At 59.9% G+C, this 44200-nt stretch carries 34 protein-coding genes and 1 pseudogene; 18 read left to right on the forward strand and 17 right to left on the reverse strand.

Features of this window, described 5'->3' with window-relative positions; translation table 11 throughout:
* Window positions 1-922: AraC family transcriptional regulator (locus MESS4_RS19080; protein ID WP_198292779.1), on the reverse strand; the 922-nt coding region annotated here is incomplete at its 3' end.
* A 164-nt stretch (window positions 923-1086) separates the two neighbouring features.
* Between MESS4_RS19080 and MESS4_RS19085 the strand changes: the two genes are divergently transcribed.
* The 12 genes from MESS4_RS19085 (at window position 1087) to MESS4_RS19135 (ending at window position 14226) form a co-directional block, all read left to right on the forward strand.
* Window positions 1087-2403: an MFS transporter gene (locus tag MESS4_RS19085; RefSeq protein ID WP_006334371.1), complete on the forward strand. Its 1317-nt coding sequence runs from the start codon at window positions 1087-1089 to the stop codon at window positions 2401-2403.
* Between the two features lie 67 nt (window positions 2404-2470).
* Window positions 2471-3322, forward strand: a complete 852-nt coding sequence (locus tag MESS4_RS19090; protein ID WP_006334372.1) for an SDR family oxidoreductase — start codon at window positions 2471-2473, stop codon at window positions 3320-3322.
* Between the two features lie 188 nt (window positions 3323-3510).
* Window positions 3511-3666, forward strand: a complete 156-nt coding sequence (locus MESS4_RS33640; RefSeq protein WP_006334373.1) for a hypothetical protein — start codon at window positions 3511-3513, stop codon at window positions 3664-3666.
* A gap of 132 nt (window positions 3667-3798) precedes the next feature.
* Window positions 3799-4152, forward strand: a complete 354-nt coding sequence (locus MESS4_RS31235) for a hypothetical protein (RefSeq protein WP_348259957.1) — start codon at window positions 3799-3801, stop codon at window positions 4150-4152.
* A gap of 67 nt (window positions 4153-4219) precedes the next feature.
* Complete coding sequence (locus MESS4_RS19100; protein ID WP_244441165.1) at window positions 4220-4852, forward strand: phospholipid methyltransferase; 633 nt, start codon at window positions 4220-4222, stop codon at window positions 4850-4852.
* A 385-nt stretch (window positions 4853-5237) separates the two neighbouring features.
* Window positions 5238-5546, forward strand: a complete 309-nt coding sequence (locus MESS4_RS19105; protein WP_157385625.1) for a 3-hydroxyacyl-CoA dehydrogenase family protein — start codon at window positions 5238-5240, stop codon at window positions 5544-5546.
* A gap of 412 nt (window positions 5547-5958) precedes the next feature.
* Window positions 5959-6306: a hypothetical protein gene (locus tag MESS4_RS34015; protein WP_036241668.1), complete on the forward strand. Its 348-nt coding sequence runs from the start codon at window positions 5959-5961 to the stop codon at window positions 6304-6306.
* A 419-nt stretch (window positions 6307-6725) separates the two neighbouring features.
* Window positions 6726-9338, forward strand: a complete 2613-nt coding sequence (locus MESS4_RS19115; protein WP_244441166.1) for an AMP-binding protein — start codon at window positions 6726-6728, stop codon at window positions 9336-9338.
* A complete protein-coding gene (gene nadE / locus MESS4_RS19120) occupies window positions 9335-10318 on the forward strand; it encodes an NAD(+) synthase (RefSeq protein ID WP_198292780.1) in 984 nt (327 codons plus the stop codon). Before MESS4_RS19115 ends, nadE begins: the two co-directional genes overlap by 4 nt.
* A gap of 5 nt (window positions 10319-10323) precedes the next feature.
* On the forward strand, window positions 10324-12345 hold the full coding sequence (asnB, locus tag MESS4_RS19125; RefSeq protein ID WP_006334386.1) for an asparagine synthase (glutamine-hydrolyzing): 2022 nt from the start codon (window positions 10324-10326) through the stop codon (window positions 12343-12345).
* Entirely contained in the window at window positions 12342-13898 is a 1557-nt protein-coding gene (locus tag MESS4_RS19130) for an AMP-binding protein (RefSeq protein ID WP_006334388.1), read from the forward strand. Before asnB (MESS4_RS19125) ends, MESS4_RS19130 begins: the two co-directional genes overlap by 4 nt.
* A 61-nt stretch (window positions 13899-13959) precedes the next feature.
* On the forward strand, window positions 13960-14226 hold the full coding sequence (locus MESS4_RS19135) for an acyl carrier protein (RefSeq protein ID WP_006334395.1): 267 nt from the start codon (window positions 13960-13962) through the stop codon (window positions 14224-14226).
* A 90-nt stretch (window positions 14227-14316) separates the two neighbouring features.
* Here the strand turns inward: MESS4_RS19135 and MESS4_RS19140 are convergent, their stop codons facing one another.
* Window positions 14317-15009: a class I SAM-dependent methyltransferase gene (locus tag MESS4_RS19140; RefSeq protein ID WP_006334396.1), complete on the reverse strand. Its 693-nt coding sequence runs from the start codon at window positions 15007-15009 to the stop codon at window positions 14317-14319.
* Between the two features lie 397 nt (window positions 15010-15406).
* Between MESS4_RS19140 and MESS4_RS19145 the strand changes: the two genes are divergently transcribed.
* Window positions 15407-17158: a type I secretion system permease/ATPase gene (locus MESS4_RS19145; protein WP_006334397.1), complete on the forward strand. Its 1752-nt coding sequence runs from the start codon at window positions 15407-15409 to the stop codon at window positions 17156-17158.
* A gap of 9 nt (window positions 17159-17167) precedes the next feature.
* A complete protein-coding gene (locus tag MESS4_RS19150) occupies window positions 17168-18526 on the forward strand; it encodes an HlyD family type I secretion periplasmic adaptor subunit (RefSeq protein WP_244441167.1) in 1359 nt (452 codons plus the stop codon).
* A gap of 175 nt (window positions 18527-18701) precedes the next feature.
* On the opposite strand, the gene MESS4_RS19155 is transcribed toward MESS4_RS19150, so the two are convergent.
* From MESS4_RS19155 to MESS4_RS19180, 6 genes are read right to left on the reverse strand one after another with little or no spacing between them, the layout of a single operon-like run.
* The gene (locus MESS4_RS19155; RefSeq protein ID WP_244441168.1) at window positions 18702-19925 is read right to left on the reverse strand and encodes a polysaccharide biosynthesis/export family protein; all 1224 of its coding nucleotides are present in this window, start codon (window positions 19923-19925) and stop codon (window positions 18702-18704) included.
* 25 nt (window positions 19926-19950) lie between these two features.
* A complete protein-coding gene (locus tag MESS4_RS19160) occupies window positions 19951-21225 on the reverse strand; it encodes a hypothetical protein (RefSeq protein WP_006334400.1) in 1275 nt (424 codons plus the stop codon).
* Window positions 21222-22226: an SDR family NAD(P)-dependent oxidoreductase gene (locus MESS4_RS19165; RefSeq protein WP_006334401.1), complete on the reverse strand. Its 1005-nt coding sequence runs from the start codon at window positions 22224-22226 to the stop codon at window positions 21222-21224. The genes MESS4_RS19160 and MESS4_RS19165 overlap by 4 nt, the downstream gene beginning before the upstream one ends.
* 30 nt (window positions 22227-22256) lie before the next feature.
* Window positions 22257-22946, reverse strand: a complete 690-nt coding sequence (locus tag MESS4_RS19170; protein WP_006334402.1) for a sugar transferase — start codon at window positions 22944-22946, stop codon at window positions 22257-22259.
* Complete coding sequence (locus MESS4_RS19175) at window positions 22943-24079, reverse strand: DegT/DnrJ/EryC1/StrS family aminotransferase (protein WP_006334403.1); 1137 nt, start codon at window positions 24077-24079, stop codon at window positions 22943-22945. The genes MESS4_RS19170 and MESS4_RS19175 overlap by 4 nt, the downstream gene beginning before the upstream one ends.
* Before the next feature lie 48 nt (window positions 24080-24127).
* Window positions 24128-24850, reverse strand: coding sequence for an NDP-sugar synthase (locus MESS4_RS19180; RefSeq protein ID WP_006334404.1), 723 nt, complete (start codon window positions 24848-24850; stop codon window positions 24128-24130).
* Between the two features lie 529 nt (window positions 24851-25379).
* Here MESS4_RS19180 and MESS4_RS19185 point away from each other — a divergent pair.
* Window positions 25380-26054 (forward strand): response regulator transcription factor, encoded by a 675-nt coding sequence (locus MESS4_RS19185; RefSeq protein ID WP_006334405.1) that lies wholly within the window; start codon window positions 25380-25382, stop codon window positions 26052-26054.
* Window positions 26055-26133: 79 nt separating this feature from the next.
* Here MESS4_RS19185 and MESS4_RS19190 read toward each other — a convergent pair whose 3' ends face one another.
* Window positions 26134-27825 carry a PAS domain S-box protein gene (locus MESS4_RS19190; RefSeq protein WP_006334406.1) on the reverse strand — a complete coding sequence of 564 codons (1692 nt, stop codon included), beginning with the start codon at window positions 27823-27825 and terminating at the stop codon, window positions 26134-26136.
* A 494-nt stretch (window positions 27826-28319) separates the two neighbouring features.
* Between MESS4_RS19190 and MESS4_RS19195 the strand changes: the two genes are divergently transcribed.
* Window positions 28320-28844: a helix-turn-helix transcriptional regulator gene (locus tag MESS4_RS19195; RefSeq protein ID WP_244441169.1), complete on the forward strand. Its 525-nt coding sequence runs from the start codon at window positions 28320-28322 to the stop codon at window positions 28842-28844.
* 271 nt (window positions 28845-29115) lie between these two features.
* Window positions 29116-30183, forward strand: a complete 1068-nt coding sequence (locus tag MESS4_RS19200) for an NAD-dependent epimerase (RefSeq protein WP_006334408.1) — start codon at window positions 29116-29118, stop codon at window positions 30181-30183.
* 50 nt (window positions 30184-30233) lie between these two features.
* Here the strand turns inward: MESS4_RS19200 and MESS4_RS19205 are convergent, their stop codons facing one another.
* The 8 genes and pseudogenes from MESS4_RS19205 to MESS4_RS19240 form a co-directional block, all read right to left on the reverse strand.
* Window positions 30234-30959, reverse strand: coding sequence for a hypothetical protein (locus MESS4_RS19205; protein ID WP_006334410.1), 726 nt, complete (start codon window positions 30957-30959; stop codon window positions 30234-30236).
* A gap of 50 nt (window positions 30960-31009) precedes the next feature.
* On the reverse strand, window positions 31010-31600 hold the full coding sequence (locus tag MESS4_RS19210) for a flavodoxin family protein (protein WP_006334414.1): 591 nt from the start codon (window positions 31598-31600) through the stop codon (window positions 31010-31012).
* Between the two features lie 212 nt (window positions 31601-31812).
* Window positions 31813-32571, reverse strand: a pseudogene (gene istB, locus MESS4_RS34675) (IS21-like element helper ATPase IstB); the annotation flags it as partial.
* A gap of 386 nt (window positions 32572-32957) precedes the next feature.
* Window positions 32958-35183: a lipopolysaccharide biosynthesis protein gene (locus MESS4_RS19220; protein WP_036241671.1), complete on the reverse strand. Its 2226-nt coding sequence runs from the start codon at window positions 35181-35183 to the stop codon at window positions 32958-32960.
* Between the two features lie 55 nt (window positions 35184-35238).
* On the reverse strand, window positions 35239-37458 hold the full coding sequence (locus MESS4_RS19225; protein WP_006334429.1) for an exopolysaccharide transport family protein: 2220 nt from the start codon (window positions 37456-37458) through the stop codon (window positions 35239-35241).
* Between the two features lies 1 nt (window position 37459).
* Window positions 37460-39457 carry an asparagine synthase (glutamine-hydrolyzing) gene (asnB, locus tag MESS4_RS19230; protein ID WP_006334430.1) on the reverse strand — a complete coding sequence of 666 codons (1998 nt, stop codon included), beginning with the start codon at window positions 39455-39457 and terminating at the stop codon, window positions 37460-37462.
* Between the two features lie 4 nt (window positions 39458-39461).
* Window positions 39462-40745, reverse strand: a complete 1284-nt coding sequence (locus MESS4_RS19235) for an O-antigen ligase family protein (protein ID WP_006334431.1) — start codon at window positions 40743-40745, stop codon at window positions 39462-39464.
* Window positions 40742-41968, reverse strand: coding sequence for a glycosyltransferase family 4 protein (locus MESS4_RS19240; protein ID WP_006334432.1), 1227 nt, complete (start codon window positions 41966-41968; stop codon window positions 40742-40744). Before MESS4_RS19240 ends, MESS4_RS19235 begins: the two co-directional genes overlap by 4 nt.
* Before the next feature lie 1031 nt (window positions 41969-42999).
* On the opposite strand from MESS4_RS19240, the gene MESS4_RS34680 reads away from it, so the two are divergent.
* On the forward strand, window positions 43000-44200 hold a 1201-nt coding region (locus MESS4_RS34680; RefSeq protein WP_036241672.1), incomplete at its 3' end, for a hypothetical protein.

Consider the following 44200-nt stretch of genomic DNA (forward strand, 5'->3'; position numbering starts at 1 on the left):
AGGCACTTTGCGCTTTGCGGCCGACATACTCGCTATACAGCCGCTGCTGATTCATGACGTCACGCTTCGGAGCAACCCCGAACATTCGGGAATATTCGCGGCTGAACTGAGACGCGCTTTCATAGCCGACATGGTAGGCAGCCTCCGTCACGTTTGCATCCTCTGTCACCATCATGCGTCGCGCCTCAATAAGGCGTAGCTGCTTCTGGAACTGAAGCGGCGTCATGGAGGTCAGCGCCTTAAAGTGCTGATGGAACGACGATGGGCTCATTCGCGCCGCTTCGGCCAATTGTTCCACACGCAGCGTCTGGGCGATGTCCGCATGCATTAGGTAGAGGGCTTTGACAACACGGGCGGCGTTCGTTTCGGGCACGGCCAGCTTGCAGAGTTCGCCGCCATTCGGGCCGCTCAGAAGCCAGTAGCAGATCTCGCGCATGACAGACGGGTAGAGGATCGGAATCGCCTTTGGTGTCTCGCACATCCGGATAAGGCGCAGGACGCACTCCGCCAGAGGTTCGTCGACCCGACGCACGAACATGCAGGGACCGGGGCTGGTGGACGGCGCGGGCGGCGTGTCCATTTGTTCCAGCACGTCCCTTATCACCGCCACGTCGAGATCTATCGTGACGCCGGTATAGGGCAGGTCTGGACTCGCCTCGACGATCCGTCCGGTGGCCGGCATTGCCATGCCGACGGCCAGACATTCCATCGTGCCGTAACGAAGCGTCTCCTCACCGAAGTTGATTTCTTTCGCCCCCTGGATCACGACGCAGATCGACGGTTTGTAGATCTGCCGCATGGGCAGCCTTTCCTGAAAGGAACGGAGGATGTGGACGGCGCCGATCTGTGTCGGAAACAGACCCTGACCACCGCCCTGGGCCTCGACATAGGCAGTGACTGCCACCAGCAGCGATGACGACACGCGGACCTCCGGTTGGATGCGAGGCCAGCGCAGCACGCGCCCCTCAGCCGGCACTGTATCGCCGCTTGTAGGAATAGGCAAGTTTATTGAGGTATCGGGTATTCTGGTCATTGGACACTTCCTCTAGCTTGATGGCGCCAACTAAAGCCAGGGAAGTGTCAAGCATGACAGAAACCGCCGCTTCGTCAATAGATAATCCCAGTGTAGCGTCCCCTATATCTAATGCGAGCGGCGATGAATACGTGCAGGGATGGCGTGTTGTCGCGACACTTTCTGCACTGTTCCTTGTAAGCATGATCTCCCAGATCGACAGAATGTTGCCGTTCATTATGGCAGAAGCGATCAAGACCGATCTGTCTCTCAGCGATACACAGATCGGCTTGGTCACCGGGATTGCCTTCGCGGTATGCTATACGCTCCTGTCCTTGCCGCTCGCCCGGGTCTCCGATCGAGGATCGCCCCGGTTTGTTCTCGTTTCGTGCGCCCTGGTCTGGAGCGCGATGACCGCGCTTGGCGGCATCGCCGCGAGCTTCCTGTTCCTGGCTTTCACACGCTTCGGCGTCGCGTTCGGCGAGGCCGGCGCAACCCCTGCCGGACACGCGATCATAGCGCGGAAAATCAGGCCCGAGCGTCGCGGACTGGCGATCGGCCTGTTCGCCCTGGGCATCCCGCTCGGCACCATGGTGGGATTCGCCGTTGGCGGCGCGATCAGCGACACGCTGGGCTGGCGTGCCGCGCTGATCGGCGCCGGAAGCATCGGGGGACTAATTGCCCTGCTAACCTTCGTTTTCGTCGGACCGACCCCGCCGCTTGAGCGCACAGCAGCCAGCAGCCAGCCCTTCCTGCGATCGAGCCTGCAACTGCTTTCATCGCCGGGATTCCGTTGGCTGTTCGTCGGAGCGGTCATCAGCGGTTTCGCAGCAGCACCGTTCTACGCTTTTGCCACGACCTTTCTCATCCGCTCCCACGGATACACAGCCAGCGAGGCTGGCCTCGCCTTCGGTCTGCTGCAGGGCTTGATGGGCATCATCGGAACGCTCGTGGGCGGACGCCTGTTCGACCGTGCCGTTCGCTCCGGCACCGGAAGGGTGCTTGGACCTCCCGGTGTTCTCTTCCTGATCGCCAGTGTGACGATGACCGCGGCGTTGTTCGCGCCGATCGGATGGATCTCGATACTGCTTCTGGTCCCGACCATGCTGTCCTTCGCGTTCCTGCTGCCATGGGGGTTCGGCGCCGCGCACCTTGTGGCCGGTAAAGGCAAGGAGGCGATGGCGACGAGCCTCGTGATGATCGGGTCCGGCCTTCTGGGTCCGGCGCTCGGGCCTCTCATCGTCGGCATGATCAGCGATGCGGCAACAGCGGCGCAAATTCCCAACGGCCTCGGACTTGGGCTGCTGACCGTCCCGGTCGCAAGCATCCTGACCGGCCTCGCCATGCTGATCGCAAACCGGCGCATCGCCGTCTCGCTTCGGCAGCGGTGACCGCTGAACGCGGCCACGGCCGTACCCCGCACGCCTTCACCTCAATCTCAACAATGGAGACTGTTCGATGCCTGACACCGATAACTCCCGCCGCACGTTCCTGGCGCTTACTGCTGCTGCTCCGGCGGCCCTCGCCCTCGGAGGCGCGGCTTCGGCGCAAACTTCCGATGCCGGCCCTAGCGCCCTGCCCGGTGCCGGCCGGGCCGCTGTCGTCACCGGCTCGTCGCGCGGCATTGGCGCCGCCACCGCCCGCCGCCTGGCGCGCGACGGCTACGCCGTGACGGTGAACTATCTCACCAACCGCGAGCTGGCAGCGCAGGTCGTGCGCGACATCGAGGCGGACGGCGGACGCGCCATCGTTCGCCAAGCGGACGTAGCTGATCCGGCCATGGTCAAGGCCCTGTTCGACGCCAACGACGAGGCCTTCGGCGGGGTGGACGTGGTGGTCAACAATGCCGGGATCATGAATGTTGGCCCTTTCGCGCAGATGACCGACGAGGCCTTCGACCGGATGATCGCAACCAATGTGAAGGGCAGCTTCAATGTGCTGCGCGAGGCGGCACGGCGCGTCCGCGATAGTGGGCGGATCATCAGCCTGAGCTCGAGCATCATCCAGATGAAGCCCCCAGGCACCGGCGCCTACTCAGTCACCAAGGCGGCGCAGGAGATCTACTCCAGCGTTCTCGCCAAGGAACTGGCCGGTCGCAACATCTCGGTCAACGCCGTAGCGCCCGGCGCGGTCGACACCCAGCTCCTGCGCCAGCACGGAGAGGAAGCGCTCCGAGGTATTCCGGAGCAGACGCCTCTTCGTCGTTTGGGCCAGCCCGAGGACATCGCCAACGTCATCGCCCTTCTTTGCTCTCAGGACGGCGCATGGATCGATGGTCAAAACGTCTTCGCGAATGGCGGCATCGTTTGATGTGCGACGCTGCCGGCATGTCCACGCCGGCAGCGCGCGGCTCTGGCGCATAGAACGATAGACGATCTGGATGCAGCGCACCCGTGAAGTACCACCAAGGCTGCCTCGGAACTTGGCTCCTGCCAAGCGGCGCCTTCGGTGGCCGTGCCCATCCCCTGCCGCACCATTTAACTGACGAGGAAAAGCCGATGGATTTTGACCCGATAGGTGCAGTCATGGCGTGGATCAGCGTCTACGGCCTCATAGGTCTTTTTGCCGTCGCCCTATCGGAACGCTTTGTACCGGTGCTCCCTTCTTATGGGCTGCTTCTGGCCGTGGGCATCGCCGCGGCCGACGGCACCTGATCGCTACCAAGCGCGTTCCTCGCGACGACCACGGGCAGCATCTTCGGATGCGCCGCGTGTTTCTACATTGTCGGGAGGATGGGAAACGCGCGAACGACGATCCTGCTGAACAGGGCTGGTCGGCTCTTCGGGATGTCCGCCGATCGCATCGAGCGCGGGATCGCTTCCTTCCGCGGGAACCAGACCGCGCTGGCCTTCGCGCTCCAGCTCGTGCCGACCGTCAGGCTCTTCGCTCCGGCCTTCGCCGCTCTCCTGCGGGGGAACGCCCGCAGTGTCCTGACCGCCTCGGCGGCCGGCATTGCGGTCTGGAACGGCCTGTTCATCGCCATTGGATTCTACGCTTCGCATTCGATCGAGACGGCGAATACGACGGTCCTCGCCCTGGTTGCTCTCGGCTGCCTGCTCGTTACGGAGGCAGCCCTGTTCTGGATCGCACGATGGGTTCGAGCCCGCCGCAAACCGGGTGCAGCGCTATGCGCGACCTGATGACCCCTCGCAGCGGCACGCAATCGGCCGCGCCGCCGATCCAAAAACGTGTTCGAGATCATTTCCGATGAAGCAACAGCGTATGGCCGAGGCGTTCGGCTTCTTTCAAGCGTGGCTCAAGAACCCTTTGCGCGTGGCCGCCGTCGCGCCGTCAGGACGTGCGCTGGCCAGCCTCATCACTTCCGAAATCTCGCGCGACACCGGGCCGGTGATCGAGCTTGGGCCGGGCACCGGCGCGTTCACGCGCGCGCTGATCGCCCGTGGTGTCAAACAGGAAGACCTCGCCCTGATCGAGTTCGGGTCCGAGTTCGCCGCTGCGCTCCACTTCCACTATCCGAAAGCGCGCACGCTCTGGATGGACGCCGCTCGCCTGCGGACCGTCGACCTCTTCGACGGGAGGCAAGCCGGCGCCGTCGTAAGCGGACTGCCCCTGCTGTCGATGCCGCCCCGGAAGGTGATTGCGATCCTGACGGGCGCATTCCGTAAGATGGGACCGGACGCCGCGTTCTATCAGTTCACCTACAGCCCACGTTGCCCGGTTCCGCTCAGATTGCTGGATCATCTTGGGCTCGAAGCGGAGCGGATCGGCGGGACGTTCGCCAACTTACCTCCTGCGGCGGTCTACCGGATCAGGCGCAGGCATCCCATCCCTTTCCACCTTGTCCGCTTCTCATCGCGGCAGCATGTGCCTGTTGCGTAAAGATGGCGGAGGCGCGACCTGTCCAACATGAATCCGGTAACGCCGTAGAACGTCGGCAGAGAAGAACGGCTCGGTCGGGGGCGCATGCCTGACCTCACGCTCGATCTACGTTTCCTGCGCTATGCGATCGTCACATCCAGGTGGTCAACATCGACTTGGCGCTTGCTCAGCCGCGACCCGGCCTGCCCGCAGCCCCACGGCGACATTGGCCGACGTGCAGGCCGCGGGCAAGTGCGAGATCCCGGTTCGACCCAGAGCTGTCGACATCCATACTGGTCTTTGACCGGCTGACTTCCTTCCCGCTTGGCAAGCCGTGGAGCAAGAAGGTGCCGGTGCGTTGCCGAACCCTTGACGCCGGAATGGTCCAGCGCGACGAAGCGTGAGGTTGGCAGTCGACCTCGAGCGTACCGTTGAATCGATCTCAGGCGTTTGCACAGTAGGCAGCGATTTCCGGCTGTCCTACGGCGTGAAGTACGGGCCGTTCGCGCTCATGGACAAGGTTGGCCTTCACACAATTCTCAAGGTCGAGGAGCGCTACTACGACTTGACCGGGGACCCGTCCGACAGGCCACCCTCAGTTCTTGTGGACCTCGTGAAGGCAGGAAAGCTCGGCGAGGCTACCAACGCCGGATTTTATACCTACCCCAATCCGAGGTACCAGAAGGATGGATGGCTTGAAGGCCTCGATTCATGATTTTCTTCCGCCCCGGTTCTCCATCCTTCCGGCAGCGCCTGCGGTCATCGAAGCATTCAAGCCCTACTCAGAACGCCGAAGAGGTCCTTCGGATCTGCAAGATTCGGGACGAGATCGAGCCTTTCATGCATTTCCGATTGATTGAGATATCAATTTCGGCGCATCCGGCTGCGCTGCAATGTCACCCAATGGTCCCGATCCATAGCTCTGCGGCTTCGATGCTATCCCGCCAGGAGGCCCGGCGCCTCAAAGGCCGGATATGCGGTGCCCCTTCAATGGCTTAACAGGGTCGCAATGAGGTTTGTCGCCATAGAATGGGGAGCCGCCGGCCGAAGCCTGTGCGGTGGTAGTTAAAATGTCATTAGGCCACGGTAAGGTAGCTCACGTCAAAGTTGCTGCCTGGAGGCCATCGATGCAGACGTATCTTGTTGAGCGAATGGAAGGCGATGATGTGATCGCGGGTCATATCATCAACGCGCCAAGCCCATTCAGGGCTGCGTCTATGGCGACGGATCAACACATTACGCTGCGAACGTGGGAGAAGGATTGGGTCCGTGTGACGGACGAAAATCGGGGGCAGATCTTTGCATATTGCTTTGTCTCTAGCGGATACGCCGCTAATGGCGCGCGGTCTGACAACAAACGGGATAAGCCGGAGTTTGCGGCGGAGTGTCGGCAGTCCAGCCCTCTATTCCCTGCCCAGCTCCATGCGTCCAAAACAGCACCTCGCCCTTTTGCCGACAAAAAGAAAATGACCTGATGCATGTCGCGCAAGAGCAAGCTTTCGGGCTTGACCCGAGGGTGCGCAGCGGTTTGCGACGACGACATGCTTAAGACAAGAACCTAAAGCGTCGCCTGAATCCGGACGCGCCGCGCTTTAGCGCGAGGTCACACTGGCCGGAAGACCAGGCGCGATTACCCATATCGGGTATAAGCCCTGTCGGACGCACGGTCAGCCGAAGGCTGCCTTGTGGACATCGCGGCATCATCAGAATGATCGATGAAAAGGTTTCGACGGAGCGCGATAAGTGACCCTAACCTCAGCGTGGGCCACTCATGTCTCCAGTGTATTTGGCATCAGAAAGGACGGATCAGGATCTACAGGCGGATCGTCAACCAGCGGCCCCCGGTAGATGGTCGAACGTCCCGGAATACGCACTTGATCAGGGCGGCCCTGTATTGCGCCCTTATCAACGCATGGGCGTCGATTTTGCGAACATTACCGTCTTCGATCACCTGAGAGACATCACCAAGCAATATCCCAACAAACTCGCGATCAGCGACGGCACCACGCGTCTGACGTATTCCCAGCTTTTACAAGCCGTCGAGATGCTGTCCCACCGAATTGCGGCCATCGTTCCCAACGGACAGGCGATCGGGATCCTTCAGGCCAACTCGGCCTGGTACCCTGTGGCCATCTTGGCGAGCATGGCGGTTGGGCGGCCTTCCGTGCCACTCAACACGAGAGATCCTTACTCGCGAACCAATGATATTGTCGCTGCGGCGGGGCTCGAGGCGGTCATAGGCGATGGCAATGTTCGCCCTGTCGGTTTGGCCCGGGATGTCCACTGGATCGATGGGACCACCAGCATCACGCCGCAAGTCCAGCCACTACCCCAGTCCTGTTCCGTCTCGGTCGATGCGCCCGCGATAGTGCTCTACACCTCAGGCAGCACTGGCCATCCCAAAGGCATCGTCAACAGCCAGCGCAGCCTGCTTTGGCGGGTTCAGCAATATGTCGACGCATGCCACATCAACTCGGATGACGTTTTCCTGCCCTTGACCGGGCCTGCCACGATCGCCGGTTGCCGGGAGGTTCTGGCTGCCGTGCTGACCGGCGCCACCTTGCATCTCGCCGAGCTCGAAGCCATCGGCTTGCGGGCGGTCCAGCGCCTAGTGGAATCCGAAGGCGTGACGGTCACCTACCTGGTGCCGGCCTTGCTTCGCGTACTCATGGCGGACAAACCTGCTGACGCCTTCCGCTCGCTCAGGGTGGCTCGGATCGGCGGGGAGAAGGTGACATGGGCCGATATCGCCCTGCTGCGCAAAGTCGTGTCGAGCACTTGCCTCATCCAGATCGGCTACTCGTCAACCGAGACCACAGGGTCGCAATGGTTCTTGCCGCAAGACTGGCCGGAGGCAGGCCGCTCGGTTCCGGTTGGCTGGCTGCTCCCGGGAATGATGTTCGCGGTTGTCGATGACGAGGGACGCCGCGTTCAGCCTGGCAAGGTCGGCGAGCTCTTGATAAGAAGCCCGTATGTTTTGCTTGGCCATTGGGAGAACGGCGCTGTCGTGCCCGTGGCATCGGATCCCGATGATCGTGATCTTCGGGTGTTCGCGACGGGTGACCTCGTCCAGATTGACAGTCATGGCCTGCTGCGGATCGTCGGTCGCAAGGGCCGGCAGATAAAGATCAATGGTCGACGCATCGAGCCGGCGGAGCTCGAACGGGTATTGCGCAGCGCGCCTGACGTGGAGGGTGCTGTCGCAATTGTGACGACGGCAAATGAACTTGTTGCATTCGCCGTTCCCCAACCTTGGGCGCGGCCGACCTTCTCGGACGAGCTTCGCCAGCTTGTCAGAACGAACCTGCCGTCGCCGCTGTGTCCCTTGCGGCTCCACACGATCGCCGGAATTCCACGTCTGCCGGGCGGCAAGGTCGACATGGCCGCGCTTGCGGAGATCGATCTTTCAGCCAGGAAGATCGCCCCGGCCGCACAGCCGTCCAATACGAGCGAACTGAACATTCATCGCATAGTGCAGCATGCTTGGAACAATATCCTCAACACGCATGTTGCCGCAGGCCGCTGGGATGACGCAGGCGGAGATTCGCTGAAGCTGCTGCATTGCGTCATGGAAATCGAAAGCGCCATCGGCCAGGAGCTCGGTCTCGATGGGTTCACGGTTGGTATGAGCATGGACGAAATGGTCAAGGCGGTTGTGTCGGCACAAGCAGGCGCCCTGCGCGCGCAAGTAAAAAAGCACGAACTTCCAATTCTTTTCCTGCTCCCGGGATCCGTCGGCTATGGCCCAAGCTTTGCCGCCTTTGCATCTTCGATGGGCAAGATCGCACGAGTGGTCCCCATCAAATATCCGGCCCTGGCCATGATATTGCGCGGACCAAACACTGTCGCAAACATGGCCGAGGGCGCGGTCGAGCAGATTCGCCGCGCTCAGCCAACGGGTCCCATAAGGCTTCTCGGCCATTCGCTCGGCGGCGCCGTCGCTTTCGAGGTTGCCGAGCGGCTGCTGGCCGCGGGGCGAACTATAAAGTTCCTGGGAATCCTTGACACTAGCCTCCTCGGTGAGCGCAGCACGTATTGGGAGATGGTTGTCCGCACATACCAGCGGATCCGGACCAACCGCGTGACCGCTGACCGGATGGCTTGCCGCTTCGTTGCAAAAGTCGCGGTCAAAACGGGCTTCGAGGCGCGGCTCGCCCGCATCCTCGATCGCCATGCGCAGGACGAGTTCAACGCGACGAGCTTCAGAACCAAACTGGAACTGCAGGGGCAGTTGCGGGGGCGAGCCTTCTATCAGTGGTTGGCGATACCCAGACCGACGCTGCCGATCACCGCAACCCTCTTCCGCTGCGCACGGCCCAAAATGCCTCTGGCCATAGGGTGGGATGGCGCTTTCGAGCGTCTTGACGTCATTCCGGTCGTCGGCAGTCACTTCGATATGGTCACAGAGCCTTATCTCGCCGCCAACCGCCCACTCATCGAGAACGCGTTGGAGCAAACCTATTCTGCGGCCGAGCTTCGCATACGGGAGTACAGACCATCGACCTGATTTCAGAATTCAGCCGGAGCACGTTGGTGCTCGATGCTCGCGCGGAGGTCGATCGCATCGTCGAAATCCTGCGCGGGCAGGTCTTTGGCACGCTGCGGCGTCGTGGCGTGGTTGTCGGCCTCTCCGGGGGCATAGACAGCTCCGTTGTCGCTGCCTTGTGCGCGCGCGCGTTCGGGAAAGACAAGGTTCTGGGGATATTCATGCCGGAGCGCCATTCCTCCGGCGACTCGCTAAGACTGGGCCGCGTTATCGCGGCACAGCTCGGCATCGATACGATCCTGGAAGACTTAGCGCCTGCCCTGGAGGCCATCGGCGCCTATCGTCGACAGATCGAAGCGATCCAGACCGTCGTTCCCCAGTATGGCGACGGCTGGAAATGCAAGCTGGTTCTCGCATCGGTCCTCGAGAGCAACGGCCTGAACATCACACGCCTCACGGTTGAAGATCCGGAGGGCAAGACCGACACGGTGCGCCTGCCGCCGGCAGCCTATCTGCAGATCGTCGCTGCAACCAACTACAAGCAGCGCCTGCGCAAGATGACCGAGTACTATCACGCGGACCGCCTGAATTACGCGGTGGCGGGCACGCCAAACCGCCTTGAGTACGACCAGGGCTTTTTCGTCAAGCAGGGCGACGGAACCGCCGACCTGATGCCTATCGTCCACCTCTACAAGACCCAGGTCTACCAACTGGCCGAATATCTTGGAGTCGATGAAGAGATCCGGCGGCGGTCACCCACCACGGACACTTTCTCCATGGCGCAGAGTCAGGAGGAATTCTATTTTGCGCTGCCTTATCATCTGATGGATCTGTGCCTCTATGGTGTGAACCACGGGCTCTCCGCCGAGGAGGTCGCGGCCGCCGCCGATCTCACTGCGGCCCAGGTTCAAAAAGTGTTCAAGGACATCGACAGCAAACGGCGTGCCGCTCGCTATCTTCACGCCCGGCCCTTGCTGCCTGCTTCAATGGGCGAGGACTGACCCGGATGTGCGGCATCGCCGGAATTGTGTCACTGAGCGCCGCTGCTGCGCCTCCTTCGCGAGACGCATTGATGCGCATGGCGGGCGCACTAACGCATCGCGGCCCGGACGAGCGCGGCCTTTACCGGGATAGACGTGCGGGCCTGGCGCATGCCCGCCTGTCCGTCGTCGATCTTTCCAGCGGCCAGCAGCCGCTCGCGGATGCGGGCGACACGACATGGATCGTCTTCAACGGCGAGATCTTCAACTATGTCGAACTGCGTGAAAAGCTGGTCGCCCTTGGCCACCGCTTCCGCACGCGCAGCGACACTGAGGTTGTCATCCACGCTTATCGTGAGTGGGGCGAGGCAGCCTTCGAGCGGATGAACGGGCAATGGGCGATCGCGATATGGGACTCCGTGGCGGGTCGTCTCGTATTGTCGCGCGACCGGTTCGGCATCTGCCCCCTGCACTATTGCGAGCACGCTGGTCGGCTTTACTTCGCCAGCGAAGTGAAAGCCATCTTCGCCGCCGATACCGGCATATCCCGCGCCTTCGATCCGGTTGGCCTCGACCAGACCTTCACGCTCTGGACGATCGTGCCGCCACAGAGCGTATTTCAAGGAATCAAGGAACTAAGGCCGGGCCACGTCCGCATCCACGAAAATGGCAAAGTTCGCGAGCGGGCATTCTGGAAGCCTAGCTATCCCGAAACTTCCGGCCCGAGCCATGGTGAATTCACCGGATCGCTCAATGACGCGGTGGACGAAGTGCGCAGCGCCCTCGAGGCCGCCACGGCGCTGAGAATAGTAAGCGCCGACGTTCCGGTCGGCTGTTACCTGTCCGGCGGACTCGACAGTTCGCTTGTCGCCACGCTCGGCAGGCGCTTCGCGGGCGAGCGCTTCCAGACTTTCTCCTTGCGTTTTGCCGACGCCGAATATGACGAGACCCGCTTCCAGCGCCTGGTCGCCAGCGCGACCGGAAGCGAGCATCATGAGGTGGTGGTTTCGCGCAACGATATCGCCGAGATCTTTCCCGAGGTGATCTACCACACCGAGCGCCCAATCCTCAGGACCGCGCCTGCGCCCTTGTTCCTCCTCTCGAGGCTGGTGCGCGAGCACGGCATCAAGGTCGTGCTCACCGGCGAAGGGGCCGACGAGATGTTCGCCGGCTACGATCTCTTCCGTGAAGGCAAGGTCCGTCGCTTCTGGGGACGTCAGCCCGCTTCGACACGGCGTCCACGGCTGCTCGAGCGTCTGTATCCATATCTCACCCGCTCGCCGATGCACCAGCAAGCGATGGCGCGCCAGTTCTTCGGGCGCAACATCCAGTCCCATGACGCACCAGGTTTTGCGCATGACACGCGCTGGCACACCACCGGCGCCATCAAGCGGCTGTTCTCCGCCGACATGCGCGCTGAAACCGGGCAACGCGATGCCGTGTCCGAACTGCTCGGCCGCCTGCCGGTGGAGTTTTCGCGATGGGGTTCCCTCGCCCAGGACCAGTATATCGAGATCGAGACGCTGATGTCGGGATACCTGCTTTCCTCGCAAGGCGACAGGATGCTCATGGCTCACTCGATCGAGGGACGCTTCCCCTTCCTGGACGATGAACTCGTGAAGCTCGCGAATTCACTGCCGGCGGCCTACAAGCTGGCTGTCCTCGATGAAAAGCACGTGCTGAAGCGTGTGGCGCAACCGATCGTGCCGCCGGAAATCGTGGCACGCAAGAAGCAGCCGTACCGGGCGCCCAACGGGCTTTGTTTCGTCGCCGACGATGCCCCGGCCTATGTTCAGGAAGCGCTTTCGGAGACGGCGCTGCGCGCGGCGAATGTCTTCGATCCGAAATCGGTCACGCGCCTGCTGGACAAGTGTCGAGCCAGAACGGGCGATGGCGATCTGTCCAATTCCGACAATATGGCGCTGGTCGGCGTGCTGTCGACGCAGCTGCTTCACCAGCAGTTCATCGCCAATTGTCCCGGTGGCGCTCGCACCGGCGCGCTCAGCGTCGACATTGACCGCGAGCATCGCGAAGAGGTTCTGGCATGATGCATGGTGCGGTACCTCTTCTGCATGACTACCTCGCCCATTCCGCCAGCCGCCTTGGCGAGAAAGTGGCGCTGGTGTGCGGCACGCAACGTGTCACCTATGGCGAGATCGAGGCGCGCGCCAACGCCATCGCGCATCATCTAACCGCCGCTGGAGTTGCGCGCGGCGATCGCGTGATGATCTTCGCCGACAACACCGTCGAGACGGTCGTTTCCTTCTGGGGCGTGCTCAAGGCGAATGCCGTTGTGAGCATCGTCAACCCGCTCACCAAAAGCGACAAGCTTGACTATTTGCTCAATGATTGCCTCCCGGCGGCGCTGATCACCGACAAGCACCTGCACTCGGTATTCAGCGAGCCGGCGCGCAACTGCCCGTCACTGCGCCGGGTGATCGTCTCCGGGTCGATCGACGACGCCGAGCTGGCAGGATTGCCGCATGCCGTGCGCTGGGATAGCGCAGTCTTCGGCGATCACAGCGCAGCGCCCCCGCGCCGCTGCATCGATATCGATCTTGCTGCGATCATCTACACTTCGGGGTCAACAGGCGAGCCCAAGGGCGTGATGCTGACGCACAGGAACATGATCACCGCGTGCACGTCGATCGCCTCCTACCTTGAGCTTGGCGAAGACGAGGTGATCCTCAACGTCCTGCCGCTCGCCTTCGATTATGGCCTGTACCAGATGATCATGGCGTTTCGCACCGGCGCTCGGCTGGTGCTTGAACGCTCGTTTGCTTTCCCGGCCCAGATCCTTGGGGTGATCAAGCAAGAGAGGGTTACCGGCTTTCCCGGCGTACCGACCATCTTCGCCTCGCTATCGGAGCTCAAATCACTGAAAAGTCATGACTTTTCGAGCATTCGCTACGTCACGAACACCGCTGCCGCGCTGCCGCTCAAGCACATTCTCATGCTCCAGGATCTGTTTCCGGGCGCGCGTATCTATTCAATGTACGGCCTCACCGAATGCAAGCGCTGCACCTATTTGCCGCCGGCAGATCTGGAACGAAAGCCGTTGAGCGTCGGCATCGCCATTCCGAACACCGAAATGTGGATTGTCGACGAGGATGACAGACGGGTTGGCCCCGATGTCGTCGGCCAGCTCGTCATCCGCGGAGCGACGGTCATGAAGGGCTATTGGGGCAAGCCGGAGGCTACGGCCAGGAAGCTCAAGCCCGGCCCGTTGCCCGGCGAGCAGGTCTTGTACACCGGCGACTACTGCCGGATCGACACGGAGGGTTACCTCTATTTCGTCGGACGCGGCGACGAGATCATAAAATCCAGAGGGGAGAAAGTAGCACCCAAGGAGGTGGAAAACGTGCTGATGGACATTCCGGGGGTACGGGAGGCGGCCGTCATCGGCGTCCCGGACGAGCTTCTTGGACAAGCGGTCAAGGCCTTTGTCGTGATGGAACAAGGAAGCGTCATCGGCGAAAAGCAGCTTCAGAAAGAGTGCCAGAGGCGGCTGGAGAACTTCATGGTTCCGAAGTCCATCGTTGTCGTAGCGAGTCTGCCGATGACAGACACCGGCAAGCTCAAAAAAACGGCCCTGTCATAAGGCTCCTTTTCTGGAACGAGGTTGATTTGATTTTTGTTGTTTGCTCAGGAGGGCGAATTCAATGTTGACTACCAAGGACCGGGTCGAAACCTACAAGGACCAAATTCGTGCGTTCCTGGCGTCGAATTTCTACATAGCCGACGCGGACGCCTTGCAGAGTGAGACATCTCTTCTCGACCAGGGCGTCGTCGACTCGACGGGGGTGCTTGAGGTCATTGGTTTCATTGAGGAAACCTTCGGCATCACGGTCGAGGACAGCGAGCTTCTGCCTGAGAACCTCGATTCCATCCAGGGCATTGCGCAGTACATCATCAGCAAGAAAAACTGATTGGCAGCTTATTACGCGGCGGGCGTTCCAAGCTCCGCCGACAGCGAGCGCTTCCGCGGCAAGGCTTACGCCTACCGTGGCAAGGCTTACTTACGCGTGCGCCTTCACATGTCCCATTACCACCCTGCCCTCGCCGGCTTCGTTGGTGACGTCACGGATGTTCTCATAGGCCTTGGAACGCTCCAGCAGGCTCATGACCTGCCGGTCCTGGCCGAGGCCGACCTCGAAGAGCAGCATACCTCCGCGCCGCAAGTAACGCGGCGCGTCCTTGATCACCCGCATATGAATGCTCAGGCCATAAGGGCCGGCCGCAAATGCTTCACGCGGCTCAAGCTCTGTCAGATGCGCGCGGTCGCCCTCAAGCCGTTTCTCCGAAATGTAGGGCGGGTTGCAAACGATCAAGTCGATCGTGCCCTCTAGCTCCAGGCCTGAGAAGGCATCGAACAAATCGCCCTGAAGCACCGATACGCGCTCCGCCATGCCATGATGGACGACATTGCGGCGAGCGACTTCGACGCATCCGTCGGTGAGATCGCTGGCCCAGACACGTGCGGTGGGAGCGTAATGCGCTATGCCGCACGCCAGATTGCCCGCCCCACAGCACATGTCGACGACGCGTGGCGCCGGCAGGTTCAATTGACGCAGCACGTCGACAGCCGTCTTGCCAAGCAATTCCGTCTCGGGCCGGGGCACGAGCGCGCCAGGTGCGACGAGCAGCTCAAGTCCCATAAACATTGTGCGGCCCTTGCTGTAGGCGTCGGCAACACTGATTTCTTCACTCACTACAAACCCTCCCGATCTGCTCGATGTTCACCAATCGCATACTATAGAAATATATCTTGAAGTCGCCGAATTCTCGACGCGCAAATTGAAAAAACATTCGTCTCCGATACGCTTTGAAGACATTGTGCAACAAAAGATGATCACAAGCTTCTCATCTGTGTCATGGTTGGGAAACAGTCGCTTTTGCCGACTCAGTTTGTCCCCAGGTTCCGAAGCGAATTTCCGAATTCTCGGCCGTGCGTCACGATTTCGCTGCATTTTGACCAAAAGCACGTATGTAAGCAAACCATAATGTTCCGAAAATGAAGCAGCTGCCTTCCGCCAGGCAAGAGGTTATCCCCATCACCGACAGAACCGAAGAGATAGCGCGGCGACTCCGTGCGAAAGATCACAACCCATGAAGCCAACGGAAGGGCGCTCGCTCGATCTACGCTCCGCCATGTTCGGCTCAGTGCATGGGCTTATCGGCGTCGGCGTTTTCTCGGCAGTGATAAACGTTCTCGCCTTGACCGGCTCCGTTTACATGCTCCAGGTCTACGATCGCGTTCTGCCTTCGCAGAGCGTCCCGACGCTTGTTGGGTTCACAATCGGGATGCTGGGCCTGTACGCGGTCTACGGTCTCCTCGATTTCGTCAGGCTACGACTGTTGGTCCGCATCGGCAGCCGCCTGCATAGAAATCTGCAGCAAAAGGCGTTCTCTGCCTCGCTTTCCCTGCCGCTCGTTGCCGGGCCTGACGCGAACCGGGTGCAGCCGCTTCGCGATCTGGATCAGTTGCGCGGCTTTCTTTCCGGGCTGGGACCAACCGTCGTGTTCGACGTTCCCTGGATACCGTTTTACATGGTGGTCATCTATCTGCTGCACCCTTCGCTTGGCGTGCTTGCAACGCTCGGCGCGTTAGCTGTTGTGCTTTTGACGGTGGTCGCTGAAGTCGTTAGCCGCAGACCCGCGGCGCGTGCGTCTGAAACCCTCGTGGCGCAGCGGCTTCTCGCTGATTCCGGCCGCCGCAACGCGGAGGTCGTTCAGGCCATGGGCCTTTCCGCCCGGCTCGGCCAACGCTGGAGCGAGATCAGCCATCTCTATCTCAGGAACCAGGAACGGCTATCCGACATCGTCGGCGCAACGAGCTCATTGTCAAAGACACTCCGGATGGCTCTGCAGTCGTGCGTACTGGGTCTTGGCGCCTACCTTGTGATCGGCGGCGAGGCTTCGCCCGGCGTGATCATCGCGTCGTCCATATTGCTGGGCCGCTCATTGGCGCCGGTCGACGTGGCGATCGCAAACTGGAGAGGGTTTCTGGCCACCCGCCGAAGCTATTCCGACCTGGCGAGGGCGCTCGATGCTTTCGATAGTCAGAAAGAGGTCATGGAACTGCCGCGTCCACAGACACAGCTTGTTGTCGAGGAACTGACGGTCGCACCACCAAGTCTGCAGAAGCCGACGGTCATCAATGTGAGCTTCCGCTTGTCGAAGGGCGCGGGGCTGGCGATCGTCGGTCCGAGCGGCTCCGGCAAGACCACGCTCGTGCGCGCCTTGGTCGGTGCATGGAAGCCGCTTCGCGGAACGGTAAGATTGGACGGCGCCTCGCTCGATCAATGGAATTCGGAGCTGCTCGGCACTCATATTGGTTACCTGCCGCAGGACGTCGAGCTGTTCGACGGAACGATCGCGGATAACATTTCGAGGTTTGGCGGTCAGGGTGACGCAAGGGGCGTGCTGGCAGCCGCCAAGACCGCGGGCGTCGACAAGATGATCATGCGCCTGCCAGAGGGTTTTCAAACGCGCATCGGTGAAGGAGGAGCGAACCTCTCAGCCGGGCAGAGGCAGCTGGTCGGGCTCGCCAGGGCACTTTATGGCGATCCATTCCTTGTCGTTCTCGACGAACCCAATTCCAACCTGGATGCAGACGGCGATGTCGCGTTGGCCGGGGCGATCCTGGCAGTGCGCCAACGTGGCGGCATCGCGATCGTCGTTGCGCATCGTCCCTCCGCTCTCGTCAACATCGATCAGGTACTCGTCTTGTCGAATGGGATGCTCCATTCGTTTGGTTCGCGCGAAGACGTTCTGGCAAATGTGATCCGGCCCTTCCCGCGTCCGGAGAGGCCAGGTGCAGTCGTACCGATCCAGAAAGGTGCAAGCGGGCATGCGTGAGGTCTTTCCGTGTCTGACGTGACCATGTCCTCCTTTGCCCCGGCCGCTGGCCCAAGCCAGTGGATCGGGACGAACCCGGTCGATGAGCCGGACGGCATTCGCGCCAACCTTATCCTCGGTCTGGCAACCACTGCCCTGCTGGTCGTCGGCGGAGGGCTATGGCTGGGGTTGACCAACATTGCCGGCGCGGTGATTGCGCCCGCCACCGTGGTGGTCGAAAGCAGCATAAAGAAAGTCCAGCATCAAACCGGCGGCACCGTCGGCGGCATCTTCGCCCAGGATGGGGATCATGTGCAGGCCGGCGACGTGCTGGTCAGGCTTGACGACACGGTGACACGGTCAAACCTGCAGATAGTCAGTGAAGACCTGGATCGCGCCAACGTTCGTCTGGCGCGACTTGAGGCTGAACGACGGGGTCTGCCGGAGATGCAGCTTCCACCCAGCCTTCGAGTCCGGATGGACGACCCGCAACTGGCAACGCTTGTCAGTGGCGAGCGTGCCGTGTTCGAAAGCCGTGCCACCGCGCTGGCTGGCCAGAAGGCACAATTGCAAAGCCGCTCGAAGCAACTTGAACGTCAGATCGATGGCCTCAAGGCGCAGCAGGCGGCGATGGACGAGTCGCTGGCTCTGCTGACCAAGAGCCGTGCCGACGTCGAGGCTCTCTATGCAAAGAAATTGGTGTCGAAGGAGAGGCTGAGCAATGTCCAGTTGGAGGAGACGCGAACTCGCGGCGAGTCGGGACGCCTCCTCGCGGCCATAGCGGAGGTGCAGGCGAAAATCAGCGAAACCGACCTGCAGGTGCTTCAGCTCGACGAACAAATGCGCAGCGAGGTAACGGGCGAACTTCGCGAAACGGAAGCCAAGGAAACCGAACTCAGTGGGCGCAAGGTGGTGGCGCAAGACGAACTCTCCAGGACCGACATCCGCGCCCCGCAGTCGGGAACGGTGCAAGAATCCTCTGTCCACACTGTCGGAGGTGTGATTGGTGCCGGGGAAGCGATCATGATGATTGTGCCCGATGCCGACAACCTTGTCGTGGACGCGCTCATTCCTCCATCGCGCATTGACGACGTTCGTCCCGGACAGCGGGTCTCAATCCGTTTCCCGGCTTTCGACGTCGGAACCACGCCAGCGTGCGAGGGCTCGGTCAACCGCGTCTCCGCGGATCTGATCAAGGATCAGCAACGTGATCTCTCGTATTTTTCGGCGCGCATCGACGTCGAAAACGAGGCAACCTGCCTGACTGGAGAGAAGATACTCAAACCGGGCATGCCCGCCGAAGTCCACATCAGCACCGACGAGCGCAATGTCTGGTCCTATCTGCTGAAACCCTTTACCGACCAGGTTTCCAGGGCCTTCAAACAATAAGGCCGTAGACAATCGACGCAGACCGGGTTGCGCCCTGCCCAACCAAGGTGTGCGGCCGGCCCAGACCAGGATCCGGACCAAAGTCCGCGATCGGCGAAAAAGTAGCTTTCGGAGAAGATTGCGGTCAAACGGAGATAGAAATCTCCGTCCCGATACCATCGGGACGGAGCAGGTTCTATTGGATCGCTGAGGTTTCGAGGGCTCCGCCGAATCTTACCTCGATCGTATCTCCCGGCATCACTTCGGTGTCTTCTTCGGCCGGCTGTTGACGCCATTCTTCGCCCGCCTTGCGGACGATCGTGACCTGAGCCTCGACCCTTTCGCCGGCGACCGGCAGCGGCTGGGTGGACGCGCCCGTCGGCTGCAGCTTCTGGCTGGCGGCGCGAAGTCTTGCGGTTGTGTCGGCAAGGCGCACATTGGTATCCTTCAACTCGGTCAGAAGACCAATCCTTCTCAGATTTTCATTGCGCTCGATCTGTCTGGCAAAATCGTCCTGTTGGCGTCGTGTTCTCATGAGCTCGACCGACGTTTCGAGTGCCCGGCTGGAAGAGAGAAGCACACCGCGCCGGACGTCGGCGAGCCTGTCGTTGGTCAGATTGCCTGCCTGGAACACTTTCGTTATCCGCGCCAGATCGGCCTCGTCGGCTTTGACCGCGGCCGCTTCGGCTTGCTCGCGCTTGAGCAGCATCTCTATCTGTTCCGCGGCATCCTTGGCGCTTTTTTCGAGATAGCTTTGCTCCTGCTGGAAGTTGTCCAGGGAGAGCTTGAGCCCTTCTGCTTCAGCCTGGGCGATTGCCGACACGAAAGTCGCCGACAAGGGTGACCCTTGCGGGGCCTGCATGTCGAATTTCGCCTGGTTCTGCAGTTCGGCGCGCAGGCGGGCGCTATGAAAATAGTCTCGGGTGTATTCTCCCCAAGCCCCTTCATAGTCGCGCCGCAGATCCACCGGATCGGGGCCGGCCTGGTTTGCCCGCGACCGCAACAGGCTGAAACCGCCGGACACGGCAATCGCCTGCCGCACGGTCATGAGCGGCCGGTAGACCTGCTGCCCGGGCGTGAGCACGTCGCCGGTTACATAGATCGGCCGATATTCGGCGATCACGGCCGTCACGTCACTTGGCTTGACGACGATCATTTGCTCTCGGCCGTCAGTCAGGCGCTGGTGAAATATCTTGGTTGGCAGGATCGTCTCCATGCGCGTTTGCAATTCGGCCGAGGTCAGCCCGGCGACCGAAATCATCCCGACTTCGGAAAGCGCGATCGTGCCGTCCATTTGCACCACGGCACGTTGTGTTCGTTCCGGGGCGGAAGCAATTCCTATCTCGACGGTATCGCCGGCGGAAATTCGGTAAGCGACCCGTGCGTCCGCTGCGGCAGCCATGTCCATCACGGACAGCATGCCAAGCACGGCAAGAAGCGTTCGATTAATGATTACCATTGGTGACAATCTCCTTCCGGTTCGAGCTCGGCTCTTCCGGCCAGTCGAGGCGAGAGACGAAGTCGTAAACTGGCCCGCCGGGCACACCCCAGTTGCTGGACCAGATTACTTGTGAGCCGTCAGGCGACGGTGAGGCATGGGTCTCGCTCCGATAGTCGAGCTGAGTGCTTCTCGATTGCGCGATGCGTCGAACCTCACCGCTGCCGTCGATGCGCAGCGCGATCACTTCCTGTGCATATGGCGCCCAGTCCGGTTGAGCCGATATCTCATCCGGATCGCCGCCATAGGTCAGGAACACCCAGCCAGGCCTGGCCAGCGCACGCAGGGATGCATGCATGGCTTCGCCGTACTTCGTAAGCGGAGTGACCTTGCCGTCGGACAGTCTCCGTTTGATCACCTGATACTTGTCCGGATCGGATTTGCTGATGCCTACATAGACTTCGCTGCCATCTTCATCGACCGTCATGTCGCCGTGGCCTGGCCGGTGATGTTCAATCCACTTCTGACGCAAAGTGCCATCGACTGTGAAAATAAAGGCCTGTTGGAAGCCGCTCACTATCTCCTGAAGGCATAGAATGCTGGTTCCGAGCGGAGAGATGGAACAGGCGCCGTTGGTTCCGCCAAGTTGATCGAGCTCGATGTCCGGGAATTTCTTCCGCTCCTTGAGGTCATAGGCAAAAACCACCACTTCGCCATTCTCACGGAGCGCGCGCACCGCTATGCGGTTGCCGTCACGGCTTGGATTGCCCTTGCCCGGCCCGAAACGCAGATCACGATAGTCGTTCGAAACGAACAGGATGTCTTCGCGATTGGTCCGTGGCGCCCAGGTCGATACTTGCCGGCCGGAAACGCAGATCATCAGCTCCGCGTTTTGAGGGTGCCACTCGCACTCAATTGATCGAGCGCGACGAAACAGCGGGGCATATGTACGCCCATCCAGAAAGCACATGCCGTTGCAGCCGTTGGTGATGACGAGAAGGCTCTGGTCCGAATTCCAGGCTTGAGCGCTTGAATAACGGTGCCTGCAGTATTCGTTGCCGCATACGACCCCGTTGCCAAGGATGCCCATCTTGGTGATGCGCGCGAACTGTGTCCCGAACGCTGGATCGGTCGTTGGCTGCAAATAATCCGGCAGCTCCATGGTCACCGGCGCGGTAAATTGCGTCGGCGCGTTGTTTTGTCGACTTCCGGCCGCGGGCAAATCCAACGACAGGCCAGCCACAAACAACAGCAGAGCCAACGCACGCTGGCGAAAAATCATGTCATATAACCCATTTCCCGCCGCACGCGGCCTTCACTGAGGCGTCCCTTCCACCATCCGATGGTTCGCTCCAGCCCGTCGCGCAGGCTGGTCTGAGCTCGCCATCCGGTCTTGCTTTCAAGGCGCGAAGGATCGGCCAGCAGGGCGCGGACCTCGGAATTCTGAGGCCGCAGGCGGCGTTCGTCGCGATGGACCGGCTTTTTGGTACCGCTCAACTCGAGCACCAGATCCAATACGTCCGAGACCGTCACGGCACGCTGGGTGCCGGCATTGTAGGCATGACCGAATTCGAGCTCGGCCGAACCGGCGGCCATGAATGCCGCGGCCGTGTCTTCCACGAAAGTAAGGTCTCGGATCGGACTTGTATCTCCGACCATGATCGCCTGACAATTCGGATCGAGGACCTGCCTTATGATGGTCGGCACGATGGCTCGCTCACTCTGGCGCGGACCGTATGTGTTGAAGGGCCGCATGATGACCACGGGGACGTCGAACGACCTGGCATAGGATTCCGCCATCATGTCCGCGCCGATCTTGGAGGCCGAATATGGTGACTGGCCCTGCAACGGATGGGATTCACTGATTGGCATGGTCAGTGCGGTGCCATAGACCTCGCTGGTCGAGGTGTGCACCACCCGCTCCGTCTCCCATTGCCGCGCCGCCTCGAGCACGTTCACCGTACCCAGGATATTGGTGTCCACATAGGATTGGGCCGCGGCATATGAGTATGGTATCGCGATGAGTGCCGCGAGATGAAACACAACCACCTGGCCACGCATGACCCGGTTGACGAACGCACTGTCGCGAACATCGCCGCGGATGAGGTTCAACTGGCTTCGAATGTTATCCGGCAAATCATCCAGCCAACCGTGGCTGTCGAAGGAATTGTAGAGGGCCATCGCCGTGACATCCGCTCCGCTTCGGACGAGCGCTTCGGTAAGATGCGAGCCGATGAACCCATCGGCGCCAGTGACCAGAACTTTCCTGCCCTTGTAGTTCATAACTAGGTGCCCCCTTGTATGCGTGACGCGCTAACCTTGCTCTTGGAAGCTGGCTTGCGGCGGCGACGAGCCCCGGCCGACAACCGCCAGAAAGCCACGCACCATCCAGACAATGTCTGAGATGATGGTGCGCTTTGGGTAATAGGAAAGGTCGAGCTTGGCCTTGGCCGGAAACAGAACCTCGCGATAGAACAGCAGCGGATCGCCGGACTGCGGATAACAGTGTGCTTCGTTGCGGTAGACAACTTGGGCCGGACCGACCAAGCCCGGCTTGTATTGCAGGATGTCCTCAAAACCACCGCGGAAACAATCGGCGAAGGCGAGACTCTCGGGGCGCGGTCCGATAATCGCCATCTCTCCCTTGAAGACGTTCCACAATTGTGGAAGCTCGTCGAATTTGGTGATGGCCAGGATTCGCCCTATTGTCGTCATGCGGCTGTCGCCAGCCATGGTCAGCGCGAAGCCATGGGAATCGCACCGCACATCGAATTTACGGAACTTGTACATGCGAAAGGGCCGGCCGCCCGCACCCACCCGGGTCTGGGCAAAGAAGATCGGCCTGCCGCCTTCCAGAAACAGCGCCAAGGCGATCACCAGCATCAGCGGAGCGAAGACTATGGCTGCGGCCGTAGCCAGGACGAGGTCGATTGCTCGCCTCGCGAACCCGTGGCTGGCCCTTGAGATGCCAGATCGGTGAAGAGAAAGGTCGAGAGCATTCATGCGGCGGTTCCTGCTTGGGCGCGGCCGTTGACGGCGGCGGCAAGAGCGACCACGACCGCTTCGACAACAGGCGCGGTGATCTGGGGATGCAGTGGCAATGTCAGCTCGCGCTGAGCAAAATCCTCGGTCCGCGGCAAGTGGATCCCGGGGAAAAGCTCGCGATAGAGCGTCATCTCGTGGACGGGCGGATAGTGGACGGTGGTTTGTATCCCCTCAGTACGCAATGAATCGACAACGTCTTGCCTGTTGACGTAGCGCGGCAAGAGGACAGGCATGATGTGGTAAGCCGACGTCCGTGGTTCGTGGAACGGGATCGTCACGGCCGGGCAATGTTTTGCGACGAGGCGCCGGTAGAGCATGACCAGGATACGCCTGATCTCGTTCCATTCCTGCAAGTTCTGCAGTTGGACCAATCCGATTGCGGCCCGCATTTCGTCCATGCGATAGTTGAACCCGAGCATGGTGACATCATAGTGCGCCGTGCGGCTGTTCAGTCTTTGGCGCGTCCCTGAGGTCATCCCGTGTCCGCGGGCCTGGCGGATTTTCTCGAGCAGCTCGGGATCCCGGGCAATCACCGCCCCGCCTTCCGCCGTGGTCATGTTCTTGTTGCCGTAGAAGCTGAAGGCGGCTGCGGTGCCGTACGTTCCGACCTCTTTCAAGCCCGGAGCATGCGCGGCATCCTCGATGATATGCAGCCCTCGGGCCCGGGCGAACCTCTGCCACTCTTCCCGATTGGCCAGGTAGCCGGCGAAATGCACGAGAATGACCGCCTTGGTGCGTTCCGTGCACCGCGCCTCAGCTTCCGCGATCGACATCAATGGCACGTCAACCGACTCGATATCGACAAAGACCGGGGTCGCGCCGACATAGAGAACCGCGTTGGCCGTCGCCACGAAAGTCATCGATGGGACCAGCACCTCGTCGCCTGGTCCGATGCCGAGCGCGTGCAGAATGAGATGAAGCGCTGCGGTGCAGGAGCTGACCGCGACGCAATCCTCCGCATCGTGCGCCTTGGCAAAAGCCTCTTCAAAGGCTTTCACCTGCTCGCCCATCGTCAGCCAACTGCTGTCGATGACCTTGGACAAAGCTGTTTTCTCCGGCATACCCAAAATTGGGGCACTGACCAAGAGCATCATGACCTCCTAGATTGTTGACTGCGGGACAGGGGCTTGGTGATTGCGTCACGCAGCCGTGGCAGTGACCTCGATCGAGGCCGACTGGTCTTCCCAGGAAATGGCTTGTGCACTCTGAAAGTCGTCGACGCGCCCGATATCGAGCCAGAGGCCATCGTGTTTGTACACGTGGACTGGTGTACCGTTCTGCATCATCTGCAGCATAAGGTCGTCGAACCCGAACGGTATGCCGGACGGAATGAACTGCAGAACATCTGGGTTCATGCAGTAGATCCCCATGCTGACCAGATGCGAAAGCGTCGGCTTCTCGCGGAAGACCTGCACGGTGTTGTCGACTTCGTCGATGACGCCGAAGTCCATCTTGTGCAGGCGGGAAGCTGTGGCGATCGTCACCGGATCGTTGTGCTTGCGATGCGCCGCGACGAAGCGACTAATGCTCAGATCGGTAAGAACGTCGCCGTTGAGAACGATAAAGGGTTCGTTTAGTTCATCCCTGATCAAGGAGAGTGGTCCGATGGTGCCGAGCGGCTCCATCTCCTGGGTATATCGGATTTTCAGATTCCACTGCGAACCGTCTCCGCAAACGGTGCGGATCAGATGCCCGAGATACCCGGTGGTGATGTAGACTTCCTGGATACCGTTGCGCCGCAGCCATTTCAGCAGCATCTCGAGGACCGGCCGAGCACCGATCGGCATGAGCGGCTTCGGCAAGACTGATGTGAAGGGGCGAAGACGTGTCCCCATGCCACCACATTGAATCACCGCTTTCATTTGCTTCTCCCGTGTTCGTTAGGCCTGATCACCATTGTCATGAGCCGGCCACCCTACCCCAGTTCTGTTCAGCACCCGGAAAGTCGCGTTCTTGTTTCCTTGAGAGGACCTGTGGAAAATCCCACAGACGCTTTGGTCCGGACATTGTAGGCTTGATGGTAAGTGGCGGTCGGGGTGGATGTCGTCGTGCATTCGAATGGTAACGATCCAGCCGTTCTGGTGTTCTATGGCTGGAGCAGTTCTGACGCGAAATCGGTGCCTCTCGAGGCGCCTGTCGCAAGGTAGGCGGAGGGTGCTGCGGCGAGGGTTCCTGGGGTTCAGAACGGATGTCTGACAAGGTCCGGCGGTCCTGTTGACGGCAGTTCAAAAAAAAGAGAAGCGTTTTCCGTTATCAAGGATTATATTAGCAACCTGGCGTTTGCGGTGTTGGGGCACCGCTGGCGTTGACTGGGTGAATCGACGAGTGGATGGCCACACCTTCCAAGTCCGTTGCCGTTCAATTCATCCAGAGTGCGTTGGGGTAGTTCAAATGTACCGAATCGTTATCGCCGACGATCATGGCTTGTATCGTCGTGGCCTGCGGTTGGCATTGACCGCAGGCATTCCCGGTGTCGAGATATTTGAGGCGTCGTGTTTCGATGCCGTGCTCAGCCTGTTGGCCGAGCAGGCTTTCGTCGATCTTGCCGTTCTGGACCTGAACATGCCGGGACTGTTCAACCAGGAAGTGCTCAGCGGCATCCTGTCGGCTTATCCGGATACACGATTTGCCATCGTTTCCGGGAACGATTCACGCGCGGAAATACTGACGGCTCTTTCGATCGGGCTTCACGGTTATATCGTAAAGTCGCAGAGAGACGAGGAGGTCGTGCTGGCCGTCAACGAAATCCTTGCGGGCCGCATCTACGTCCCCGCACTTCTGTCACGCCCAGGTGCGGGGCAGGCAACTCTCGCACCTATGCCCGCGGAACAAATCCCGCCCCGACGTACCACCAGTGCCAATCTTGGCAGGTTGACTTCGAGGCAGCAGGAAGTGCTCAAGCTGATGGCGGAAGGATATTCGAACAAGGAAATTGCACGCGATCTGGAAATAGCCGAAGCGACGACCAAAATCCATGCCGCCGCGGTGCTGCGTGAGCTTGGAGTTCGGAATAGGACAGAAGCTGCCGTTTTGCTGAAGACTTGGCTTACGAAGAATGCCAATTAAAGCGCCGCGCCCTTATCGGACGCTCCGGAACTCCAAATCCACGCACTCTGCCTTCTAAAATCGATTCCGAGCCGATGCGTTAAGGGCCGATTTCCTTGCGAGACAGCTTTAGCGAATATCGCAGCCCGTGATCCGACATTTCCAGCTTGGGGGAATGACCGACAAGCGGCGCTCCATCCACTCCGAGTATCATCGAACCGAAACCGTGACGAATAACATTTGAAGTTCGCCGCCGCCCCGATTCCAGCCATTCGAAGACGATGTCACTGCCAGCGTCCTCGGATGCAAAGGTCCAATTCACCTCGATCCGGCCCTTTGAATCGCCAAGTGCTCCATGTTTCATGGAATTGGTCGTGAGTTCGTGCGCAATCATCGCAAAACTCTCGGCGGCGCCTCCCGACATTGCGACGGAAGGACCGCTGACGGATATGTCACGTGTTCCCATATACGGTTGCAATTCCTGTACGACGAGATCGTGGAGCATCGCCGAATGGTTCCCCTTGCCTGAAAGGAGCAGATGGGTTGCCTCAAGCGCACGAATCCGGTCGATCAGCGTCTCCTTGTATTTGGCGACATTGTTGTCGGGAACATTGACCATCTTCACGAGCGCGGTGATCACCGGGAACAGGTTGCTGAATCTGTGGCGTTGTTCGAGCATGATGCGCTCCCGCTTCTTTGCCGCGGCGCGCAGCAATGTGGTCTGCCGTCGTTCGGTCAGGTCCGCGGCCACTCCAAGCCGCTGCGGATGATCATCGTGTTTGTCCTCCCTTCCGCGCAGAGCTACCCAGCGGATATGTCCGTCCGGCCGCCGGACGCGTATCTCGACGTCGTAGTTCGTGACCGGCGCGAGCTTTCTCGACGCTGCCAGCTTTGGCCAGTCCGCCGGATGAACGACAGCTGCCAGTTCCTCCAAGGGGCGGCTAGTGGCTGGGGGCAGGCCGAGAATGTCCCAGAACGTGTCCGACCCTGTTACGGTCGCCTCCTTAAGGTCGATCCGCCACGTAGCCAAGCGTCCGGCGGACAAAGCAAGATCCAGCCACTCCTTTTGAGCTCGGAGCGCTTCGTGCGCGGCTCGTTGCTCCGAAATATCGTCGACCACGACAAAGATGCTCTCGGGGAGGACCCCATCGGGCACGGATGAAGACAGAGTCAGCCGGGCCCAGAATGCCGTACCGTCCTTTCTTGACAGACGGACCTCCGAACCGAACGAGGCAGCTTCATTGCCAAGGCCCGCCAGCAATCGTGCCAGGGCGTCGCGGTCGTCCGGATGGACGAGTGTCTTGAGCTGCAATTGGGCAAGCTCTTCCTCCTTGTAGCCTGTCATCTCACAAAGGCGTCTGTTGGACTGTAGAAGCTCGCCTTTCTCGTTGGAGTTTGCGAATCCCATGGCGGCACGTTCGAAGGCCCAGCGGTAGCGGCTCTCGGTTGCTTCGACGGCAGCCAGCCTGGCTTCTGCTACTCCCAGCACCTCATGCAAGTCCTGCCGCAGCCGATGGAACGTCATGGCGATCACCCCGCCCGAGACCAGAAGCAGGATGGCGCGTGCCCAATCTTCGTTGGAAATTTGATCGAGCCCCCGTGCCCATAAACCGACAGCCACCATCAGAATCGTCGCCGCAAGCGCTACCGCACGGTCTTCAAGATAGGCAATAACAATAATAGCGGGAACAAATTCCAGAAAACTCGCGTTTTCTCCAATATATACTGATGATTTTATTTCAAATATCAGTGTAGCGGTCAGTACCAACAGAGAGGCAAGATGAGTCAGCATTCTGCCCGACGGGTTCGAATTTGACCGAGGCGGGCGCGATTTCATAGGCATAGACTACAACCTTCGGACTAGCCCGTCGAGACTAGAGCAAGAAACGTACAACCTAGTACGACTGCCGGATTGCCACATCACTATCGTGGAGCGCATTTTATCAAGGGCGGGGGGAGCATGACTTCGGTCAGAACTCCTCAGAAGATACAGGGTTTCTAAATGGCGGGCGACATTTTTGTCAACCGGCATGCAGGAAACTGTTTTGTAAATCCCGGATAAATTACTTCGGGCTGGCGAAACTTTTGGCAGGGGGTTGAAAAATGACACTGATTGATAGGCACACCGAGGCCGCTAGCGGCCGATACATTGTGATGAGGACTAAGTATGACCGCGAAGCGAATGCGAGGCGGCCTTCTTATACTTACCCTTCGGACCGCGCATCAATTCGACCGGACGCAGAGGTCGGGCAGCCAAAGATACGCAGTCTGGAATCCATAACCGGCATGCTTGATCGCATCGGCTGTGGCTATCTCATCCTGAACCGCGAACGGAAAGTGGTCGAATGGAACGCAGCCGCTCAAACCACGCTGGAGCGTCAGGGCGAAGCGGCTGCTACGGCCGGCGAGCTGTCGGTTGCGTTAAGGCGTCTGATCGCGAATGTTCCGGCCAATTTCGTGCCGGGCTCACTGTCCTGGGTTGTGATCCGCAGCGCGGGCGACAGGCCGGTTATATTGAACGAGACGGGGGCTATCGCGCCTGATGGTACGAGCATCGTGGCATTGCTCGACCGTGAGAGCAGGTCCGGGCCAAATCCGCACACACTTCAAAAGATGTTTGGCCTGACAGGCGCGGAAACGAACCTCGCTTTGCGCTTGGCCCAGGGCGATGCGCCCTTGGAGATCGCCCGCAGTTGGCGGCTCAGCCGCACCACCATTCGTTCCCAGCTTGCCTCGCTCTTCGCCAAGACCGAAACGAAACGTCAGGCTGAATTGGTCGCTCTCCTGGGGCGCATCTCGGTTCTGCCATAAGAGTGCCGTTTTGAGCCCGTCGCCGGGCGGTGTCATCCGCCCGGGACAAAGGCAACCGGAATAAGAACCGTTTCAACATAGTTGAGCATCTGACGGCGCCAACTGTGCCTGTCCCCAGTACGCCGGCGTATGATTTCAGCGGACGGAATCTCGGGATCCGGTGGAATCGACAGGGTCGAAACGAATCCGAAAGGCGACAATTCGAAAGGCCGACAAGTTGGACAATGATCCACACAACAAATCCATTCGATCGCAATCAGATCGCTCCGTGATGAGCCTTGCCCGAAAGGGTCCAATCGTCGTCACCGGCGCTGCCGGCTTCATCGGGTTTCACGTGGCCTTGCGGCTTTTGCATCTCGGTGTGGAAGTCGTGGGCGTCGATAATTTCACACCCTATTACGATCCAAGACTCAAGGAAGCGCGATTTGCGCGTCTCTGTGCCGAGCCGGGGTTCATTCCGTTGCGAATGGATCTGGCGGACCAGGCGCGCGTGAAGTCGCTTTTTTCAGACTTTCGGCCGTCACACTTTGTGCATCTCGCGGCTCAGGCCGGCGTGCGATATTCGCTGCTTGACCCGCACGCCTATGTGCAATCGAACATCGTGGCATTTCTCAATGTACTCGAAGGTTGCCGGCACGTCGGCGTCAGTCACCTCGTCTACGCCTCGTCGAGCTCCGTCTATGGCGCTAATCGAACGATACCTTTTTCCGAACACCATGGCGCCGACCATCCCGTCAGCTTCTACGCCGCAACCAAGCGTTCAAACGAATTCATGGCGCATTCCTACAGCCATCTGTTCGGCCTGCCCGCGACCGGACTGCGCTTCTTCACCGTTTACGGCCCCTGGGGCCGACCCGACATGGCGGTCTACATATTCACGCGCGCCATCATCGAGGGGAAGACAATCGAAGTGGCCAATGCCGGACGCGTCTGGCGAGACTTCACCTATGTCGACGACATCGTCGAGGGCGTGGTTCGAACGCTCGCCTCACCGCCAAGCCCCGATCCGAATTGGGATGCTTATGCGGCTGATCCTGCTACAAGTTCCGCGCCGCATCGCGTCTACAATATTGGCAATGACCGGCCCGAGGAGATCAACCGGCTGATTTCGATCATCGAAACGGCCCTTGGCCGTCGTGCGCTGCGCAAGGATGTACCTTTGCCGCCCGGCGACGTTCTGGAGACTCGCGCCGACGTCAGCGATCTTCGCAGTGCTGTCGGTTTCGCACCGGCAACAACGCTCGAGGACGGCGTGCAGCGCTTTGTCGAATGGTATCGACACTTTCACGGGACCGATGCTGAGCTGCGCACACAGCAACAAACCCTGATGCATGTGTGAGAGCAAGAGACGCATCACGAGTTTGAGATCCAAAGCCACACCGGCCGCTGTCAAACGGCGTTGAAGATTGACCCCTTATCGGCGTGCAATATTGACCCCCTAAGGTCGGTGAGCTGATCCGATCCGTCGAGGCTGCTCGGGGTTGCGCACCTGGGCGGTTCAGCGGGTTGGGGTTCAGGCGCGACGAAATCACGAAGCCGCTCGGTGAGGTCTGCCGAAAGGAAGTGCTGTTCGGGGTCGGAGACAGGTGACGAAACGACTCGGGAGATAAAGCCCTTCGACGGCCCGGGCGTGATGGACATCGCGCACGGAGACGATCGAAGCCGTTCGCGCGACGCATTCATGAGTTGCGCGAGGATTCGGTCCGCGTGATCGACGGAACGACAGGCGATTTCGAGCCGCAGAAGAAACGGGTGCTCGTCATCGTCGTGCCGAACGAGAAGCGCCACCGGCTCCGTTTCGACCGTGAAGAGAAAGAGGCCGTTCGTGGGATACGACAACGGCGCCGCGTGATCATCGGCGAGGCGCTTAAACTCGATCGGCCCGGCCCACCATTCGTCGGCACCCGGGGCGAGTAATTCCGCCAGTGACACCCGTTTACTTCCCTGCCTACCGTCCACTCCGAACGAACATGCGGTATCGGGCTGGGAAGATAGTTGCTCCACCGCCGATTGAATACCCGCGCCGAGCACGAGGAGCTCTTGCGATTTCAGAACGCAAAGCGGTAACCGGCCGAGACTCAGGTGTTCCGAAAGTCGGGTGGGAAGATTGGTCATGTTTGGGCCCCTCGTGTCTCACACGCGAGGAGGCAAGAGATGTGCCGGTATCACCTGCTCCCGACCCACTGCCGGATCTCGTCAGCCAATTGCTCGAGAACGCCCATCGTCCCGGCGGGGAGCGGGTCCGGAAACCGTTGCTCGGGATACGCGAGCGTTCCCCCCAGATGGACCGGCTGGACGCAGGGCATCTCGTGCTGTTCGAAAAACTTGATCATGTTGTCCGCGCATAGGCGCACACTCGGATCGTCCGCGGGATCGGTGGCGCCGTTGACGATGACCGCTCCGAGTTTTCCTTTGAGCTGTTGTCCGTCGCGCCACAGGGGATCCGATCTGTCGAGCAAGACGACGCCTAGGGCCGGCGGCATTCCGAAGCAGGTGGGAGTAGCCATCAGAATCACGTCCGACTCTTTCATGAGTGACAGAACACGATCGATCCCGTCGCCGTGGTATCCGAACGTTTGATAACACTGCTCGCACCCGAGACAGTCGATACGCTCATCGGCCAGACGCACCTGTTCCACGACCTTCACCCGCCGATCTCTCTCGAGCGAGCGAAGAACCTCGCCGAGCATCCGCGCTGAGTTACTGGACGCGCGTGGGCTGCAGTCTATTCCAATGATGGTCGTCGCTTTGTCCATGTGAGGATCCCTAGTAAGGCGTGACAGCTCGATACCGAATGGCACGGGGCGAAGTTTTGAGTATCCCCACCGATGGCTTCAAAGTCGACGATACTCGCTCTTTACCTTTGAATTTTCCGGATCACAATATTGACCCCCTAAGGTCGGTGAGCTGATCCGATCCGTCGAGGCTGCTCGGGGTTGCGCACCTGGGCGGTTCAGCGGGTTGGGGTTCAGGCGCGGTTCTTGAAGCGCCAGCTCTCGTTGCCGGTCTCGACGATATCGCAGTGGTGAGTGAGCCGGTCGAGGAGCGCGGTGGTCATCTTGGCGTCACCGAAGACCAAGGGCCATTCCCCGAAGGTCAGGTTGGTGGTGACGATGACCGAGGTCTGCTCGTAGAGGCGGCTGACCAGGTGGAATAGCAGTTGGCCACCGGACTGGGCGAATGGCAGATAGCCAAGTTCATCGAGCACGACGAACTCTTTGCGCCCGAGATAATCGGCCATGCGTCCCTGCCGGCCGGCTCGGGTCTCGGCCTCGAGCTTGTTGACCAGATCGACGACATTGAAGAAGCGGCCGCGGGCACCATTGCGGATAGCGGCGCGGGCAATGGCGATGGCCAGGTGGGTTTTTCCAGTGCCGGTGCCGCCGATCAGCACGACATTGCGTTCATGGGCGAGGAAGTCACCGCCTGCGAGGTCCTGAACCAGGGTCTCGTTGATCCCGGTCTCGCGCGGATAGGCTCGGACGAACAGCATTCGACTGTGGCAGAGCCGGACATGGGCGACCTTGACCGTTACCGTCGTGCCATTGATCAGCACCACGTCATGGCTCCAGTCGAACTGGTAGGCCTCCCCAGGTGCAAAGCTCAGTGGCACGAACGCTGCGGCTGACGATGACACCCGGTCGCGGCGCCAGACACGGGCATAACGGCGGACGGCATCATAGCCGCCCTCATAGCCGAGACCCCGAAGTTCCTCGAATACCCGGATCCAAACCCAAGGACAGGCAGTGTGCCAAAGCCAAACATCCGGGGGTCAATATTGGACGCCGATAACCCCTCTCACAGGGTCAAACTTGCACGCCGAAACACAGCGGCCGCAGCTTCGGAGTTGCCAGGCCGGTGGGGTTTTTCAGCTTGAGCCCTGCCTCGCGATCGCTCGCAGAGTGGGGCTTCCAAGTCATGCTCAGCCCCGGCTTCGTTCGGCAGGATACGCTGCCCTCAATGCTGAGCCCCGTCCCGCCTTAAGGCGGCCAACGCCCGCCCGCTTAAGCAGAACCTTCAAAAGGGCTTCGCCGCAAGTGCCCTGCCCCAGTGGTGACGGCATTGAATTCGACTGTGTAACGCGACCGCTCAGAGGCAGCCGCCAGCTTCAGATCAGTGTAAGAACCAGTATCGCAGCTGACGGTTAACTGTGCCCGTTTTGAGCGACGTCAGCGCAAAGACCAGCCCTGGCATGATCTTCAATCGTTTGCTGATGAAGATCGCCATGGCCACGTTCCAGACAGCCAGGGCAAGCGCGAGGCCTATTGCGGCGCCCATTGGACCGTAGAGCTCGATTCCCACCGCACAGCCTATGAGGCCGGCGGCCGCGCCGACGATCATGGCTACGGCCGCCGCCCATTCGTTGCCAGTCATCGTCAACAGGTTCAGCTGCGGTCCGCACAGTGCGACAGCGACATATCCGAGCATCAGCACCCGGGCGATGGGCGCTCCTGAGCTGAAATCCTCGCCGAACCAGCTCATGAGAGGTCTGACGATCACAACCAGCGGGACAGCCATGGCAATGGCGCCGCAGGCCGAAAGTATCGAGGCGCGTGAAAATAGCTGCTGCAGCCCCTTGCGGTCGCCTTGCGCATGCAGGGCCGCCGCCGCCGGCGAAAACATCACCCCGACAGCAGCCACGGAAAGACCCACAAGCAATGCGACGTTCAATCCCAAGGCGAAGATTCCTGCATCTTTGATATGACCCGTCCAGCCCAGCACCATGACGCCGGCGCGGTTGATGAAAACATCGAGCCCGGCCATGAGCATGATTGGCGGAACCACGGCCCACCACTCTTGCGATGCGTCGCTGGGCTCGGTTTGCCGCAGGCCGGTCGGCTGAAACCTCGTTGCGAGGATATACACCAGTGCGACTGTAATGCCCGAGCTTATCAGCACCGTCTTCATCACCAAGGTGGCGTCAAGGGTCCACGATCCCGACAAGGCCGCCGCTCCCAGCAACGTCAACAACAGGCCGTCGCGCACGATGCGTTCCGGCAAAAGGGCTGAGACACCGCCGCCGAAAGAACGAACAAGTGTCGCGCCCAAGGCGTAGGCGGTGACCAGTGGCACTGCCGCCATGCCTAGAAGTTGGCTGATTTCAAGTTCCTTCTGAGAAGGATTTGAAAAGAAAAAGATCAAGGCGGCGCCTGTGATGCCGAACAGTGTCGCCGCTGCCAGCGCCCTTTGCAGAGCAAATCTGATTACGCCGTGTGCCAGGTCAAGCCGCCCTTTGGCCCTGTAGGCGGACACGAAGCGCAATAGGGATATATTGAAACCAAGTGTCGCAAGATAGGCAAGCACGGAAGTCCAGGACAGGACGTAGGAATAGATGCCGTAGCTGGTGGGACCAACAAGGCGCGCAATCAACAATTGCGCCAGGCTGGTCAATCCCGCGCCGCCGACATAGATCATAAGAGCGAAGACGGTAGCGTAGCCGAGGCTTCGGCCCATGTCTTGGTTGGGACGGTTTTGGTTGGGGCGCGAAACGACATCTGCCGCGGCAACAGAGACAGCAGGATTTCGTGCCGTCTTCACAACTCCATAGTCGTCGAGGTTGTCATCGAACACCTCATGATCCTCGCTGCCTTGGACTGCGGGTCGACCTCCGGCTTGCAGGATTTTCGAGATTATCTTGTGCTCGACACACTCGATGCCTTCCAACGAAGACCGATCGTTGAGAGTATGGATCGGAATGATTTTCCGGTCGGATTCGACAAGAATATCATCTAAGCTTTGAAACACCCCGAAAGCGCGCATGCTCGTGTCGAAATCCGTCTCGAAAATTCGCTCCGCAGGCGCTTCGTGCATCATCCGCTGCTGCAGGCGCGTCTCCACGATCGAGCGCGGCGCAACAACTCTGAGCGTGAAATCAGCGGTGGGCGCGAGGCTGAGGGCCTTTGCGAGCGCGGCCTTGTCCGCGGTTCCATTAAGCATTGCCAGCGATGCAACCGCCTGGACATAGCCCTGATCGAATATGACCACGTCTCTGGATTGCTTGGCCTCATCCCAGCGGCGCGAAAGTTTCAATATGTGCTGCCAGAGCCGGGCCCGCCATATTCGTTTTTTGGGCGGGATCATTCTTGTCATGGAAAGAGACGTCGAGAGATCTTTGATTCTGCCTCTCGGCGAGAGCAATATTTTCAATGTTGAAAATATTGCCGATATGATCCTGAAAATAGCCAGAAAGACTCCAAGATCGACGCTCGATCCCCTCTCGCGAGGCGCGTGACCGGGGGCGACCCTGGCATTGTACCCCTGCCCGCGCAGTCGCCGGGCAAGAGCGTGAGCAAAGGTCCTCTTGCCGGATCCAGGCGGCCCGAAGAGTTCAATGATCATAAGGTCAAATCCGATCGTGGCGATATCGTTGCTGCTTGGAGGCCGCTTGTGACGCTCATGACACTCTCTCGAGCAAAAGATCAGCGCTGTCCCCGAAATGATAGCCGGCGTGCTTCTTGAGATTGACCTGCGTGAGAACGCTCCCCACAGGGACCGAAACCGATGCATCGCTCGCAAGCGGCTCCAGAACACCGCGCGCGATGCTGCGTCGTGTCTTGCCCCAGCGGATGGCGAAAAGAACCGCGTCAGCCCAACTCGTCAGAAGCCCGGCCTCTGGTCCTGCAAGTCCCAGCGGTCCATTTATGATGACGATGCTGTAGATCGACTGTAGCTCATCCGTAAACAGGGCACCGTCGGCCGTGGACAGCAGCGCCAGCAGATCCTCCGATGGCGCAAGAGCCATGAAGTCGATTCCGATTTCAGGCATTCCGACGGTTGCATCATGCAAGGCACAGCGGTCACTCACATAGTCTCCGAAGAAATTGCGTGGCTTGTGTGCTGTGAACTCGTCCAGAAACTCGTTCGTGAGGGGCGTGCCCGTGCCGTCAAGATCGAGGAAAAGCACTCTGCCTCCCAGCCGGGTGGCTGCCAGGGCCAGGCTCCATGCAAGTTCGGTCTTGCCATCATCCTGCACGCTGGACGTGACGAGAATGACATGCGACGAGCGATCCCTGACCGGCTTGGGCGCCGCGGCGACAAGCAGGGACGTTACGGCGCGGCTGTATCTGGACTTCTGCTGGGCGAGAACCAACTGCTGCAGTCGCTTGGCGTGCATTGTGGGAGCCTGTGGTATCAGCCCCAAGCAAGGAACCCCGAGCGCTGCTTCAGCTTCGGACTCGCCACGCAGAGTCTGATCGAGGCGATTACGAAGAACGACGAAGACGCCGCCAATGAGGCCAAACACGACCATGCCGGGTGGAATAAGAAAGATTGGCGATAGGGTCCTTGGATTCGTCGGCGGCCATGCGGCTGAAAGGGTCGAGACTCCGGCCGACGGAGTTGCGATGCGGCGGATCAAATCCTGTTGTTGGGTCAGAAGCTGATTGTATCGCTGCGTCAGGATACTGACCTGCGGCTCCAGCGCACGCAGCCCGGACAGCCGGCCGGCTGTTTCGGCGCCAACCGCGTCGAGCACGCTCTTGCGTGTGTCTAGAGTGGTGACCTGGGCACGATAGATCTCCGCTTCCGCCGCGATACGGGCGGTGCCCTGTTCTATCTGGAGGTTGATCGAATTGGTCAAATCGTCACTTGCCTCGCCATTGGCTTGCCGAGCCGCCAGGTCGATCAGCACCTGTGACCCCATCGCTTCGGCGAGCGCGGTGATCGGCGCCCCTTTCTTTCGCAGGTCCTGAATATGTTGAAGGCGAGCTTCCGTGGCGGAGAGATCCGCTTTCGACAAGGAAATCTGCTGGCTGAGTTCGGCCGTCTCCCTGGCGGCGCTGTCCGCCGCACCTTGGTCAACGGCGCCATGGCTCAGCCGATACTTCTCCAGACGATCGGTCGCTTCTGCCAGATCGCTTTGCACTCCCGGCAAGGCGGCGACGATCGAGTCGAGTTCCAGCTTATCCGAGCCCTGGTGCCTCTTTGCGAGATCGTCGATGTACAGTTGGGCGAACGTATTGGCCACCATGGCGGCTCGCGTTGGATTGTTATCGGTGAAGCCTACTGTGATCACTCTCGATCGCAGTTCCTGCCCGACCCTCACGTCCTTGCGTAGCGCCTTCAGTTCAGCTGCATCCAAGTCTTCCGGTTTGCTCTGCGGCCAAATTCTGCTCAACAGACCACCTGCAAATGAGTGCGAATTCGATTGGCCGTCCTGAGCAGGATTGGGGCGAGCATCGCCAGTTCCGGAGCCGCCTTGTGCGGCAGTGCTGCCAGCCTCCATTTTGCGAAGCGCCGTCACCACGCGACGCAGATGCCCTTGCGACGAGAGCATGGTTATATGATCGTCAATGCTGGCATCCAGCATCTCTGGAGCAATTTCCGTGCCGTTAGGCCCGCTCCTGCTGGGAGCATCAAGAATGATTTGCGTGGTCGCTTCGTACTCGACAGGGCGAATAAAGCCTGCAAGCCCGGCCAAGACACCACCTAGAACGACCATGGCTAGCAGGAACCATTTTCGTCTCGCCATGGTAGTCAGAAGTTGCTGTAAGGGGTTCTCCGTGTCGATCTGCTCGCGCAGCGGCCGCCTCATACGCGGCTTGGTCTCACGCGCGGTCACATGCATCTCAGTCGCGCGCGGAAGTTGAATGCGGCTGACTATGGAACCTTCCATCTTACACTCCTGCCAGTTCGAAAATGCGGGACAGATCCTTTGCTGGCGTCGATGGGCGACTGGCCTCGTTGCGCCATGCCTGGAACATCAATGCCGCCCACAGATCACGAGAATGATCGTGCCTGCCGTCCATGTGATCTCGCCAGCAGGTCTCGACCTTTGCAAAGTCGAAGATCCCATCCCCGGAGAGGCGCATATCGGCGATAAGATCGCTGGCCCAGATGCGCAGCGGCCCTCTCAGCCAGACAGCTATCGGGACGTCGAAGCCATGCTTCGGCCGATCGATCAGTCGCTCGGGGACGTAGCGATGCAACAGCTGGCGAAGGATCCACTTGCCTCTGCCGTGGCGAACCATCACGTCCGCCGGCAGGCGCCAGGCGAATTCGACAACCCGATGATCGAGAAGCGGGCATCGTCCCTCGAGGCTGTTGGCCATGCTGGCGCGGTCGAGCTTCACCAGTATGTCGCCGGGCAGATAGCCGACCATGTCGTCGTACAGGAGACGCGACAGCAGGCCGTCAAGCGGTGGTGTGCCATTGATCGATATGGGGGGTCTATGGTGAGTGAGGTTTTCGGTCGATGATCCCATCAGCCGCTGATACAGTTCATCCTCATCCGCCGCTGAAAGGAGCCGAGCCAGGCGATCCAGCCGGTCGCTCCGCAGTGCATGGCGCGCATGCGCCGAAAGCGGCAGCTTGCTGACGAGATCGTGACGGGCCGCACGGGCCAGCAATCCAATTCCTGTCGCAAGCGTCTGGCGCATCGGCAACGGGAGACCATGCTGCCGTTTCACTCGGGCCGCCATGAGGTGGCGAGCGTAACCGGCAAAGCATTCGTCGCCACCGTCGCCCGACAGAGCCACCGTGACGTGCTGGCGAGCCAGCCTCGCCACGAGCAGAGTTGGTATCTGCGATTCGTCGGCGAACGGCTCGTCCCAGGTCTGTGGCAGTTCTGGGATGATGTCGCGCGCGGAGGCGGGCGAAAGGTGAAGTTCGGTATGGTCGGTGCCCAGATGCCGGGCGACTTCGGCAGCGTGGGGCGCCTCATCGAACCCGCCTTCTCCGAAAGCAATCGTGAACGTGCGCACCGGTTTTTGGGACTGAGCCTGCATCAGGGCGACAACGGCGGAACTGTCGACGCCGCCGGATAGAAAGCCGCCCAGCGGCACATCGGCGACCATGCGTTCCCGGACGGCAAGTCTCAGCAACTCGTCGAGCTTGTTTATCAGCTCCTCGTCGGTGCCGGCGATTGGTTCCTGCCGACCCTTCTCGGCGACATCGGCCAGCGACCACCACTGCCGGATGTGGTGCGAAAGGGACGCGGCACTGCGTGCGCCAGCAAAATCTGCCGCCGTAACAGACAGAACGGAACCTGGCGGCAGCTTGAACACGCCCTGCCAGATGCAACTGTTGTCCGGTACCCATCCCCTCGACAGCATCGCCGCCGCCGCATTGAGATCGAGCTCCTGACGGAAACCTGGAAAACGGTTGATTGCCTTTAACTCGGAGGCAAAAACCAATGCATCGCGTGTTGCGGCAACGTAGAGCGGCTTTTTGCCCATTCGGTCACGGGCGAGATGAAGGGTCCTCGTCTTCCGGTCCCACAATCCAAACGCGAACATGCCGGCAAAGCGCTTGAGCGCTGCGTCGAGTCCCCAATTCTCGATCGCGCACAGCATGACTTCAGTGTCGCTGGTGCCGCGGAAACAATGGCCCGCACTTTCAAGTTCGTGGCGAAGATCGCGGAAATTATAGATCTCGCCGTTGAAGGTGATGACATATCGGGCACTTGCCGAACGCATCGGCTGATGTCCAGCCTCCGACAAATCGACAATGGCCAGACGCCTGTGACCGAACGCGACGCCGGCTTCACGATCGGCCCAGAAGCCTTCGCCGTCGGGCCCACGGTGACGAAGCGCAGTCGTCATTCCCGCTATGGCCTTCAGCGGCTTCGCGTCGGCCGCACCCGGTGCTAGGAGAATTCCGGCAATCCCACACATCCCTTTACCCCGCGTAGCTATAAGTTCGATTGCGGGTCACCGAAGCTGCTCGTGACGTTGAAACTGTTCGCGACGTTCCAACAACGAGGCATAGGGTGACCGCAAACCACACGATCGGGTGTCGGACGATCAGGTGCGGAAACCCGTAAAAAAGGATCGACAACATCAACGCCAACAGGGCATCGGCCTTCGCACGCCAAGCGGCCAGGGTGGCTGAGCCAAGGATCCAGAGCAGGGCCAGGACCGCAATCAATCCACCTTGAGTATACGTATCGAGATAGGTGTTGTGGGCCTCGAAAGGTTCGCGTCGAAACTGCTTATAGACCGCGAGCGGGCGGTCCACATGCGGGCCGGGTCCAAGGCCCAGAGACCCTGAAGTCAAGCCCTTTTGGAATGCATCGGTCCAGAGACTGAAGCGAAGTTCAGCAGTCTCCGTTGTCTCCTCGCCGCCCCCACCTCGGCTGAGACCCTTGGCGATATCTTCGACGTTGCCAAACTCCGTGACAACATAGGGTGCCGTCGACACCGCCAGGGGAAGAAAGCCGACCACCAACAGGAGGGTCACCTGGCGGAAAACGGTGACTTTGTTACCGGACGCGAACCATATCCGAACACGCAGCCCCAGAAATGTCAGGAGGGTAAGGATGCTTGTAAGAAGAAAGGTATCACTCTTTGTCAGCTTCCCGACAAGGAAGGTCACACCAATGCTGCTGAACGCAAATACCCTCGCCCATGGATTGCGGGCGGTCGTTGCAAGATACAACGCCAGCGGACCAAAGAGCGCACAATAGAGCGCCAGTTGGTTCGGATTTTCGGACCAGCCGACGAAGCGATCCCAGAACCATGGGTCGACGCCGGGTTGTTGGATAAAACCCCAGCCGAGCGCCAGCTGAAAGAGAAAGCACGCATTCGCTATGCCGATCACCCACCAGGCGGTGCGACGTAGATGAAGTTCGGCTTCGGGCTCGGCTGCGGAGAGACAGGTGACGCAGGCCAACAGCACATAGGCTGTCATATCGTGGACCGGCGCCGCAAGTAATTCAACCGAGGTCAACAGGCCAATGATGAGACCGATCCCCCAGGCAAACGTCATGATCACCCAGAAGGTCACAAGATGGTACAGGGCCGGCGTGGCCTCCAGGCGACCACCCATGACTATTCGGCCGATCGACAGCATGATCCAAAGCGACAGCAGCAATTCGGTATATCCGAAAGGCATTCCTGGAATGCTGAGCTGCGCGGCGTAGGCCATCGCAATGCCGCCGGCCAGCAAGGCGTCCCGGATCATCGGCGCACCCCACCCATTTCGGGCTCTGCGGCGTCCTTTTCGAGCAAGATCGGGGACACAGATCGAGCGAGATCGCCATGGGATTTGGCGCTAAGGACTTTTTTGTACAGATCGCAATACTGGTCGACGACCCAGGGCAGCGAGAACTGCTCCCGGACGAGTTCGACAGAACGACCGCCCATGAGCTTTCCGAGATCGCGGTCGGAAAGGACGTCTATTATTCGAGACGCCAAGCCATCGGCGTCATGCGGCGGAACGAGGTAGCCGTTCCATCCGTCTTTTACCACGTCGTTGCAGCCAGGCATCCTCGAGGCGACAATGGGCAATCCTGCCAGTCCTGCCTCCAGCAGGACGCGCGGGATCCCTTCTCGATATTCTGTGGGAAAAGCGAACAGATCGGCCATGCTGAGAAGGGCAGGAACATCGCGTCGCGGACCCAAGACAATGACATTGGGGGCGTAGCGATCGATGTCCGCTTTATCGACTGCAAATGGGCCCTCGGTTTCCCATGGACCGACGAGCACGACACGCGCATTCGGCCTCTTGGACAGGATGCGTGGAATTGCTTTGAGGAGTGTCGGGATACCCTTCTGACGGGTCAGCCGACCGACAAAAACGATGACTTCGGCGGACTGGTCGAGCCCGAGATCTTCGCGCATTTTCATCGCCGGCGGTGCAAGGTGCCTTGCCATGGCGAACGCATCGACATCGATTCCTGAACTGCGGATCAGCCGTCCGCTGCCGCGTCGGATTAACCTGTAGCGCTCAAAGAAGGCCTGATCGTCCCGATTTTGGAACACCGTCGCAGCAGTCCAGAGGGACACAAGTCCTTGCAGTCCGCAAAAGATTGGACGCAGAGCCAGAGCCCGCGGCTCCAGCGACGAGAACGTCCAGCCCAGGCCATTGATCGTGCGGATGACGGGAAACTGTCCGCGCGCCGCAAGCGGCGTCAACAGGTTCGGCTTGGTGTCGAAGCTTTGCACAACGTCCGGCCGGAGTTCCGACATCAATTTTCTGATCGTTCTGACCGTGGCCCATTGTCCAGTGCCGCTGGAAAATCGGTCGAAACCGTACTGGCGATGCGGAATGCCATGCCGCAAAAACGCGGCTTCACTGCCGCTCGAAACCGCGGTGATCCGAAAACCCTTTTCGCGAAGCGACATCAGGAACGGGATTCTCAAGGCGTGGTCCTCGCCTCCCACACATACGAGATGCGGATTCATCCTGCCTCCCCTGACCCTGCGCCATACCCTAGTGGCGGGCAGTGGCCTGCTTTCGATTCTGCTTGCATGCTCTTGGTTTCGCCATTTGTGCGCGTATGTCGCCATGGTCACGGTAGGGGCAGGCTGGTCTACTGTCCTCGTCTGTTTAGATGAGGCAAACCGGGTTTGGATCGCGCTGCGGCATCACACGTCGGTAAGCTTTGGCGTGGATCAACGCTCAGAGCCGGCAAACTCAACCGCCTGGCACTCGCAACAGCCATGTGGCTGGCCTTCGCAACACGCATATCGTGACGCGTGGGAGAACCATTTCGCGCCCCGAACTCGAAGAATTCCGCGAACGCTTCCGCCAACGAGAGCAACCGAAAACCGCGCTTCGACGACCATGCGGCTGCCGGTACCCGGCATTCGCTCAAATATTGGTTTGAGGGGCCTTGCCCGCTTGGTCACGCTCCTGGCCGTGGACCGGAATCTCGATGCGCTGGCTGAACCGCATTTCGGTCAGAACCTTGCCTTGAGAGAGCGTGCCTCTAGACGAGCGGCAGATAGGCCGAACTCGGCCACATGCGACTCGGTAACCTCGGCTGCCGAAGAGACCGAGGGGGAGTGAGCACCTGCCATTCTATGTCCACAACAAATTCAGTCGCGATGGTGAGGATACAATCTGGTTCACACCCTGCTTTAATCTCCGCCAACTTTACCGGCAGTCTGACAGATTTTGTGAAACGCCAACAAAGAATCTGCCTATGAAATATTCCTTAAACTGAAGTAGCCAAAATGGTTGGCACTAATCTAGTATATTTGTGCAGAGCCACAGTCTAATAAAGTGACGATCAAGAATTTTATCTGCAAAGGAGGTGTCTTTTTTTGACACAGTTTTGTATTGGTCAAGGCAACCAGCTTTCCAACTCTCAGAATCCTATCGGCGATCAATGTTTCTATCAAAGGGTGTTGGTATGTGATTTGTCGCTAATATACGTCCTCTAGTAGGCAGGCAGCCGCGGGGCGCTATCGAATGAGAAAAAGGATTGTAGATGGCTCTCCATTTTGCCGCTGGCGGATCCGCCGGCGAAGTTGCAACCGCCGGCTTCAACCTGGTTGATGTTCAAACCGTCGAGCAGCTCAACGAATTGCCAGAGGGCTCGAAAGGCCTGATCTGGCTCAATGAGGGCGAAGGGGTAACCCAGTCCTTTATCGACAAAGTCACCCCCTTCATCGGCAATCCAAAGCTGTATGGGTTTTTTCTCGTCGATGAGCCGGATCCAACCGGCAAGTACCACACAAAGGTGGACGCGGCCGATCTGAAGGCGGAATCCGACTACATCCATTCCAATTTGCCGGGCGCCAAGACCTTCATCACCCTGATGGACATGGGCTCTGCCGCAAACCCGAATTATGCCAATACCTACAACTCTGCCAACACGAATATCGATCTGTTCGGCTTAGACCCGTATCCGGTGCGCACGGGCTCAAGCACCGTCGACTACGACATGATCGACAGATCCGTGGCTGCCGCGGTGGCCTCGGGCATCCCGATCAGCCAGATCGTTCCGGTCTATCAGACGTTTGGCGGCGGCAATTGGACGACCAACACGGGCGGCAAATATGTCATGCCCTCAACGGACCAGTTGCAGACCATGATGGACCATTGGCAAAAGCTGGTTCCCAATCCCGCCTTCGACTTCGCCTATGCCTGGGGCCAGCAGGAAGGCGACACCGCGCTTGAGAACTCTCCGACACTGCAAGCCTTCTTCAGGGAACACAATCAGAGTGATGCCGGGACACCGACTGCTCCCACCACGCCGACTGACCCCACAACGCCAACTGCTCCCACTGCGCCGACTGACCCCACAACGCCAACTGCTCCCACCGAGCCGACTGCCCCCACCACGCCGACTGCTCCCACAACGCCGACTGCCCCCACAACGCCCGCTACCTCTCCTGCCAATGATATTTTGGATGGCACCAACGGCGCCGATGTGCTCCACCGAGCCGGTGCCCACACGATGACCGGCCATGGCGGCAACGACGATTACTATGTCGACAATGCCGGCGACAGGGTGGTCGAGTCCTCTGGCCAAGGTCAAGACAGGGTGTGGACCTCCGTGAGCTCTGCGCTCTCGGCCGGCTCGTCGATTGAAGTCCTTGGCACCACGAAGGACGCCGGCACCACGGCAATCAACCTGACCGGCAACGAGTTGGACCAAACCATCCAGGGCAATGCCGGCGCCAACG

It is taken from the genome of Mesorhizobium sp. STM 4661 (genome assembly GCF_000359125.1).
Classification (GTDB): domain Bacteria; phylum Pseudomonadota; class Alphaproteobacteria; order Rhizobiales; family Rhizobiaceae; genus Mesorhizobium.

Coding starts and splice junctions, on each gene's coding strand:
- MESS4_RS19085 (WP_006334371.1), top strand. CDS start 1,087: ATGACAGAAACCGCCGCTTCGTCAATAGATAATCCCAGTGTAGCGTCC.
- MESS4_RS19090 (WP_006334372.1), top strand. CDS start 2,471: ATGCCTGACACCGATAACTCCCGCCGCACGTTCCTGGCGCTTACTGCT.
- MESS4_RS33640 (WP_006334373.1), top strand. CDS start 3,511: ATGGATTTTGACCCGATAGGTGCAGTCATGGCGTGGATCAGCGTCTAC.
- MESS4_RS31235 (WP_348259957.1), top strand. CDS start 3,799: ATGTCCGCCGATCGCATCGAGCGCGGGATCGCTTCCTTCCGCGGGAAC.
- MESS4_RS19100 (WP_244441165.1), top strand. CDS start 4,220: ATGAAGCAACAGCGTATGGCCGAGGCGTTCGGCTTCTTTCAAGCGTGG.
- MESS4_RS34015 (WP_036241668.1), top strand. CDS start 5,959: ATGCAGACGTATCTTGTTGAGCGAATGGAAGGCGATGATGTGATCGCG.
- asnB (WP_006334386.1), top strand. CDS start 10,324: ATGTGCGGCATCGCCGGAATTGTGTCACTGAGCGCCGCTGCTGCGCCT.
- MESS4_RS19130 (WP_006334388.1), top strand. CDS start 12,342: ATGATGCATGGTGCGGTACCTCTTCTGCATGACTACCTCGCCCATTCC.
- MESS4_RS19135 (WP_006334395.1), top strand. CDS start 13,960: ATGTTGACTACCAAGGACCGGGTCGAAACCTACAAGGACCAAATTCGT.
- MESS4_RS19145 (WP_006334397.1), top strand. CDS start 15,407: ATGAAGCCAACGGAAGGGCGCTCGCTCGATCTACGCTCCGCCATGTTC.
- MESS4_RS19155 (WP_244441168.1), bottom strand. CDS start 19,925: ATGCTGTCCGTGATGGACATGGCTGCCGCAGCGGACGCACGGGTCGCT.
- MESS4_RS19160 (WP_006334400.1), bottom strand. CDS start 21,225: ATGATTTTTCGCCAGCGTGCGTTGGCTCTGCTGTTGTTTGTGGCTGGC.
- MESS4_RS19165 (WP_006334401.1), bottom strand. CDS start 22,226: ATGAACTACAAGGGCAGGAAAGTTCTGGTCACTGGCGCCGATGGGTTC.
- MESS4_RS19170 (WP_006334402.1), bottom strand. CDS start 22,946: ATGAATGCTCTCGACCTTTCTCTTCACCGATCTGGCATCTCAAGGGCC.
- MESS4_RS19175 (WP_006334403.1), bottom strand. CDS start 24,079: ATGCTCTTGGTCAGTGCCCCAATTTTGGGTATGCCGGAGAAAACAGCT.
- MESS4_RS19180 (WP_006334404.1), bottom strand. CDS start 24,850: ATGAAAGCGGTGATTCAATGTGGTGGCATGGGGACACGTCTTCGCCCC.
- MESS4_RS19185 (WP_006334405.1), top strand. CDS start 25,380: ATGTACCGAATCGTTATCGCCGACGATCATGGCTTGTATCGTCGTGGC.
- MESS4_RS19190 (WP_006334406.1), bottom strand. CDS start 27,825: ATGCTGACTCATCTTGCCTCTCTGTTGGTACTGACCGCTACACTGATA.
- MESS4_RS19195 (WP_244441169.1), top strand. CDS start 28,320: ATGCTTGATCGCATCGGCTGTGGCTATCTCATCCTGAACCGCGAACGG.
- MESS4_RS19200 (WP_006334408.1), top strand. CDS start 29,116: ATGAGCCTTGCCCGAAAGGGTCCAATCGTCGTCACCGGCGCTGCCGGC.
- MESS4_RS19205 (WP_006334410.1), bottom strand. CDS start 30,959: ATGACCAATCTTCCCACCCGACTTTCGGAACACCTGAGTCTCGGCCGG.
- MESS4_RS19210 (WP_006334414.1), bottom strand. CDS start 31,600: ATGGACAAAGCGACGACCATCATTGGAATAGACTGCAGCCCACGCGCG.
- MESS4_RS19220 (WP_036241671.1), bottom strand. CDS start 35,183: ATGATCATTGAACTCTTCGGGCCGCCTGGATCCGGCAAGAGGACCTTT.
- MESS4_RS19225 (WP_006334429.1), bottom strand. CDS start 37,458: ATGGAAGGTTCCATAGTCAGCCGCATTCAACTTCCGCGCGCGACTGAG.
- asnB (WP_006334430.1), bottom strand. CDS start 39,457: ATGTGTGGGATTGCCGGAATTCTCCTAGCACCGGGTGCGGCCGACGCG.
- MESS4_RS19235 (WP_006334431.1), bottom strand. CDS start 40,745: ATGATCCGGGACGCCTTGCTGGCCGGCGGCATTGCGATGGCCTACGCC.
- MESS4_RS19240 (WP_006334432.1), bottom strand. CDS start 41,968: ATGAATCCGCATCTCGTATGTGTGGGAGGCGAGGACCACGCCTTGAGA.